Origin of the sequence: Dactylosporangium cerinum, assembly GCF_042653625.1 — a bacterium.
Lineage (GTDB): Bacteria > Actinomycetota > Actinomycetes > Mycobacteriales > Micromonosporaceae > Dactylosporangium > Dactylosporangium cerinum.
The window spans coordinates 762505-818166 of record NZ_JBHSIU010000130.1 but is presented as its reverse complement, the minus strand read 5'-3'; the positions used below and the strand labels follow the sequence as shown (position 1 = coordinate 818166).

The 55662-nt window shown below is 73.8% G+C and carries 54 protein-coding genes, 1 tRNA gene and 1 pseudogene (2 of these 56 cut by a window edge); 32 read left to right on the top strand and 24 right to left on the bottom strand.

The genetic code is table 11. The features are described from left to right. Positions 1–676: the 5' portion of a DMT family transporter gene (locus ACFPIJ_RS61655; RefSeq protein WP_380128860.1), read on the bottom strand. The gene continues 245 nt to the left of window position 1, outside the view; the window shows 676 of its 921 coding nt (coding positions 1–676); it begins with the start codon at positions 674–676; its stop codon lies off the left edge, out of view. Between the two features lie 73 nt (positions 677–749). Here ACFPIJ_RS61655 and ACFPIJ_RS61650 point away from each other — a divergent pair, with 73 nt between their 5' ends. Genes ACFPIJ_RS61650 through ACFPIJ_RS61630 form a run of 5 tightly spaced genes read left to right on the top strand, consistent with a single transcriptional unit; the run spans position 750 to position 3584 of the window. Then, on the top strand, positions 750–1679 hold the full coding sequence (locus tag ACFPIJ_RS61650) for a LysR family transcriptional regulator (RefSeq protein WP_380128859.1): 930 nt from the start codon (positions 750–752) through the stop codon (positions 1677–1679). A 5-nt stretch (positions 1680–1684) separates the two neighbouring features. Continuing rightward, on the top strand, positions 1685–2248 hold the full coding sequence (locus tag ACFPIJ_RS61645; protein ID WP_380128858.1) for an RNA polymerase sigma factor: 564 nt from the start codon (positions 1685–1687) through the stop codon (positions 2246–2248). Next, positions 2245–2976, top strand: a complete 732-nt coding sequence (locus tag ACFPIJ_RS61640) for a hypothetical protein (RefSeq protein ID WP_380128857.1) — start codon at positions 2245–2247, stop codon at positions 2974–2976. The genes ACFPIJ_RS61645 and ACFPIJ_RS61640 overlap by 4 nt, the downstream gene beginning before the upstream one ends. A gap of 21 nt (positions 2977–2997) precedes the next feature. Beyond that, complete coding sequence (locus tag ACFPIJ_RS61635; RefSeq protein WP_380128856.1) at positions 2998–3153, top strand: hypothetical protein; 156 nt, start codon at positions 2998–3000, stop codon at positions 3151–3153. A gap of 23 nt (positions 3154–3176) precedes the next feature. Further along, positions 3177–3584 carry a nuclear transport factor 2 family protein gene (locus ACFPIJ_RS61630; RefSeq protein WP_380128855.1) on the top strand — a complete coding sequence of 136 codons (408 nt, stop codon included), beginning with the start codon at positions 3177–3179 and terminating at the stop codon, positions 3582–3584. Positions 3585–3603: 19 nt separating this feature from the next. Here the strand turns inward: ACFPIJ_RS61630 and ACFPIJ_RS61625 are convergent, their stop codons facing one another. Together ACFPIJ_RS61625 and ACFPIJ_RS61620 are read right to left on the bottom strand one after the other, a co-directional pair. Further along, positions 3604–3786: a hypothetical protein gene (locus tag ACFPIJ_RS61625; RefSeq protein ID WP_380128854.1), complete on the bottom strand. Its 183-nt coding sequence runs from the start codon at positions 3784–3786 to the stop codon at positions 3604–3606. A 107-nt stretch (positions 3787–3893) separates the two neighbouring features. Then, positions 3894–4181, bottom strand: a complete 288-nt coding sequence (locus tag ACFPIJ_RS61620; protein WP_380128853.1) for a hypothetical protein — start codon at positions 4179–4181, stop codon at positions 3894–3896. 6 nt (positions 4182–4187) lie between these two features. Here ACFPIJ_RS61620 and ACFPIJ_RS61615 point away from each other — a divergent pair, with 6 nt between their 5' ends. Then, the gene (locus ACFPIJ_RS61615; RefSeq protein WP_380128852.1) at positions 4188–4568 is read left to right on the top strand and encodes a MarR family winged helix-turn-helix transcriptional regulator; all 381 of its coding nucleotides are present in this window, start codon (positions 4188–4190) and stop codon (positions 4566–4568) included. Here ACFPIJ_RS61615 and ACFPIJ_RS61610 read toward each other — a convergent pair. The 9 genes from ACFPIJ_RS61610 to ACFPIJ_RS61570 form a co-directional block, all read right to left on the bottom strand. Then, positions 4534–5550 (bottom strand): polyprenyl synthetase family protein, encoded by a 1017-nt coding sequence (locus tag ACFPIJ_RS61610; RefSeq protein ID WP_380128851.1) that lies wholly within the window; start codon positions 5548–5550, stop codon positions 4534–4536. The genes ACFPIJ_RS61615 and ACFPIJ_RS61610 overlap by 35 nt on opposite strands. Further along, complete coding sequence (locus ACFPIJ_RS61605; RefSeq protein WP_380128850.1) at positions 5547–6380, bottom strand: UbiA prenyltransferase family protein; 834 nt, start codon at positions 6378–6380, stop codon at positions 5547–5549. The genes ACFPIJ_RS61610 and ACFPIJ_RS61605 overlap by 4 nt, the downstream gene beginning before the upstream one ends. Next, positions 6377–7507: a cytochrome P450 gene (locus ACFPIJ_RS61600; protein ID WP_380128849.1), complete on the bottom strand. Its 1131-nt coding sequence runs from the start codon at positions 7505–7507 to the stop codon at positions 6377–6379. Before ACFPIJ_RS61600 ends, ACFPIJ_RS61605 begins: the two co-directional genes overlap by 4 nt. Further along, entirely contained in the window at positions 7504–10104 is a 2601-nt protein-coding gene (locus tag ACFPIJ_RS61595) for a PEP/pyruvate-binding domain-containing protein (RefSeq protein ID WP_380128847.1), read from the bottom strand. Before ACFPIJ_RS61595 ends, ACFPIJ_RS61600 begins: the two co-directional genes overlap by 4 nt. Continuing rightward, positions 10101–10712 (bottom strand): nitroreductase family protein, encoded by a 612-nt coding sequence (locus ACFPIJ_RS61590; protein ID WP_380128846.1) that lies wholly within the window; start codon positions 10710–10712, stop codon positions 10101–10103. The genes ACFPIJ_RS61595 and ACFPIJ_RS61590 overlap by 4 nt, the downstream gene beginning before the upstream one ends. Further along, positions 10712–11308, bottom strand: coding sequence for a methyltransferase family protein (locus ACFPIJ_RS61585; protein WP_380128845.1), 597 nt, complete (start codon positions 11306–11308; stop codon positions 10712–10714). Before ACFPIJ_RS61585 ends, ACFPIJ_RS61590 begins: the two co-directional genes overlap by 1 nt. Beyond that, positions 11305–12138, bottom strand: a complete 834-nt coding sequence (locus ACFPIJ_RS61580) for an AfsA-related hotdog domain-containing protein (RefSeq protein WP_380128844.1) — start codon at positions 12136–12138, stop codon at positions 11305–11307. The genes ACFPIJ_RS61585 and ACFPIJ_RS61580 overlap by 4 nt, the downstream gene beginning before the upstream one ends. Positions 12139–12467: 329 nt before the next feature. Beyond that, complete coding sequence (locus ACFPIJ_RS61575) at positions 12468–13322, bottom strand: hypothetical protein (RefSeq protein WP_380128843.1); 855 nt, start codon at positions 13320–13322, stop codon at positions 12468–12470. Further along, positions 13319–13882 (bottom strand): RNA polymerase sigma factor, encoded by a 564-nt coding sequence (locus ACFPIJ_RS61570; protein ID WP_380128842.1) that lies wholly within the window; start codon positions 13880–13882, stop codon positions 13319–13321. The genes ACFPIJ_RS61575 and ACFPIJ_RS61570 overlap by 4 nt, the downstream gene beginning before the upstream one ends. Positions 13883–13952: 70 nt before the next feature. Between ACFPIJ_RS61570 and ACFPIJ_RS61565 the strand changes: the two genes are divergently transcribed. The 3 genes from ACFPIJ_RS61565 (at position 13953) to ACFPIJ_RS61555 (ending at position 14981) form a co-directional block, all read left to right on the top strand. Beyond that, positions 13953–14081 carry a hypothetical protein gene (locus tag ACFPIJ_RS61565; RefSeq protein ID WP_380128841.1) on the top strand — a complete coding sequence of 43 codons (129 nt, stop codon included), beginning with the start codon at positions 13953–13955 and terminating at the stop codon, positions 14079–14081. Between the two features lie 154 nt (positions 14082–14235). Beyond that, positions 14236–14634, top strand: a complete 399-nt coding sequence (locus tag ACFPIJ_RS61560) for a hypothetical protein (RefSeq protein WP_380128840.1) — start codon at positions 14236–14238, stop codon at positions 14632–14634. Between the two features lie 143 nt (positions 14635–14777). Beyond that, positions 14778–14981 carry a hypothetical protein gene (locus ACFPIJ_RS61555; protein ID WP_380128839.1) on the top strand — a complete coding sequence of 68 codons (204 nt, stop codon included), beginning with the start codon at positions 14778–14780 and terminating at the stop codon, positions 14979–14981. 125 nt (positions 14982–15106) lie between these two features. On the opposite strand, the pseudogene ACFPIJ_RS61550 reads toward ACFPIJ_RS61555, so the two are convergent. From ACFPIJ_RS61550 to ACFPIJ_RS61525, 6 genes and pseudogenes are all read right to left on the bottom strand, one after another. After that, positions 15107–15289 (bottom strand): annotated as a pseudogene (locus tag ACFPIJ_RS61550) (peptidoglycan-binding domain-containing protein); the annotation flags it as partial. Positions 15290–15510: 221 nt separating this feature from the next. Continuing rightward, positions 15511–15810, bottom strand: a complete 300-nt coding sequence (locus ACFPIJ_RS61545; protein ID WP_380128838.1) for a YciI family protein — start codon at positions 15808–15810, stop codon at positions 15511–15513. 42 nt (positions 15811–15852) lie between these two features. Next, positions 15853–17061, bottom strand: coding sequence for an ABC transporter permease (locus ACFPIJ_RS61540; protein WP_380128837.1), 1209 nt, complete (start codon positions 17059–17061; stop codon positions 15853–15855). Further along, entirely contained in the window at positions 17045–17722 is a 678-nt protein-coding gene (locus ACFPIJ_RS61535; RefSeq protein WP_380128998.1) for an ABC transporter ATP-binding protein, read from the bottom strand. Before ACFPIJ_RS61535 ends, ACFPIJ_RS61540 begins: the two co-directional genes overlap by 17 nt. Positions 17723–17724: 2 nt before the next feature. After that, entirely contained in the window at positions 17725–18792 is a 1068-nt protein-coding gene (locus ACFPIJ_RS61530; protein ID WP_380128835.1) for a peptidoglycan-binding protein, read from the bottom strand. Then, a complete protein-coding gene (locus tag ACFPIJ_RS61525; RefSeq protein WP_380128834.1) occupies positions 18756–19280 on the bottom strand; it encodes a hypothetical protein in 525 nt (174 codons plus the stop codon). The genes ACFPIJ_RS61530 and ACFPIJ_RS61525 overlap by 37 nt, the downstream gene beginning before the upstream one ends. 85 nt (positions 19281–19365) lie before the next feature. Here ACFPIJ_RS61525 and ACFPIJ_RS61520 point away from each other — a divergent pair, with 85 nt between their 5' ends. Further along, the gene (locus ACFPIJ_RS61520; RefSeq protein ID WP_380128833.1) at positions 19366–20499 is read left to right on the top strand and encodes a HAMP domain-containing sensor histidine kinase; all 1134 of its coding nucleotides are present in this window, start codon (positions 19366–19368) and stop codon (positions 20497–20499) included. Positions 20500–20507: 8 nt separating this feature from the next. Then, the gene (locus tag ACFPIJ_RS61515) at positions 20508–21164 is read left to right on the top strand and encodes a response regulator transcription factor (RefSeq protein WP_380128997.1); all 657 of its coding nucleotides are present in this window, start codon (positions 20508–20510) and stop codon (positions 21162–21164) included. A gap of 16 nt (positions 21165–21180) precedes the next feature. Here ACFPIJ_RS61515 and ACFPIJ_RS61510 read toward each other — a convergent pair whose 3' ends face one another. After that, positions 21181–24198, bottom strand: coding sequence for an RICIN domain-containing protein (locus ACFPIJ_RS61510; protein ID WP_380128831.1), 3018 nt, complete (start codon positions 24196–24198; stop codon positions 21181–21183). Between the two features lie 449 nt (positions 24199–24647). Here ACFPIJ_RS61510 and ACFPIJ_RS61505 point away from each other — a divergent pair, with 449 nt between their 5' ends. Genes ACFPIJ_RS61505 through ACFPIJ_RS61495 form a run of 3 tightly spaced genes read left to right on the top strand, consistent with a single transcriptional unit; the run spans position 24648 to position 27806 of the window. Beyond that, positions 24648–25529 carry a polyphosphate polymerase domain-containing protein gene (locus ACFPIJ_RS61505; RefSeq protein WP_380128830.1) on the top strand — a complete coding sequence of 294 codons (882 nt, stop codon included), beginning with the start codon at positions 24648–24650 and terminating at the stop codon, positions 25527–25529. Between the two features lie 4 nt (positions 25530–25533). Continuing rightward, positions 25534–26211, top strand: coding sequence for a DUF4956 domain-containing protein (locus ACFPIJ_RS61500; protein WP_380128829.1), 678 nt, complete (start codon positions 25534–25536; stop codon positions 26209–26211). Next, a complete protein-coding gene (locus ACFPIJ_RS61495) occupies positions 26211–27806 on the top strand; it encodes a CotH kinase family protein (RefSeq protein ID WP_380128828.1) in 1596 nt (531 codons plus the stop codon). The genes ACFPIJ_RS61500 and ACFPIJ_RS61495 overlap by 1 nt, the downstream gene beginning before the upstream one ends. A gap of 66 nt (positions 27807–27872) precedes the next feature. Here ACFPIJ_RS61495 and ACFPIJ_RS61490 read toward each other — a convergent pair whose 3' ends face one another. Continuing rightward, entirely contained in the window at positions 27873–29234 is a 1362-nt protein-coding gene (locus ACFPIJ_RS61490; RefSeq protein WP_380128827.1) for an MFS transporter, read from the bottom strand. Positions 29235–29330: 96 nt separating this feature from the next. Here ACFPIJ_RS61490 and ACFPIJ_RS61485 point away from each other — a divergent pair, with 96 nt between their 5' ends. Both ACFPIJ_RS61485 and ACFPIJ_RS61480 read left to right on the top strand, forming a co-directional pair. After that, on the top strand, positions 29331–30167 hold the full coding sequence (locus ACFPIJ_RS61485) for a helix-turn-helix domain-containing protein (RefSeq protein WP_380128826.1): 837 nt from the start codon (positions 29331–29333) through the stop codon (positions 30165–30167). Positions 30168–30689: 522 nt separating this feature from the next. Continuing rightward, on the top strand, positions 30690–31361 hold the full coding sequence (locus ACFPIJ_RS61480) for a hypothetical protein (protein ID WP_380128825.1): 672 nt from the start codon (positions 30690–30692) through the stop codon (positions 31359–31361). Position 31362: 1 nt separating this feature from the next. Here the strand turns inward: ACFPIJ_RS61480 and ACFPIJ_RS61475 are convergent, their stop codons facing one another. Then, on the bottom strand, positions 31363–32172 hold the full coding sequence (locus ACFPIJ_RS61475) for an SDR family NAD(P)-dependent oxidoreductase (RefSeq protein WP_380128824.1): 810 nt from the start codon (positions 32170–32172) through the stop codon (positions 31363–31365). A 61-nt stretch (positions 32173–32233) separates the two neighbouring features. On the opposite strand from ACFPIJ_RS61475, the gene ACFPIJ_RS61470 reads away from it, so the two are divergent. The 3 genes from ACFPIJ_RS61470 to ACFPIJ_RS61460 all read left to right on the top strand — a co-directional run bounded on the left by ACFPIJ_RS61470 (position 32234) and on the right by ACFPIJ_RS61460 (position 34707). Then, positions 32234–33454 carry a DUF1444 domain-containing protein gene (locus ACFPIJ_RS61470; RefSeq protein WP_380128823.1) on the top strand — a complete coding sequence of 407 codons (1221 nt, stop codon included), beginning with the start codon at positions 32234–32236 and terminating at the stop codon, positions 33452–33454. Between the two features lie 72 nt (positions 33455–33526). Continuing rightward, positions 33527–34342 (top strand): hypothetical protein, encoded by an 816-nt coding sequence (locus tag ACFPIJ_RS61465; RefSeq protein ID WP_380128822.1) that lies wholly within the window; start codon positions 33527–33529, stop codon positions 34340–34342. A 5-nt stretch (positions 34343–34347) separates the two neighbouring features. Continuing rightward, positions 34348–34707, top strand: a complete 360-nt coding sequence (locus ACFPIJ_RS61460) for a GntR family transcriptional regulator (protein ID WP_380128996.1) — start codon at positions 34348–34350, stop codon at positions 34705–34707. Positions 34708–34714: 7 nt separating this feature from the next. Here ACFPIJ_RS61460 and ACFPIJ_RS61455 read toward each other — a convergent pair whose 3' ends face one another. Beyond that, positions 34715–36067, bottom strand: a complete 1353-nt coding sequence (locus tag ACFPIJ_RS61455) for a PLP-dependent cysteine synthase family protein (RefSeq protein WP_380128821.1) — start codon at positions 36065–36067, stop codon at positions 34715–34717. Between the two features lie 145 nt (positions 36068–36212). Between ACFPIJ_RS61455 and ACFPIJ_RS61450 the strand changes: the two genes are divergently transcribed. From ACFPIJ_RS61450 to ACFPIJ_RS61425, 6 genes are read left to right on the top strand one after another with little or no spacing between them, the layout of a single operon-like run. Next, complete coding sequence (locus ACFPIJ_RS61450) at positions 36213–37358, top strand: ABC transporter substrate-binding protein (RefSeq protein ID WP_380128820.1); 1146 nt, start codon at positions 36213–36215, stop codon at positions 37356–37358. Between the two features lie 4 nt (positions 37359–37362). Beyond that, complete coding sequence (locus ACFPIJ_RS61445; protein ID WP_380128818.1) at positions 37363–38436, top strand: ABC transporter permease; 1074 nt, start codon at positions 37363–37365, stop codon at positions 38434–38436. Next, complete coding sequence (locus ACFPIJ_RS61440) at positions 38433–39215, top strand: ABC transporter ATP-binding protein (protein WP_380128817.1); 783 nt, start codon at positions 38433–38435, stop codon at positions 39213–39215. The genes ACFPIJ_RS61445 and ACFPIJ_RS61440 overlap by 4 nt, the downstream gene beginning before the upstream one ends. Beyond that, positions 39215–39880, top strand: a complete 666-nt coding sequence (locus ACFPIJ_RS61435) for a YcnI family protein (RefSeq protein WP_380128816.1) — start codon at positions 39215–39217, stop codon at positions 39878–39880. The genes ACFPIJ_RS61440 and ACFPIJ_RS61435 overlap by 1 nt, the downstream gene beginning before the upstream one ends. Beyond that, positions 39877–41532, top strand: coding sequence for a copper resistance CopC/CopD family protein (locus ACFPIJ_RS61430; protein ID WP_380128815.1), 1656 nt, complete (start codon positions 39877–39879; stop codon positions 41530–41532). Before ACFPIJ_RS61435 ends, ACFPIJ_RS61430 begins: the two co-directional genes overlap by 4 nt. A gap of 24 nt (positions 41533–41556) precedes the next feature. After that, on the top strand, positions 41557–43617 hold the full coding sequence (locus ACFPIJ_RS61425) for a DUF4132 domain-containing protein (protein WP_380128814.1): 2061 nt from the start codon (positions 41557–41559) through the stop codon (positions 43615–43617). Between the two features lie 4 nt (positions 43618–43621). Here the strand turns inward: ACFPIJ_RS61425 and ACFPIJ_RS61420 are convergent, their stop codons facing one another. Next, positions 43622–44518: a hypothetical protein gene (locus tag ACFPIJ_RS61420; protein ID WP_380128813.1), complete on the bottom strand. Its 897-nt coding sequence runs from the start codon at positions 44516–44518 to the stop codon at positions 43622–43624. A gap of 378 nt (positions 44519–44896) precedes the next feature. On the opposite strand from ACFPIJ_RS61420, the gene ACFPIJ_RS61415 reads away from it, so the two are divergent. The 6 genes from ACFPIJ_RS61415 to ACFPIJ_RS61390 all read left to right on the top strand — a co-directional run bounded on the left by ACFPIJ_RS61415 (position 44897) and on the right by ACFPIJ_RS61390 (position 54378). Then, complete coding sequence (locus tag ACFPIJ_RS61415; protein WP_380128812.1) at positions 44897–48670, top strand: nSTAND1 domain-containing NTPase; 3774 nt, start codon at positions 44897–44899, stop codon at positions 48668–48670. Positions 48671–48689: 19 nt separating this feature from the next. Then, positions 48690–48762, top strand: a tRNA-Ala gene (locus tag ACFPIJ_RS61410). 22 nt (positions 48763–48784) lie between these two features. Beyond that, positions 48785–49915 carry a hypothetical protein gene (locus ACFPIJ_RS61405; protein WP_380128811.1) on the top strand — a complete coding sequence of 377 codons (1131 nt, stop codon included), beginning with the start codon at positions 48785–48787 and terminating at the stop codon, positions 49913–49915. A 156-nt stretch (positions 49916–50071) separates the two neighbouring features. After that, on the top strand, positions 50072–52798 hold the full coding sequence (locus ACFPIJ_RS61400) for a cation-translocating P-type ATPase (RefSeq protein WP_380128995.1): 2727 nt from the start codon (positions 50072–50074) through the stop codon (positions 52796–52798). After that, complete coding sequence (locus ACFPIJ_RS61395; protein WP_380128809.1) at positions 52795–53688, top strand: polyphosphate kinase 2 family protein; 894 nt, start codon at positions 52795–52797, stop codon at positions 53686–53688. The genes ACFPIJ_RS61400 and ACFPIJ_RS61395 overlap by 4 nt, the downstream gene beginning before the upstream one ends. Before the next feature lie 183 nt (positions 53689–53871). Beyond that, complete coding sequence (locus ACFPIJ_RS61390; protein ID WP_380128808.1) at positions 53872–54378, top strand: DUF1269 domain-containing protein; 507 nt, start codon at positions 53872–53874, stop codon at positions 54376–54378. A gap of 70 nt (positions 54379–54448) precedes the next feature. On the opposite strand, the gene ACFPIJ_RS61385 is transcribed toward ACFPIJ_RS61390, so the two are convergent. Continuing rightward, the gene (locus ACFPIJ_RS61385) at positions 54449–54934 is read right to left on the bottom strand and encodes a DinB family protein (RefSeq protein ID WP_380128807.1); all 486 of its coding nucleotides are present in this window, start codon (positions 54932–54934) and stop codon (positions 54449–54451) included. 65 nt (positions 54935–54999) lie between these two features. On the opposite strand from ACFPIJ_RS61385, the gene ACFPIJ_RS61380 reads away from it, so the two are divergent. Further along, positions 55000–55662, top strand: partial view of a FadR/GntR family transcriptional regulator gene (locus ACFPIJ_RS61380; RefSeq protein WP_380128806.1) — the 5' portion only. The gene runs 24 nt beyond the window's last position; 663 of the gene's 687 nt are visible here — the first part of the coding sequence; it begins with the start codon at positions 55000–55002; its stop codon lies off the right edge, out of view.

Here is a 55662-nt window from a genome sequence, read left to right as displayed (position 1 = left end):
GCATCGCCGTCACGGTGGACACCACGGCGATGCACGCCAGCCAGAACCAGCCCACCGGGCGGAAGCTCAGGTCGACGCCGCCGGTGACCGCGGCCCGGGCGGCGAGCGTTCCCGCGGCGCCGGTCATCACCAGCGCCGACAGCAGCACGGGCGGCAGCCGGTGCACGACCGTGTCGGCGACCAGGATGTACACCGTGTAGACGACCGCGGAGCCGAAGCCGAGCAGCGCGCCGACCGGGTGGAAGCTGCCGGCGCCGGCCAGAACCAGCAGCGTGCCGGTCGACGCGGTGACCAGGGCGATGCCGCGGCGGGCGGTGAGGCGGTCCCGGCCGAGCAGCACCGCCGCGACGGTGACGAGGACCGGAAACGTGTACAGGATGAGCGACAGCGGCGACGCGTCCATCAGCCGCAGCGCGGCGAAGAACAGGCTCGCCTGCGCCGCGTAGCCGATCGCGCCGAGCCCGACCGCGGTCGCCAGGACCCGGCCACCCGGCGACCGGTCGGTCCAGCGCAGCTCCGGCCGGACCAGCAGCACCACCCAGAGCAGCGCGGCCGCGAGGGTGAAGCGGACCAGCAGCAGCGCCGACGGCGAGACGCCCGCCTCGTAGGCGAACTTGCCGAAGATCGCCAGCGCGCCGAAGCACGCCGCGGAGACGAGACACAGTGCCGGACCCATGCGGTCGAGCATCGGGCACGGCACCGTGCAGGTCCAGCGATGAATTCCGGTGCTGACTCGTTAGGATTTCCGCATGGTCGGGTTGGATCTGCGCCGCCTGCGGTTCCTGCGCGAGTTCGAGGAGCGGGGCACCCTCGCCGCGGTCGCCGCGGCCCTCGGCTACAGCCCGTCCACGGTCTCGCAGCAGCTGGCCCTGCTGGAGAAGGACGCCGGCACGCCGCTGCTGGAGAAGGCCGGCCGGGGCGTGCGCCTCAACGACGCCGGCCGGCTCCTGGCCCAGCACGCGCGCGTGCTGCTGTCGGCGGCCGAGGCGGCGGAGGCCGACCTCGCCGCGCTCGGCGGCGACGTCCGCGGCACCGTGCGCGCCGGCGGCCTGCAGTCCGCGGCCCGCCGCCTGCTCGTGCCCGCCGTGGCCCGCATGCAGGCCGACCGCCCGCGGGTCCGGGTGGAGATCTTCGAACTGGAGCTCGAAGAGGCGCTGCCCGGTCTGCGGCTCGGCACCGTCGACCTGGTCATCGGCGACGAATACGACGGCCATCCCCGCCCGCGCCCGGCCGGGATGCGCTTCTCGGTCCTGCTCGAAGAGCCGATCAAGGTGGTGCTGCCGGCCACGCACCCACTCGCGGCGTCCGGCGCGCCCGTCGCGATCAGCCGGCTGCGATCCGACGTGTGGACCTCGTCCGCCGAGGGCACCGGCCACCACGCCATGGTCGTCGGCACCTGCCGGACGCTCGGCGGCTACGAACCCGACGTCCGGCACCGCTCCAACGACGCCGACGTGCAGCTCGAACTCGTCCGCGCCACCGGCGCCGTCGCGCTCATGCCGCCGCTGGCGCTGCCGGCCGGCGACACCGGGCTGGCCGTGCGCGACCTCGCCGAGGCCACCCTCAGACGCCGCCTCGTCACCGTCACCCGCGACACCCCACCGTCGCCCGCCCTGACCGCGTTCGTGGCGGCGGTATCAGCAGCGGCCGTAACAGCGGCGGCGGTGCCGGACAGGTAAGGGACGTGAGCACACCGCAACCAGATCGGGAGCGGCGCTTCCGGACGCTGTACGACGACACCTACGTCGACGTGCTGCGCTTCGCCCAGCGTCGCGTGCACCCGAGCCACGCCGAGGACGTCGTCGCCGACGCGTTCCTCGTCGCCTGGCGCCGCCTGGACCAGGTCCCCCGCACACCGGACGACGCGCGGGCCTGGCTGTTCGGCATCACCAGGCACTGCCTGCTCAACGCCCAGCGGGGGCTGAAACGCCACGACGCCCTCGCCGTGCGCATCGCGGAGACCGCACCCGCCGTCGCCAGCCCGGCCGAGGACGAGGGTGTCGTCCGGCGGCTGGAACTCGCCGCAGCCTGGCACGCGCTCAGCCCGGCGGAGCAGGAGACGCTCGCCCTGTGCGTCTTCGACGACCTGACCTCCGCGCAGGCGGCCAGGGTCCTCGGCATCACCGCCGCCGCGTTCCGCATCCGCCTGCTGCGGGCCCGCCGCGCCCTGCGCCGGCGGCTCGACCCCGCACCCGCCACCCTGCCGGTCCCCGCACCGGCCCCGACCCGGATGGAGGCCCGATCGTGAACCACCTCGCCGACCTGCGTGCCCTGGACGCTGCCACCCCGCCGACCGCGGACCAGCTCCGCCGCGCCGAAGCCACCCTGGATCGCATTTTGGCGGTGGTACCCCCAGCGAAACGCCGGCGTCGCGCCCTGCTGCTCGTCCCCGCGGCTGCCGCCGCGGCCGCTGTGGTCGCGGCGGCGTTCCTGGTGAGCGCACCGGGACCCGCGTACTCATCGTGGACCGCCGAGCCCGCCCCGCTGACCGCCGGGGAGACCGGCCTGGTGGGACCGGCCTGCCGGGACGCGCTGGACGGCGGGAGCCTCGACCTGCGCCGGGCCCGGCTCGTCCTGGCAGAACGTCGCGGCGACTTCGTCGTCCTGCTGTTGCGCACCGACGACCCGGACATGTCCGGGTCCTGCCTGGCCCACCAGCCACGCGGCACCGACGACGTCGACGACGTCCAGGCGGCCGTCGGCGGCAGCGACGGCCCCGCGATGACCGCGCCCCCACGCGGCTACACCCAGGGCGCCCTCGCCGGCTACCGCCACGCCACGATCACCGACGGCGCGGCCGGCACCGACGTCACCGGCGTCACGATCCGCGCCGGCGACCTGACCGTGCACGCGTCGGTCCACGACGGCCGGTACGTCGCCTGGTGGCCGGCGCAGACGACCGGCGACCTCAGCTACGACCTGACCCTGACCGACGGCACCGTCATCCACGACGCCCGGCCCACCAGACCGAGCTGATCCGCCGCGCGTCAAATCCGGATGCGTCCGTGGACGCCGTGGGACACCTTCGGCGGGACCGAGCCGGACACGCGGGCAGGCGGCATCCCGCACCACATCGCCGAGCACCTCGATCTCGTGGTGTTTCGTGCCGGGCCCGGCACGTTCCCGGGGCCCGGCGCGAACGCGGTCAGGTGACGGTCAGGCGTGATACTTGGCTCGTGGACACTCGCACCGCTGCCGCCGCCTGGGCACACACGTGGGTCTCGGCATGGCGGTCGCACGACGCCGCCGCGGTCGCCGCGCTGTATGCGCCGGACTGCACCCACCGCTCGCTGCCGTTCCGCCCGCCGCTGTCCGGCCGCGCGGCCGTGCTGGAGTACCTGCGCGAGGCGTTCGCGGAGGAGTCCGCGGTGGTCGACGTCTGGTTCGGCGCACCGGTCGTCGACGGCCGTCGCGCCTGGGTGGAGTACTGGGCAACCGTCTTCGACCGCGACGGCGGCGCGCTGACGATCGCCGGCAGCGCGGTCGCCCGGTTCGACGCGGCCGGCCTCATCACCGAAACCCGCGACTACTGGCACGCCACCGCCGGCCACGTGCCGCCACCGGAGGCGTGGCACCTCGCCTGACACCTGAGGCGCGACCCGGTCACACCGGGACGCGCGGCTGGGCGAGGGCCTGGATGAGCTCGCCCAGCACCCGTCCGGCGTCGGCGTTGTCGACCTGGCAGGTGCCGGCCGCGAGGTGGCCCCCGCCGCCGTGGCCGAGCATGATCGAGCCGATGTCCACCGGTGACGTGCGGTCCACAATGGACTTTCCGACCGCGAACACCGTGTTCTGCCGGTCCCGGCCCCACAGCGCGTGGATCGAGACGCGCGCCCCGGGGTGCAGTTCAGCAGCGTCCAGCCGGTCGGGTCGAGGATCTCCTCCACGGTGTACTACGCCGAGTCCGCCTTGTCGACCGCGTCCATGAGGTCCTCGGGGACGTCGGCGAAGAAGTCGGCGCCGCCGAACTCGTTGTAGATGACCCGGGCCGCCGACGGGGCCGACGCGTCGATGATGTGGTTGGGCTGCGGGCCGACGCGCGCCGTCTCGGAGTGGTGGTGGTCGAACACCATGTGCGCCCCCGCGACGTACGGCAGGTTCGTGATGATGTCGTTCTCGGTGATCTCGACCTTGCCGTCCTGCATGTCCTTCGGATGCACGAAGACGATCTCGTCGATCATGTCGAGATGCGGGTGGTCATGGACGCCGCGCTGCAGGCGCGCGGCGTGACGGGGCTGACCCCGGCGCACGCCAACATCATCCCGTTCGTCCCGCCGCAGGGCATCCAGATCGGTGAGCTGGCGCGGCTGGCCAAGGTGCGCAAGCAGTCGATGGCCGCCTCGGTCGAGCTGCTGACCGCCGCCGGATACGTGACCCGGCAGCCCGACCCCGACGACGCGCGGGCCAGCCTGGTGTTCCTCACCGACAAGGGCCGCGCGCTCCGGCCGGCCTCACTGCTCGCCGGCCGGAAGGTCGAGGCGGACTGGGCCGCGGTCGTGGGCCGCGACGACGTCGAGCACCTGCGTCACACGCTCATGCGCCTGCCGGAACCCGGCGCCCACGGCTGAGGCGTGCCGGGGCACCCGGCAGCGGGAACGCCAGCATCGCGTCGTCGACGAGGTCATGCAGGGCCGCGGTGAACGGTTCCGCGCCGCCGAGCGCGTCCAGCGCCCGGTGCACCCCGGCGAGCATCCCGTCGACCCGCTCGTGGTAGCCGCGCAGGTGCTCGGGGGCCGTCAGCCGCGCCTTGAACTCGGCCCTGGCCGCCGCCGAGGTCGCCGCCGACGCGTGCAGGGCCAGCAGCGCGGACCGTTGTGCCGCGGGCGCGCCGTCCAGCAGCAGCATCACCAGGAACGTGGCGGCGCCGTTGCGGAGGTCCTCGTCCCGGCCGGTGACCAGGTCGCGCTGGTCGTTGGTCAGCTGCCGCAGGACCCCGAACCGGCGGCCGACGTCACGCCAGCGCTCGACCCGGCCGGGGTCGGCGCCGGCCAGGCAGGCCGCCATCGCGGTGGCCATGGCGTACGGGGCGCCGGTCTTGCCCGCGTAGCCGGCCAGGACCGAGCCGACCGACGCCTGCGCGGGCCGGACGGTGTAGTCCAGGAGCTGGCCGCTGATGCCGTCAAGCCACCCGCGGGACAGCTCGGCCAGGGCGGCGACCTTCATGGTGTCCGGCACAGCGGCCGCGCCGATGAGCCGGTTCGGCAGGTGGCTGCCGACGCCCAGCGCCGCCAGGATGTCCGCGTTGCACCGCGCCGGGTCGACCGGGCCGCCGTCGGCCAGGTCGTCGAGGTAGCGGGCGGCGGCCCACCAGAGCAGGTGGACGACCGCCGCCGGCCGGCCCCCCGCGGGGTCGCCGGTCTCGGCGGCGTGCACGAGCAGCGGCAGCCGGATCATCACGTCCACCGCGCCGGTCGAGCCGCGCGCGGCCAGGTTGCCCAGGAAGCCGGCGAGGAACCCGGCCATGGCCTCGTCGGCGACGTCGCCGCTGCAGCGGAGCCCCGCCACGAGCGCGGTCAGGTCGTCGTGGACCGGGCCGACGTCGATCGTCATGATGTTCCTCCTGCAGCGGTCAGGGCCCACGTGGCGAACGAGGCCAGCACGAAGAAGAAAGCCAGCCGTGCGTCCCAGCGCTCGGCGCGGCGGAAGCGCCACCACGCCACCGCCGGGAAGGCCAGCGGCAGCAGCGCCGGCGCCGAACCCCAGGGGGCCAGCACCAGGGCCGAACCCGCGGCGCTGAGCAGGGCGACGGCGACCGTGGCGGGCAGGCCGAAGGTGGTGACGTAGGTGCGCTCCCCGGGCCGTGGCACGCGGGTGATCTTCTTCGCCACCTCCAGGTGCAGGGTGGCGAGGCTGACCACGGCGAGCGCGGTCCAGAACGACGGGTCGAAGCCGCCGCCGGTCGTTCGGAGATGGATGGTGTACAGGTACAGGTGCAGCAGCAGTTGCACGGGACTGCTCAGCACCAGTGTCAGCACCAGCCGGCCCGGATCCGGGCCGGGCAGCAGCAACAGCAGCGCATAGGCCAGCTGCACCGCGACGACCAGCGCAGCCCAGCCGTCGAACCCGTTCAGCAGCACCAGCAGCGCGGCGATCCCGGCGTACCAGCGCAGCAACGACGACCTGGTGACGGCACCGGCGGCAAGCGGCCGGTCCGGGTTGTGCACGCGGTCGTAGGGCAGGTCGCGGATGTCGTCGACGATGCGCATGAGCAGCATGTCGAGGGCGATCGTGAGCGCCGCGACCGCGGTCCACGGGCCGGGCCGCCACGGGCCGGCGGGCGGGCCGGTGAGGGCGAAGAGCCCGGTGACGCCGTAGGCCCAGCAGACCGCGAACAGCACCGACGGCACCAGCGGGTAGCTGCCGCGGATGAACGCCCTCATCGCAGGTGCACCGGCAGCCGCCACAGGCCGCGCAGGAACATCCTGTCCCGCCACGCGGCGGGGCCCGACGCGGCGCGCAGGTCCGGGAAGCGGCGCAGCAGCGCGCCGATCGCGGTGCGCAGCTCGACCCTGGCGTGCGGGGCGCCGACGCACATGTGCCGGCCATGACCGAACCCCAGGTGCGGGTTGGCGGGCCGGTCGAGGCGGAACCCGGCCGGGTCCGCGAAGACCGCCGGGTCGCGGTTGGCCGCGTCGGTGAGCGGGATGACGACCTGCCCCGCGGGGAGCGGCACGCCGGCCAGCTCCGCGTCGGCGAGCAGGACGTGCGGCTGCCCGCCCGTGCCGGCGAACCACACCCAGCGCAGCAGCTCCTCGACCGCGGCGGGGATCAGGTCGGGTCGCGCGATCAGGGTGCGGCGCAGCTCGTCGTCGTGCAGCAGGTGGTGCACGCAGCTGCTCAGATGGCTCGCGGTGGCGTCGCCGCCGGCCATGACCAGCCCGGCGGCCATGACGACGGTCTCCTGCTCGCTGAGCGTCGCGGCGAGGGTCGCCAGGAACCCGGTGCCCAGCCGGTCGCGGAAGTAGCCGTGCATGGCGGCCGTGGCCGCGGTGACCTCGTCCGGCTCGCAGCGACCCGCGGACATCATCACGTCGGTCCACGCGGCGAGCTGGTCGACGTCGCCGTCCGGGGTGCCCAGGATGCGGCCGACGACGAGGTACGGCAACGGCCGCAGGTACGTCGCGACCAGGTCGACCGGTCCGGGCTTCGCGGCGACGGCGTCCAGCAGGTCCTCGGCGATCCGCTCGATCCACTGCCGGTCGGCCTCGGCGGCCCGGTGGGTGAACGCCGCCTGCACGGCCCGGCGGCGGCGGGTGTGCAGCGGCGCGTCGGTGGTGGCCAGGGCAAGGGTGTCGGGGCTGCGGGCGAACATGGTGCCGCCGTGCCACTGCTGCCGGCTGAACCGCGGGTCGGACAGCACGGTGCGGACGTCGGCGTGGCCGGTGACGAGCAGCGCCGGGTGGTTGCCGCGGATGTGGACCGGGACGAGGGCCGAGCGCCGGAACAGTGCCGCCTGCTCGGGGTCGAGGGCGACGCCGGGGCGGCTCTCGAACGGGAACGCCGTCATGAGGCATCCGTCGGCGCGAGGATGCGCACGGTCCCGGCGGTGCCGTCGAGCTCGATCAGGGCGCCCTCCGGGATGCGGCTGGTGGCGCCCGGCACGGCGACGACCGTCGGCACGCCGAGCAGCCGGCCGGTGATCGCGGTGTGGGACAGCAGGGTGCCGCGCTCCACGACGAGTCCTTTCGCCGCCATCATCAGGAACAGCCAGCCGGGGTCGGTCTCGCGGGCGACGAGGATCGCGTCCCGGCACGTCTCCGGCGCCACGGCCGGGTCGAGGACCAGGCGGGCCGGGGCCCGCACGACGCCGGGCGCGGAGCCGAGCCCGGTCAGCACCCCTGCGGCATCCGACGCCGTCTCCGCAGTCACCTCGTGAGCGCCGGGCAGCACGTCGCGCAGGGGTCCGGTGGCCGGGGTGCGCAGCAGGCCGGGCCGGCTCGGGCGGGTCTCGGCGAGGAGCCGTTCGCGGCGCCGGGCGGCGGCGAGGTCGCGCAGCGCGGCGCACGGCAGCGTGCCGTCGTAGGCGCCGAGGACCTCGGCGACGGTGAGGTCGCGGATGTCGAGCGGGTCGTCCAGGTGCCCGGTGGCGTGCAGGTCGGCGCCGAGCCGCCAGAGGATGTCGCGGGAGAGCCCGTACAGCTGCGTGCGGCAGAACCGGGTGTCCTCGCGGACCCGGGCGATGAACCGCACGTATCGCGACAGGGTGCGCAGGGCGGTGCGGCGCAGCCGGCCGGGGCAGCGGGCGGCGAGTTCCTCGCCGGTCTGGCGCATCGCTGCCCGTTCGGCTTCGAGCAGGGCCTCGACCGTGCGGCCCTGGGTGACGTACGGGCGCAGCACCTCCAGCAGGAGCCACGGCTGCTGCCGCGGGGTCGGCTGTTCGAGCTTGAGGTCGTGCAGGGCGCGGTCGCCGTAGCGGCGCAGGTACCCGGCCGCCGCCTCGGCGAGGGGCTTGCCGTGCCGGCCGGTGCTGATGTCGTGCCACACCTCGCGGGGGCGTTCACCGGACTCGACGGCCGCGCGCAGCCGCGGGTCGGCGGCGACGAGCTCCGCGAGGGCGACGGCAGCGCGGACCGACTCGAGGGACCGGTTGGCCGGACCGCCGGTCAGCAGGCCGGTGAACAGTCCTTTGCCGCCCGCCCACCGGTCGAGCAGGCGCATCAGGACCTTGACCGCCAGGAGCCCGTAGATGGAGTTGGTGAGGGTGACGCCCCAGCGGACGCTCACCGCGGCCCACAGCTCCCGGTATGCGGTGACGAGCTGGTGCGGGGTGCGGCCGGACAGGTCGCCCGCGTCCGCCATGACACCGTCCCACCAGCGCAGGAACTCCCTGGCGCGGCGGGGGTGGCGGGTGGCCCGCAGGAGCGTGCCGGGCAGCGCGAGCCAGGCCCGCCGGCGGGGCCGGGTGACGGGCGGGCGGGCCTCGCCGGTGACGCCCATGCCGTCCTGCCACACGTCGCGCACCAGGTCGAACACCGGCAGCTGGCCGTGCAGGGCGTGCCAGGCGCCGAGGCGGTAGTAGACCCGGCCGTCGAGGTGCGCGACGAGTTGCTCCAGGTGGTGCCGGTTGGCGTCGACGGTGCGGGCCGGCACGCCCATGCGGTGGTACAGGTCGCCGAACGCGCGCCGGTAGAACTCCTGCGCCTGGGAGAACGTGAGCGCGCCGGAGATCCCCGGGTAGCTCTCGGTGATGTTGTGGTTGGCCCAGTACACCGGCGGACCGGCGGGCAGCACCATCGGCCGGGCCTGGACCAGGTGCAGGACGCCGTCGGCGGTGATGGTGCCCTCGACGTCCTGCGGGCCGCCGAAGAACGCCTCGGCCCTGGCGGCGAGGGCGGCGACGGCGCGGGCGGTGCGGTCGTCGAGCACCGGCGCGGCGGCGAGGGCGGCCGGCACGGGGAGCAGCGCGAGCTCGCCGCTGCCGTCCGGCGGGCCGACCATGCGTTCCTTGCGGACCAGGTCGGCGGTCACGGTCGTGCCGGTGACGTGGAAGTGGTCGACGTCGGCCTTCTCCTGCACGACGCCCTCGCCGATGCCGTGCGCGGCGGCGATGACGGTGCGGCGGGCGCCGTCGCGGGGGTCGCGGGTGAACGCCACGAACGAGCGGGTGCCGGGCACCATCAGCTGCACGCCGACCGCGATCCGGGTCCGGGCCGGGTCGAGGCCGCGCAGCTGCCGGTAGGCCACCGCCCTGGCCGTGAACGCCGACGCCCAGCAGGCCGCGATCCGCTCCGCCACCCGGTCGGCGGGCACGTAGAGGAAGCTGTCGCTCATCCCGGCGAACGGGTCGGCCCCGTCCTCGCCGTCCGAACCGTCCATTGTGGAGGCCACGGCGCAGGCACGGACGGCGAACACCGCGCCGGGGCCGAACCTGGCGCGCACCTCGTCGAGGATTCCGTCCGGCACGGGTGCGGCGCGCAGCGCGGCCCGCGCCCTGGCCCACCGGTCCGGGCCGTCGCCCGGGTCGACGTCCTGCCACGCCGCGTCGAACGCGGTCGCCGGGACGGTGATCAGGTCCGGCACCGGGAAGCCGGCGGCCCGCATCCGGTGCAGCCGGGCGAACTTGTGCCCCACCAGCGCCGGGTCGGTGACGGTCGGGATCGTCATGTCTCGTTCCAGCCGTCGATGTGGATGACGTCGTCGAGGGGGGCGCGGCGCGCGGGGCGGAAGCCGCCGCCGATGGGGTGCGCGGTCGGGATCAGGGCGCCCTGCCGGACGCGGCCGGGCAGCCGGAGCAGCTCGGCGACCTCGGCCTCCCGGTCCAGGTGCACGGTGGTCCACGCGGTGGCGAGGCCGCGGGCGCGGGCGGCGAGCATGTAGCTCCACGCGGCCGGCAGCAGCGATCCCCAGGTGCCGGCCTGGTTGCCGGTGCCGAGACCGCGTGACAGCTCCAGGCACGGCACGACCAGGACGGGCACCTGCCCGAGGTGCTCGGCGAGGTGCCGGGCGCTGGCCAGGTCCCGCGGCGGGACGCCCGCGTCGGTGACGTCCGGTGGATACCGCTGTTCGAAGGCTTGCCGGTACACCCGCCCGATCGCCGAACGCAGCGCCGGATCGGTGACGACCAGCCACCGCCAGTGCTGGCGACCCCCGCCGGTCGGCGCCTGCACGGCCAGCTCCAGGCAGGCGCGGACGTCGGCGAGGTCGACGGGGCGGGTCAGGTCGAGCCTCCGGCGCACCGACCGCGTGGTGGCGAGCACCTCGGCGGCATCCATCACCACACGCCCGGCACCAGGCGCTTGCGGCCCACGGCGTAGTCACGGTATCCGGGCATGTCCCACAGCACCTGCTCCTCCACCCGCAGCCGCCACACGATCGACGCGACCAGGGCGCACAGCGCGAGGGCTCCCGCGGGCCCGGGAAAGCAGCCGACGAGCCCCAGGTGGGCCAGGATCATGCCGGCGTAGGCGGGGTGCCGGATCATGCGGTACGGCCCGTGCGTGACCGCGACCTGGTCGCTGCGGCGCACCACGTGGTGGGAGTAGAACCGGCCCAGGGTCCGGATCGCGATCTCCCGCAGGCCGACGCCGCCGGCGAACACCGCCGCCGACGCCCAGAACCAGGCCGGGCGCTCCCCCGGCACCAGCAGGCAGCAGGCGAGGGTGGCGAGCCGGGCCGCGCCGTAGGGCACGATCGTCCACGCGTCCTGCGGCGCGTTGGTGGCCCGCAGGGCGACCGGGGCCTCGACGAGCAGCCACAGCGCGTAGAGGCCGATGACGACGAGGGCGGCCGGGTCGGCGCGGTGGACGGCGGCACCGCCGGCGAGGAGCCCGACCGCGGTGCCGAAGATGATCCAGGGTGCGGCTCTCACGCGGACCGCACCTTCCGATAGGCGACCGGCGACATCGTGTGGGTGACGAGCCGGACGGTGCCGAGGTCGGCCGCCCCGGCGTGCAGGCCCATGTCGAACGCGGTCCGCGCCCGGGGCCGGCCCTCCGGCCGCCGCCAGCTCACCCGCAGCGGCAGGTCGGCGGGCGGAGCGGCCGGGATGTCGGCGGTCAGCTCGATCCACACCACGTGGACGTCGAGCGGGTGACCGTTGGCGATGTGCCCGAGCATGAGCACCAGCTGCCGGGCCGCCTCGATCACCTCGATCGGGTCCCGCAGGTCAGCGGGCGCGGCGAGGGCCGGGCAGCGCAGCACGGGGCAGGTGAACTCGCCGGCCGGCGTCCTGGTGGGCGCGCCCAGCATGACGGTGCTCAGATCGGCGCGGTGCACGAGCTTCGGCTCGGCGTGACCGGCGGGCGTCGCGGTCCCGCCGCTGCCGGTCCCGCCGCTGCCGGTCCCGCCGCTGCCGGGCCCGGCGGGCGCCGCGACCGTGGGCCGGGTCGCGCCGGGGAGCACGGTGACGGTGCCGCGGCAGATGTCCCGGACGGTGTCGCCGACGGACTGGGTGGCGGTGAGGCCGAGGGTGTCACCGGCCTGGTCGCAGCGCAGCTCGACGGGCCCGTCGAGCTCGCCGAACGCGGGGAACGCGAAGGCGAGGCGCAGCCGCCGGTCCGCCCGCCGCAGCGCGCCGCCGGTGACGTCGTCGGCGAGCCCGAGCAGACCCGCGACCAACAGATTGCCGGGTAGGTGGTCGACCGGGTGGTCGAAGAAGAACGGGTGGTGCCGGTCCACACGCAACGGAACCGTCCGCATCAATTCCTCCATTCACCTTCCGGGCGCAGCATGAAGCATCGAATTATTGTTTCGAAACTCGCAGGCGTCAATTCGAGAGAGGAATAATCGCTGGAATTCACCGGCCGGACCCGGTTTCGGGCGATTGGCGCTCAACATGGCGGTGTTCGCCGATAACCACGCATCAGTTGCCACGAATACGAAACATTGCGGTAACCGGCGGCCGTGGCGTCTGACATTCGGCACCAAACAAGGGGAACTGGCAGTGCACATTATTCGCGATGCGGTTGCGGCGAAAAAGGACCGGCCCCCGCGCCGTCTGGCGAGGGGGCCGGCTCGGCGGTGGCCGGTCAGGCGACCAGCGTGGTGGTCCAGAGGGAGTAGTTGCTGCCGGCCACGGTGACCGCGCCGACGATCCGGGCGTGTTCGTCGAGGACCAGCTGGTGTTCGGCGCCGCCCTTGACGGTGATGCCGAGGACGGCGTGCGCGGCGCCGTCGACGGTGGTCTCGCCGAGGGTGACGCCGGGCAGACCGGTGAGAATGCGTAGCAGGGTGGCGCGCAGCGCGGGCGGGACGATGACGTCGGCGGAGCGGGCAAGGTCGCTCACCAGGTTCCAGGCGAACCAGGCCCGCACCTCGTCGGTGCAGCCGCTGGGCGGGCAGGGCGCGTCGAGCACCATCGTGCGCAGCCGGTCGGGGTCGGCGGCGAGGCCGGCCAGGTACTGCGGCGTCGGCTGCCGCAACGACGGCCCGGTCGCCGCGAACGTGGTCCGCTGCTCCTGGACGTACTGCGGGTCGGTGGTGGTCAGGATGAGTCCCTCGGGCTCGTACAGCGACGTCTCGGTCCGGCGGTTCCCCTCGTCGACGAGGCGCACCTCCGACCTGATGTGCTGGCCCGGGCGGACCTCGGCCGCCGCCGGGCCGTTCTCCGCCAACCCGATCAGGGCGTCGACCGGGCGTGTCCCTGTCGCCGCCGGGGCGCCCGGTTCGAGGGGTGGCGTGTCGGCGGTGCGGCCGGCGAGGGTCACGGCGGCAACGACGCCCAGGACGACCAGGCCGGCGAGGGCGGGCGCCCACAACCGCGGCGCCGCGCGTCGCGGCGGGCGTTCGGTGGTGCCGGCCAGAACCCGGGACCGGGCCCGGGCGAGGTCGGCCGGCCGGTCGAACCTGGATCGAAGGGCGCGGATCTCGTCGAGGTCGTTCACGGTGTACTCCAGGAGTCAGGATCGGACGGCAGGTCGATCGCGGCGCGGACGCTCGCCCGGGCCCGGCTCAGCGCGGAGCGCACCGAACCGATCGGGATGCCGAGCGCCGCGGCGATCTCGGCGTAGGACAGTTCGGCGATCGCGTAGAGCAGCAGGACGTCGCGTTGCCGTCGGGGCAGCGCGGCGAGGGCACCGGCGAGCCGGCGGCCGGTCCTGGTCGCGTCGACCCGTTCGGCGCTGCGGGTGTCGTGCGCGTCGACCACCCCCGTCGCGCCGCCGAGCGGGTCGACGCCGACCTTGGCGAGCGCGCGGTACGCCCGCACCTCGTCCCGGCGGTGCCGGCGCAGCAGGTTCGTCGCGATGCCGTACAGCCAGGCCAAGGGCTCCCCCGGCCCGGCGATGCGGTCCCGGTGCCGGTGCGCGACCAGGAACACCTCGGCGACGACGTCCTCGGCGACGACCGGCCCGACGCGGTGGGCGCAGTACCGGTAGACCCGCTCGCTGTACGCGTCGAACAGCGCCGCCACGTCCGGTGGCGAGACGGTCCTCAGTGCGTTCATGTCCAGCTTCTGCCCGCAGCTCCCCGATCGGTTCCGCTCAGCGGTCGCGGGCGCCGCCTATCATCGTGACGTGTTTGGATGGATGCGCCGGAAGCCGCCCCCGAGCCGCTACGACCTCCGCGCGTTCCACCGGGGCCTGGGCCTGCCCGAGCCGCTGATCGACGACGAGTCGGTGGCGCGGCCGGTCATGGCAGCCTAGACGGCCGTCTTCACCGACAACGAGATGCTGTTCGATCGCGAGCCTCGGCGGCGTCGACACCCTGCTGGAGAGCCTGGACAAGGGCCACGCCCGGCGGAAGTTCAGCTACTGGGTCGTCAGCCGGCACTCGTTCGTCCTGCAGCTGGCCTGGACCATGTTCGGCCGGCGGCTGGTCAAGCGGACCTACGAGGAGAAGGGCCTGCTGCTGGCCGAGCTGGCCCGGCAGAACAAGCAGTATCAGAGCCTGCACGGCAACCCGGTGGAGGTGCTCGAAACGCTGCGCTCCCCGGAACCGCCGGCGGACCTCATCATCTGGAGCGGCCCGACCCTGCTCACCGCGACCGAGGACGAGCGCCTGGACATCCTCGACCTGTGCCGCGACCTCCTGCGCCCCGGCGGCGCCCTGCTGATCGGCGTGCCCGCGACCGGCCCGGCCGCCCTGGACCGGCTGGAGTGGATCCGCCGCGCGGCCGTCGAGGTGCTGCGCGAGGAGGAGCTCGCGGCCGACCAGGACGGGGCGCCCTACCGGTACCTGTGGCTGGTGCGCGACTGAGGCTGCCCACGGGCAGCGGGCCGCCACCACCCGTATACGTGTCGACCTCGACCGGCACCCGCGTTCGCCGGCACGTCGGTGAAGTGGAACGACTTCTTCGGCCTCACCGGCGAGACCCCGCTCTGAGCCAGTAGGTTGGTCCGGTGACCGACGCGGAGCTCATCGCCATCGCGCTGGCGGTCGGGTCCGAGCGCGGCCGTCCGTCCACACAGGACGCCAAGGTGCTCACTCGCGGGCCGGTGGCGGAGGTCCTGCTGAGCGACCCGCGGTATGCCCGCGGCGGCGGCCTCCTGGTGGTCATCGACACCGCGACCGGCACCGTCCTGCGGGTGGTGCCACAACTGTGAACCGGCGGCGCCCGGCTCCGGCCGGGTGCCGCCGACCCACGGTCTACACGCCCGGGCCGCCGGGGCCGTCGACGTACCGGCAGTAGGCGCTCGGGCCGCCGTAGCCGGTGTGCGATGGCGTCACGGGTCCGGGGACCGTACCGGCCGTCGCGGTCGGCGGTGGACGTGCCCTCCTTGGTCTGCGCCCGCTTCAGCGCCGCCTTGGTGAGCGTGCCGAACGTGCCGTCGGTGTCGAGCTTCTCCTTGTAGCAGGTGTTCAGCGACAGCTGCAGCTGCTTGACGGCCGCCCCCTGCGCGCCGGTGTCCAGCTCGCACTGCGCGTGCGGCCAGTCCTGCCCGGTGGACGGGGATGCGCACCTTGTCGACCGTCGGGTCGAGCGGCCAGTACACCTCGTCCACCCACACGGTCTGGTTGCACCAGCCGGCCGCCGCGGCCGGCCCCGACGTCAGCCCGACCACCGCGGCACTCATCGCGAGCGACGCGGCGACCAGGGCGGCCGCGCGCTCACGGCCGGCCGGCCGCGCGTGCTCACGGCCGGCCGCGCAGGAGCGAGACGCGGAACTCGCGCAGCTCGCCCTCGGCGAACCCGCCCGCGATCGCCGGGTCCTCCGCCATGATCCGCCGCGCCGCCGCCTCGTCCGGGGCCTCGAAGATCGCGACGCCGGTGTTGACCTGGCCGAGCGTCGGGCCGGCCAGGACGAGGACGCCGTCGGCGAGGAGCTGCTGCAGGCGCTCGAAGTGCCGCCCCCACGCCGCCTGCTCCTCGTCGGTCATGCTCGCCGCGAAGTTCGGGCGCGGCGGGTGAATGAAGTAGATCCATTCCGACATCGTCCGATGGTCCCACAGCGCCCGTCACCAGCGCCGCTACGGTCACGGCAGGGCGAGCGCCTCGGTCGGGGCCAGGCGGGCGGCCCGGATCGCCGGATAGAGGCCGGCGACCCCACCGATGGCGAGCGTGGCGCCGACGGCAACGCCCTGGGCCCAGCCCGGGACGGTGACCGGCCAGCCCTGGGTCAGGGCGTAGCCGGTGGTGATCGCGACGCCGAGCAGGACCCCGCCGGCACCGCCGAGGGCGGACAGCAGGACCGCCTCGGTGAGGAACTGGATGCGGATCTGGCCCTTGGTGGCGCCGAGCGCGCGCCGCCAGCCGATTTCGCCGCGGCGTTCGAGCACCGAGATGATCATCGTGTTGGCGACGCCGACGCCGCCGACGAGCAACGCGACCGCGCCGAGGCCGAGCAGGAGCGCGGTGAAGGTCCGGTCGGTGGCCGCCTTGACCCGCAGGGCGTCGGACGGCCGCTCGACCCGGACCTCGTTCGGATGCGCAGGGTTCACCGTGCGGCCCAGCTTCGCGCGGACCTCGTCGATCGAGGCGGGGGCGATGCGGGTGTACACGGTGGTCATGTGCCCGTCGAACCCGAGCTGGTCCTGGGCTGCGGGCGCACCGACGAACACGGCGCTGTCGAGCTCGGCGGCCAGCGGCACGGGGGCCAGGACGCCGATCACGGTGAACCACTGACCGCCGAGCCAGACGCGCGTGTCGGGGCCGGGGGCGCGGATGCCGAGGTACCGGGCGGCGGTGGCGCCGAGGACGACGGCGGTGGTGTGTTCGGTCGCGGGGTTGAGCCAGGCGCCGTCGGCGAGGGTCGCGCCGACGGCGGCCCGCAGGTCGGTGCGGGCGGCGAGGACGGCGATGCCGTTGGTGTTGCCCGCCGGGACCCGGTCGGTCCGGTAGACGGCGGCCTTGACCTGGCCGGTGGCGGAGACGTGCTCGACGCCGGCGATGCGGGCGACCATGTCGACCGCCTCCGCGGGCAGCTGCGCCTGGTCCCCTTTCAGGTCGACGCCGGCGGTGACGGTCAGCAGGTTCGTGCCGTAGCGCTCGAGGCGCTGCGCCAGGTCGAGCCGGCTGGAGGCGGTGATCCCGACGACCGCCACCATCGCCGCGATGCCGATGGCGATGCCGAGGGCGGAGAGCACCGCACGGGCCGGGCGGGTGCGCAGCCCGATCGCGCCGACCCGGGCGACGTCCAGCGGGCGGAGGCGGGCCGGCCGCAGGTCGTCATCCATCGTGGCCATCGCTCTGCCCGTCGACGATCCGCCCGTCGCGCATGACGACCTGCCGGGGCAGGCCGGCGGCCAGGTCGCGGTCGTGGGTGATGACCAGGACGGTGGTGCCGGCCAGGTGCAGGTCCCGCAGCAGGTGCAGGACGCCCGCGCCGGCGGCGGTGTCGAGGTTGCCGGTCGGCTCGTCGGCCAGCAGCAGCGGCGGCGCGCCGACGACCGCGCGGGCGATCGCGACCCGCTGCCGTTCCCCGCCGGACAGTTCGTGGGGCCGGTGCGTCAGGCGGTGCCCGAGCCCGACGCGTTCGAGCGCGGCCTGGGCCCGCTCCCGGCGCTGCCGCAGCGGGATGCCGAGGTACAGCAGCCCGTCGGCGACGTTGTCCAGTGCCGCGACGCCGGTGGCGAGGTGGAACTGCTGGAAGACGAACCCGATGGTGCGGGCCCGCAGGCCGGCGAGCCGGCGGTCCGGGAGGCCGGCGACGTCGTGCCCGGCCACCCGGACCCGGCCGCTGGTCGGCCGGTCGAGCGTGCCGGCGAGGTGCAGCATGGTCGACTTGCCGGAGCCGGACGGGCCGACGATCGCGACCAGTTCGCCGGGGCTGACGTCCAGGGAGACGCCGTCGAGGGCCACGACGCCGCCCGGGTACTCCTTGCGGACGTCGACGAGGGACAGGATGCTCATTGTCCGGCCACCCCCACCTGGGTGCCCTCGGCGAGACCGGCGGCGCCGATCTCGACCCGGCCCTGCGCGAACATGCCGACGGTGACCGGCACGATCCGGCGCCCGCCGCCGCTGAACACCTCCACGCCGTAGCCGTCGCCGACGGCCAGCAGCGCCACGATCGGCACGGTCAGGACGTCCTTCTTCTCGGCCCGCACGACGGTGACGTCGACGGCGTCGCCGTCGTCGCCGGTGAGCGCGGACTGGTCCGCCACGCTCACGGTGACGACGGTCTTGCGCTGGCCGTCGTCCTGCGCCGCGTTCACCGCGGTCATGCTGCCCTCGACGGGCTTGCCGGTGGCGGAGCGCACCTGCACCGTGGTGCCGACCTTGGCCACGGCGGCCTGCCGGGTCTCCAGTTCGACGGAGACCGTCCGGGTGGTTCCGGTCACCGTCAGCACCGGCGTGCCGGCGGCGGCCGGCTCACCGACGCGTTGTTTCTGTTCGGCCACCCGGACCGGCGCGGCGACGTAGGTGACCCGGCCGAGTTCGACGGCGCCGGTCTCGGCCAGGCCGAGCTTCTTCTGCCACCGTTGCACGGCCACCGCTGTCGCGCCGTCGAAGACGGTGTCGACGGTGAAGCCCCGGTAGCCCAGGGCCCGCAGGTTCTCCTCGAACTGTTTGACGTCGGGGCCTTTCACGTTCACGGCGAGGTCCCGGTAGGCGGGGATGTCGCCGAGCAGCACCAGGACCGGCTGGTCGTCGACCCGGTAGGCGGCGTCGCCCCGCCGCAGGACGGTGCCCGGCGCGGGGACCTTCGTCAGGGTGCCGGTGAGCCGCCCGGCGAACGGTTCGGCGGTGCCGTAGCCGATCCGGCCGGTGAGGTGGACGGCGTCGACGAGGGTGGTGCGCGTGACCGGCGCGGTCTTCGGCGGCGGTGCGGCCGGGGCGGTGTCACCATGGCCGCGCCCGCCGTAGCCGAGGGTGGCCAGGACGGCGACCGCGACGGTGGCGGTCCCGCCGACGACGCCGGTGACGATGCGCCGGCTCATCGCTTCGGCGCCGGGCTGCTGGCGGCGTCGCACGCGCGGGCGGCCTCTTCGAAACGCTGCATCGCCGCGGTGTCGTCCATCGGGATGCCGGGCAGCTGCTGCATGCCGTCGGCGGACGGGTCCGGATAGTCGATGCCGTGGGCCCGCATGCACTGGGCGTAGCGCACCTGCTGCTCCAGCTCCGCGGCGGTCGGTTTGCGCGCCTCCCCTCCGTTGGGCAGGAACCTGCGGCACGCCTCGAACGCCGCCCCGTCGGCGCCCAGGTCCAGCACCTCGGCGGCCCCGGCCGGACCCTGGCTGTCCCCACCGCCGCCACCTGTCACGATGCCCCCGGCACCGGGGTCGGGCATGTCGACGCCGTTGTCACGCATGCACTGCGCAAACTTCAACGCCTGCTCCTGATCGCTGCCGGCCGAGGCCGGCGCGCCGCCGGGCCGGGCGGCCACGAACCACACCCCCGCACCGGTCAGCAGCACCGCGGCCAGCGCCAGCACCGGCACGAGGACCTTCAACTTCGTCATGCCGCCATCGTCGGGACCCGGCGGTGGCAGCACCGTGTCGTCCGACCACACACGGATGCCACCTGGCCACGGCCACAATGAGGGGATGACCAGGCTCACCATCCGCGGGCGACTCACGCTGTGGTACGCGGCCGTCTTCGCCGGCACGGGCGCCTCCGTGCTCGGGCTGATGTATCTGCTCGTGCGGCGCGAGTTCTTCACCGCCAGCGAAGCCCTGGTCGCCGACCTCACCGAGGCCGACAGCACCACCCTCGTGCCCACCGGCACCGTCATCGGGGCCCAGCCGCTCGCCGCGGTCGAGATGGCCACCACCACGGCCCGCACCGACGCGCTGCGCACGATCGTGCTCGAGACCGGCGGCGTCTTCGTCGCGCTGGCCGTCGTCTCGCTGGTGTTGTGCTGGCTGGTCGCCGGCCGGGCGCTGGGCCCGCTGCGGCAGATCACCAGCACCGCCGCCGCGCTGTCGCACGACACGATGGACGCCCGGATCGGGCTGCACGGACCGCCCGACGAGCTGCGCACCCTGGCCGTCGCGTTCGACGCGATGCTCGACCGGCTCGCCCACGCGTTCCAGGGCCAGCGGCTGTTCGTCGCCAACGCGTCACACGAGCTGCGCACGCCCCTGACCATCATCCGCACCGCCGCGGAGATGGCCCTGTCCCGCCCGGTCCGCACCGAGGAGCAGTACCGGCAGGCGCTGCAGACGGTCGTCACGGCCGCGGCCCGCAGCGACGCGATGCTCACCAGCCTGCTGCAGCTGGCGCAGACGCAGCGGGGCGCCTTCCAGCCGGTCGACCTGGCCACCGCGGCCACCGGCGCGGTCGCCACCTGGCCACCGGACGGCCCGCTGCTGCACCACCGTCTCGCGCCGGCGCGCTGCACCGGCGACCCGGTCCAGCTGGAGCTGGTGCTGCGCAACCTCCTGGAGAACGCCGCGCGGTACAACATCGCCGGCGGCGAGGTGTGGCTGACCACCGGCACGGACACCGGCACCGCCTGGCTGCGCGTCGACAACACCGGCCCGGTCGTGGCGCCGGCCGAGCTGCCCGCGCTGCGTCAGGCGTTCCAGCGGGGCGAGGGGCGCCGGACCGGCGCGTCGGGCGCCGGGCTGGGGCTGGCGATCGTGGAGGCCGTCGCCGCCGCGCACGACGCCACCCTGACCGTCGTCCCGCGCGACGGCGGCGGCCTGTCCGTGACCGTCGCCGTGCCGGCCGGATGAGCGCCGTCCTGCGGGTCCTGGTGGTCGAGGACGACCCCGTCCTCGCCCAGCTGATCGCCGATGGCCTGCGCGAGCACGACATGACCGTCGACGTCGTGCACGACGGCGCCGCCGCCGTCAGCCGGGCCACCGACGTCGCCGCGGACGTCGTCGTCCTCGACCGCGACCTGCCCGTCCTGCACGGCGACGACGTGACCCGGGCGCTCATCCGGCTCGGCTCGCCGGCGCGCGTCCTCATGCTGACCGCCGCCGCGTCCCTGGACAGCCGCGTCGAGGGCCTGAACCTCGGCGCCGACGACTACCTCGCCAAACCGTTCGCGTTCGCCGAGCTGATCGCGCGGGTGACCGCGCTGGGCCGCCGGGCGCCGAACCGGATCCCGACCGTCCTGCACCGCGGCGACCTCACCGTCGACGTCGGGCGGCACGAGGTCCGCCGCGGCGGCCGGCCGGTCACCCTGACCCGCAAGGAGTTCGGCGTCCTCACCGAGCTGCTCCGCGCCGACGGCGAGATCGTCAGCGCGGAGCACCTCCTCAACCGGGTCTGGGACGAACACGCCGACCCGTTCACCACCGCCGTGCGCACCACGGTCAAGACGCTGCGCCAGAAGCTCGGCGACCCCGACCCGATCGCCACGGTCGTCGGCCGCGGCTACCGCCTGGCGTGACGTCCGCGGCGGCCGGTCACGCCGGCGCCAGCTGCCACTGCTGGTTCGTGCCGTTGTTGGCGCCCCACTGCACGACCTGGGCGCCGTCGTTGCCGGACTGGCCGTAGACGTCGGCGAGCAGGCCGCTGGCGACGTTGACGATCGTGTAGTAGCCGTCCGCGGCCGGCCGGAGATACCACTGCTGGTTCGCCCCGCCGTTGGCGGACCACTGCTGCAGTGGCAGCCCCTCGGTGGTGCTGCCGCCGTTGACGTCGAGGACCTTCCCGGTCGGGACATACCGCAGGGTGTACGCACCGCCGGTGGCCGTGGCGAGCGTCCACGCGCCGGCGCCGCTCTGCTGCACGACCCCGGCGCCGTCCGCGGTGGAGTTGCCGGCCACGGCGAGGGGCTTGCCGCTGTTGCGGTTGACGATGCGGTAGTTCGACCCGGCCACCACACCGGTGCTGATCTCGAACCGGTCGACGGTGGCCCAATTGTGGCTCGCCCCGGGCCGCTGGTTGCCCGTCACCCGGACCCGGACCGTGTGGGTGCCGGACGCCAGCCGCGGACTGGTCCACACCGTGACGTCGCCCTGGCGGGTCGCGGAGTACTCGTCGACGAGGGTCTCCGCGCCGCCGTCGACCGACACGGCGACGATGCCGTGGCTCGCGTCGGTGACCGCACGCAACGCGACGCCGGTGCCGGTGAACGACAGGGTCGCGGTGCCGCCGGCCACGTCGGAGTAGGTGTTGGTGCCGGCGTACGGGCCGGACTCGCCGCTCGCCCGCGACCAGGTGCCGCCGTAGACGATCCGCGGGTCGGCGTCGTCCACGGTGGAGGAGTTCGCGCCGAGCGTGAAGTACTCCACCGCGTCGGTGAACACGGTGGCGCCGTTCTTGGTGGTGGACAGGGTCAGGTACACGCGGCTACCGGAGGCCGGCGTGGTGAACGAAACCGGCTGGGTGACCCGGGACCCGAGCGGCACATTGAGCGCCGTGTTCCCCGACGCGATCACCGTGCCGTCGGGCTGGTTCAGCCGCGCGGTCCACACCAGGCCGACCGACGTGGTGCTGAAGTCGTCGTTGAACACGGTGATGTTCCGCGTCACCGGCGCGTCGTAGCCGTAGTTGTCCACCGCCTGCGGCAGCGGGAACGTGCCGTTGGCGTCGGAGATCCCGGAGGCCGACCAGTAGGGCAGGTCGATCGCGGCGATCGGGTGGAAGCCGGCCTGGATGCGCTGGATCTGCGGGTTGCTCCACGGATCGGTGAGGTTGTCCGCGCCGTAGACCGGCCGGCCGCCCTCCTCGGGGACGAAGTCGGTGGTCCGCACGCCCGGCACGAACCCCGCCCAGCCCGACAGCAGCGTGTACGGCCGCAGGTCGCTGGCGTCCTTGCCCCGCTTGGCCGCGGTGAGCGTGGCGAACCACTCGAAGCCCTGCTTCGTGTTGCACTTCGGCCAGATGAACTCGGTCTCGCCGTCCGGGCGGCCGGGCGTGGACACGACCCGTTCGGTGTAGGCCCCGAGCCCGTCGAGGTAGTGCGGGAACGAGGCGAAGTTGGCGTACCGCATGTTCGGGTACCTGTTCGGGTCCTCACCGTCGACGATGACCGGCCGGGTGCCGTCGTTGCCGTTCATGGCGGCGTACAGGTCCTGCTGGAACTGTTCGGTGTCGCCGCTGAGGCCGGGCTCGTTGCTCTGGCTCCAGCGCAGCACGGCCGGGTGGTTGCGGTCGCGCAGCGTCAGCGCCCGGGCGTGGTTCACCATGTTGTCGTGGCCGGCCTGGAAGTCCTCGCGGCCGTTGGATCCGCGGATCGCGGTCTCGTCCACGAGCATCAGCCCCATCTCGTCGGCGACGTCCAGCATGTACGGGCTGGCCGGCTCCTGGTGGATGCGCACCACGTTGAAGTTGAGCCGCTGGTAGTTGTCCACCGCCTGCGGCCAGCCGCCGTTGCCCGCCGACGGTGGCAGGAACCCCGGCAACGTGTCGAACGCGTCGCCGACACCACCGTTGTTGATCCGGTCGTAGTCCGCGCCCTGCAGGTTGTCGCCGCGGTAGTTCACCCGCACGCCGTTGAGGGAGTAGTACTCCCCGTTCTGCGTGCTCTCCCGGAACCCGAACCGGAACAGCGCGTCGCTGGTCCGCCCGTCGTCGGTCGTGGCGTGCACGGCCAGGCGGTGCAACTGGGCCCGGTACCCCGAGCGGTACGGCACGTTCGGCCACCAGTAGGAGCCCGTGCCGAGGTTCCAGGTGACCGGGCCGACCGTCACCTTGACCGTCGAGTGCGCCGGCACGGACACGGTCCGGCCGGGCAGGCCCGGGTAGGCGAACGACCCGCCGCCGTCGGAGGACAGCGTGCCGGTCAGCGTGACCGTGCGGGCGCCGGCCGACGTGTTGGTCACCGACACGTCATAGGTGAGGCTCTGATTCGCCACCGAGGTGCGCACGAACGCGTCGCTGACGTACACCGCCGGGTAGACGCGCAGGAACGCGGAGCGGAAGATGCCCTGCGGGACCGCCTCCGACCACTCCGCCGCGGTCGGCACCAGGTACTTGCCGTTGGCCGGGTTCTTCAGCGCGTCACGGCCCTTCACGTCCACCGTGATCGTGTGTGTCGTGCCGGGCGCCGCGAACGCGGTGATGTCGAACCTCGACGGGGTGAACGCGGTCGTCTGCGTGGCCACCACCCGCCCGTCGACCGACAGCGTCGCCTGATGGTTCACCGCGCCGAACTCGATCCAGGTCGACTGCGGCTGCCCCGCGTTCGGCACGGTGATCGTCCGGGAGTACACCGCGTGCGCGACGTCGGTGAACCCCTGCTTGTACCAGCCACCGCCCGGCACGGTGATCGACGTCGTCGCCCGCCCCTCGGGGGTGAACGACCACTGACCGGCCAGGTCCACCGACGCCACCGCCGCGTTGCCGGCCGTGAACCCGTCGACGGCGGGCACCGCCGCCAACGCGTCGCGTTGCACTCCGAGAATCACGGTGGCGGCTCCGGCGACAAGCGCGGCGGCAACGACGGAACGGCTCGCCTTGGGACTGTGTCGATGCATGGGGATCCTTTCGGCCGGCGCCGGTGACGGGTGGTTGCGCACCGTGCGGCGGCGCCGGGAGACGGCGGGCGCATCCTTGACGGAGGAGCGCAGTGAGGTGCTGCCGCGCGATCGATGAGGGTGTTCGGATCGCCCGGTCAGCCGGTGCGCGCACGGCCGCCGTGCCGTGTCTCTCGCCCTCTCAGCGTTAACGCTCACATGACGGGTGTCAAGCGAAACCCGCCGATGCGTGCAAGGTGCCGGCCATGAGGACGAACAATTGCTCAACCATGCGAAAGTGTGGCTGGAGGACGCCGCCTGTGAGCGGTCCCGTATCGTTGATCACCGTCGGTGCCGCTCGGCGTCCACCTCGCGTTCATGTGCAGTTTCGATGGTGTTCAAAGGCTGCTCTGAGGTTCGGCTGCTTGTGTCCTGCTTTGTCAGCTGCCGTACTCAGATTGGCGACCACCATGCGATGGCCGTTCCGACGACGTGCCGTGCCGCCGGACCCCTCCCCGGCCGACGCACCGGAAGCACCCGCCCTGCCGGCCGAAGCGGGCAACGACGACCACGTCGGTCACGCGCTGCGGGCGCCGAGCCGGCTGCACGCGTTCAACCGCTACGAGATCAAGTACCTGATGCCCGGCACCGCCCTGCCGGCGCTGCGCGCGGAGCTGGACCGCCGCCTCGACCGGGACAGCCACGGCACCGCCGGCGGCTACGGGGTGTGGAGCACCTACTACGACACCCGGGACCTGCGGTTCTACTGGGAGAAGATCGAGGGGCTGAAGTTCCGGCGCAAGCTGCGTATCCGCCACTACGGTGACCGGTTCGGCGTCGACGACGACACCGACGTGTTCGTCGAGATCAAGCAGCGGGTCAACCGGGTCACGCAGAAGCGGCGGGTCGCGCTGCCCTACCGGCTGGCGTTGCAGCTGTGCGACGGCCGCGAGATGGTCGAGCACGAGCCGGGCCAGCGGGCCTTCCTCGAGGAGGTGCTGGGGCTGGTCGGCCGCCTCGACCTGCAGCCGGTGGCCATGACGGGATACCAGCGGGAGGCGTTCGTCGGCCGCGGCGCCGAGGCGGGCCTGCGGGTCACCGTCGATCAGCGGCTGCGCGGCCGGGACCGGGACTTCCACCTGGGCGCCGACGCCGAGAACCGGCTCATCGTCCCGGCCCGGCTCGCCGTCGTGGAGTTCAAGGCCAACGAGCGCGTGCCCTACTGGCTCACCGACCTCGCCGCCGAGCTCAACCTGTCCGTCGCGCGGATCTCCAAGTACTGCCAGAGCGTCGAGGCGTTCGGCAGGGCGCCCCGCTCGATCTTCCACGTTCCCACCCGAAGTGAGGCCTGACCCCATGCCGTTCGACGTCCAGGACCTGTCCGGCACGTTCAGCGTCGGCGACATCGCCATCGCGCTGTCGCTGTCATTCGTGCTCAGCGCCATGATCGGCTGGGTGTACCGGTTCACCCACCGCAACGTGTCCTACAGCCAGTCCTACGTGCAGACCCTCGTCATCCTCGGCATGCTCATCGCCCTGATCATGCTGGTGGTCGGCTCGAACATCGCCCGCGCGTTCGCGCTCGTCGGCGCGCTGTCCGTGGTCCGGTTCCGCAACGCGATCAAGGAGACCCGCGACGTCGGGTTCATCTTCCTGGTCATGGGCGTCGGCATGGCCGCCGGCACCCGCTTCTACACCCTGGCCATCGTCGCGGCGGTCGCGATCAGCCTCATCATCGTGGTGATGTACCGGTTCAACTGGTTCGCCGCCAGCGTCCAGCGGCAGGTCGTCAAGGTCCAGGTCCCGCCGGACGGCGGCCACACCGAGGGCATCCAGGACGTGCTCATCGCCCACACCAGCGAGTTCGAGCTGGTCAGCATGGAGTCGATCCGCGGCGGCGCCCTCACCGAGCTGATGTACACCGTCCGGCTCAAGAAGGGCCACGAGCCCGGCCAGCTCATCACCGCACTCGGCGAGCGCACCAGCGGGCAGCGGGTGACCGTCCTGACCGGCTACGACCAGACGGACCTGTGATGCACCCCCGGCTGCCACAGCGGCTGCTGCACCGGATCCCGGTCCGGATACGGCACTACTGGAAGCTGCTCGCGGTCTGCGCCGCGTTCCTGGTCGCGTGCGCGGTGGTGTTCAGCACCGTGCGGGTCGCGCCACTGGTCACCAGCGCCAGCGACAACAACGGCGACCAGGTCACGCAGGACGTGGCCGGCAGCACCGACCTGTTCGACGCGACCCGGGCCCACAAGGTCACACTGACCTTCAAGGACGCCGACTACCAGCGGCTGCTCGACGAGTTCTGGGACGAGGGCGAGAAGGAGTTCCTCGAGGCCGACATCACCATCGACGGCACCCGCCTGGACAGTGTCGGCATCCGGCTCAAGGGCAACTCCACCCTCTCCGGGCTGACCCGCAACGGCCAGTCCCGCCCGGGCGGGTTCGGCGGCGGGCGGGGCGGGCAGCTGCCGCAGCGCAACGGCAACGGCGGCTTCCCGGGCGGCGGTCAGGGCGCCCTGCCGGGCGGCGACCAGCAGGGCGGATTCAGGCCGGGCGGCGGGTTCGGCATGTCGTCGCTCAAGGCCGAGGAGCCGGAGACCCTGCCGTGGCTGATCCGCTTCGACGAGTTCGCCGACGGCCGCCGCTACCAGGGCCACCGCGAGATCGCCGTGCGCGTCGCCGGCATGGGCGGCGGCTCCACGGTGCTCAACGAGGCCGTCTCCCTCAACGTCCTCGCCGCCGCCGATCAGACGGCGCAGCGCTACGCGTACACCAGCTTCACCGTCAACGACCGGCCGACGACGGCCCGCCTCATCGTCGAACACCCCGACGAGGACTTCGCCGACACCCTCGGCGGCTCCGGCGTGCTCTACAAGAGCCTCGCCACGGGATCGTTCACCGACCAGGGCGACGACCCGACCGACTACGCCGACGACTTCAAGCAGATCACCAAGAAGGGCAGCCAGGACCTCCAACCGGTCATCGACCTGATCCAGTGGGTGAACGGCGCCGGCGACGCCGACTTCGACAAGCACCTCGCCGAGCACGTCGACGTGCCGTCGTTCGCCAACTACGTCGCCGTGCAGAACCTGCTGCTCAACTCCGACGACATGGCCGGCCCCGGCCGCAACTACTACCTCTGGTACAACCTGAAGACCAAACGGTTCTCCGTCGTCGGCTGGGACTACAACCTGTCCTTCTCCGGCAGCGCCACCACCGGCCCGCACGACACCACCTCGATGGGCGGCGGCCGCTTCCCGGGCGGCGGCAACGCCGGGGCCAATGGTGGCGCGCTGCCGCAGGACTTCCAGCCGCCGGCCGGCATGCAGCTGCCCGGCGGCGGGCGTGGCTTCGGCGGGATGGGCGGCAACAAGCTCAAGGAACGCTTCCTGGCCAGCACCGCGTTCAAGGCGACCTACGACGACGCCTACCGCAAGCTGTACAAGAAGATCTACGCCGGCGCGGACGCCCTGAACATCCTCGACGGCATCACCAAGGTCCTCGGCACCGTCGAGGGCAACAACGCCGACAAGACCAGGTCCGACGCCGACCAGCTGCGCAACCTCATCGTGCAACGCACCGAACACCTCGCCGGCGACGCCGTCATCACCGACGGGTGACCAAGGACCCCGAGGACACCGCGGCCGTCGATGTGCGGTGCACGCACACCGGCGGCCGCGGCGGCCTCACGCCCGCCGGTTCACGGTCGCCGCGCCGGCCGGAGCGATCGGGGGTAGCGCGACGAACGTCGCGACGGTGGTGGCACCCAGCGCGACCGCGGCCACGGCGAGGCTGATCCGCAGGCCGGCCCCGAAGCCGGCGCCCGACGCCACGATCGCCCCGAAGACGGCGACGGCGACCGCACCGCCGGTCTGCCGGACGGTGTTGAGCACGCCGGCCGCGGTGCCGGCCCGCTCCGCCTCGACGCTGCCCAGCAGCAGCCCGGTGAGCGCGGGCACGGCCAGGGCCCCGGCCAGGCCGACCGGCACGGTCGCCAGCGCCACCAGGGCCAGCGGGGTGTCCGCGTCGACGAACAGCAGCAGCGTCAACCCCACCACGGTGCCCGCCTGCCCGAGCACCATCGGCACCCGCGGCCCGTATCGCTGGATCATCCGCGCCGCGACGAGCAGGTTGGACAGTGCCACCACCGCCGTCGCCGGGACGAACATCAGCCCGGCGACGAACGCGGTCCGGTGCAGTTCCCGCTGGAAGAACAGACTCAGCAGGAAGATCGTGCCGTACCAGGCCACGTTGACGGCGAACCCGGCGGCGATCGACACCGACACCGGGCGCCGCCGGAACAGCCCGAGCGGCATCGTCGGATGCTCGTGGCGGGCCTCGACGACGAGGAACGCGATCACCGCGACCGCGGCGAGCCCGAACGCGCCGATCACCTCGGGCGCGCGGTAGCCACGGTCGCCGCCCTCGATCACGCCGACGGTCAGCCCGGCCAGGCCGAGGACCGCCAGGACCTGCCCGAGGAGGTCCAGCGGCGCGGCCCGGCGCGGCGACCGCGGCGCGCGGCGCAGCAGGAGGAGGCCGGCGATGCCGACGGGCAGGTTGATGAAGAAGATCGCGCGCCAGTTCCAGGCGCTGGTGAGCAGGCCACCGAGGGCCGGGCCGACGGTCGTGGCGATGGCGCCGGCCGCGGTCCAGGTGGCGATGGCCCGGGTGCGCCGGTGCGGGTCCGGGTACGCCTGGCGGACCAGGGCGAGCGAGGCCGGCATGGTCAGCGCCGCGGCCAGGCCCTGCACGAGCCGGGCCGCGACCAGCATCCACAGCTCGGTGGCCAGCCCGCAGGCGACCGAGGCCGCGGTGAACAGCACCAGGCCGCCGGCGAACGCGCGGCTCGCGCCGATCCGGTCGGCGAACGCGCCCGCCGAGAGCATGAACGCCGCGAACGTCAGCGTGTAGCCGTCGACGACCCACTGCAGCCCGGCGATGCCGCCGTGCAGGTCGGTGCCGATGTCCGGCAGGGCCACGGTGACGACCAGCGCGTCGAGGGAGATGACCACGAACCCCAGGGCCGCGGCGAGAAGAGGTGCCATGTCCGTCGACCGTAGGCTTTTTCCGGTGGCGCACCTGGGTGCGCTACACCCCCTCTGCGCACTTGCGGCGCGGCCCGGCGCGGGCAGACTGGAAGCGTGACGGACCGGGGGAATGAGCTGGGCACATTCCTGCGCGCGCACCGCGCGGCGCTGCGCCCCGACGACGTGGACCTGCCCGGGGGCACCGGCATGCGGCGGACCCCGGGGCTGCGCCGCGAGGAGGTCGCCACCCTCGCCGGGGTGAGCGTGGACTACTACACCCGCCTCGAGCGCGGCAGGGAGCGGCAGCCCAGCCCGTCGGTCGTCGACGCCCTCGCCGGCGCGCTGCGGCTGCGCCGCGACGAGCACCGGCACCTGCGCGACCTGGTGAGCCGCCGCCCGGCACCGGCCGAGCTGTCCCACCGGGTGCGGCCCGGCGTGCACCGCCTGCTGGAGGCGCTGCGCCCCAACCCCGCCTACGTGGTCGGCCCGACCAACGACCTGCTCGCGGCCAACCCGTCGGGCCTGCACCTGCTGGCCGGCATCGAGGCGTGGCCGGTCCAGCGGCGCAACATCGTCCGCTACGTCTTCCTGCACCCGGCCGCGCGCCGCCTCTACGTGGACTGGGACCAGCTGGCCCCGGGCGTGGTCGCCCACCTGCGCGCGGTCGCGGGCGAGTTCGCGCACACGCCCGAGTTCGTCCACCTCGTCGGCGAACTGACGCTCAACAGCGCCGAGTTCGCCGGCCTGTGGCAGCGGTACGAGGTCGACGCGCACACCAACGGCGACAAGCGCTTCCACCATCCCACGGTCGGCCGGCTCACCCTCGGCTACGAGGCGATGCGTCTCGACGGCACCGACGGGCAGCGCCTGATCGCCTACCACGCCGCGCCGGGCACCCCGGACCACGCCGCCGCCGAACTGCTCGACGCCGACGTCACCCGCGCCGCCTGAGGGTCGCTGAAGATGAACCCGTCACTGGCGATGTTGCGGAACATGAGGGCATACATCAGTGGCACGAGGGATGGCAGGTCGACGGTCCCGGGCGCCAGTGAGTTCTGGACCAGGGCCCGCGGATGCGACGTGGCGTCCGATCGGTTGGTCCGGGCGGGTGCGTGGATCGTGGAGGTGGACATTCGAGGTACGCCTTTCGTGGTTCGAGCACGCTCCCGCGACGCCGGCACCGGCTGAGGCGCCGTCGGGCGTTGGGTGTGTGCTCTAGGGCGGTTGGCTGCGCGGTGCGGTCCAGTGACAACCGTCGACTCATGCGACGCCGCTCAGGGGCATCGGTCAGGCCCCGCCGGGACCCGTCACGATCGGGCCCGACAACCCAATTCTCCCAGGTCAGAGGCCGGTTATCTGACGTTTGATCACATCGCGACCGGGCAACGCTCCTCGCCCGCTTCGTCCCTCGCCCGGGTTGGCTACAGTCCTCGATCGACGACGTATCCATCGATATGCACGCAGCGGGGGATCATGGCACCGAACCAGTGGGGCCCACCGCCCCAGAACACCGTGCGGCCGCAACGCGACCACACCAAGCTCAGCATCTGGCTGGCCTTCGCCGGCACCATCATCACCGCCATCATCGGCGGCATCTTCGCCGTCGTCGCGGCCCGCCGGGGCGACAGCCCGGCACCGGCGCCGACCGGCGCCGCGCAACCGGCCCCCCAGCGGACGACCGCGGCGGGTCAGCCGCCGGCCACGGGCAACACCACCGGCGCCGGACCCGGCGGCGCCGCCGGGGCGGTCCGGTGGTCCGGGCAGCTCGTCGCGTCGAGCACCATGGGCAGCGGCCTGGGCGACGCCGTCGAGCTCGACACGAAGCCGCCGCATTCCATCGACGACGCCGACTGGCACGGTGACCTGAGCGTCGACCAGATCAGCGACGGCCGGTTCGAGCTGCACAAACCGCCCTTCAGCCCGTCGACGTCGTTCATGGTCTGGGACGGCGGCGGCACACCGGAGCTCGCGCAGTGCCAGGAGGCCGCGGCGGCCCGCGGCGCGACCCAGGTGCCCACGGTCGAGACCGGCGCGGTGCTCTGCGTGCGCACCACCGAGGGCCGCGCCGCCAGACTCACCGTGCAGAAGGTCGACGCCAAGGCCGCATCGGTCACCTTCAACGCCGTCGTGTGGGAGTCGGCCTGACCTAGACGCCGACGGCCGCGGCGCTCGCCTCCCAGAGAGCGGCGGCCGCCTCCCGGTCGCCGGCGTGCGCGGCCGGCCGGGTGAGCTTGTGCCCGACGTAGTAGCCGCCGTCGGTCAGCTCGGCGGCCGGGGTGGTGGCCAGCCAGACCAGCAGCGCACCGGCCTTCTGCGGGGTGGTCAGGAACGGCGCGAACCGGTAGACGAGCCGGACCGCGCCCTCGCCGAAGTTGGTGCGCACGACCCCGGGGTGAAACGAGACGCTGGTGATGTCCGGCCAGCGGCGCGCGGCCTCCGCGGCGAACAGGATGTTCGCGGACTTCGCCGCCCCGTAGGCCCGGGCCCAGCGGAACTTCGCCGGGTCGCCGGTGAAGTCGCCGGGGTCCGGGCGGCCCTGCGTGTGCACGCGCGACGCGGTGTTCACCACCCGGCCGCCGGTGAGCCGCTCCCGCAGCAGGCTCGTCAGCAGGAACGGGGCCAGGTGGTTGCCCTGGATCGTCGCCTCGTAGCCGTCGACTGTGCGCCGGTGGCCGCCGACCATGCCGCCGGCGTTGTTGGCGAGGACGTCGATCGCCGGATACGTGTCGAGGAGGTGCGCGGCGAGGTCACGCACCTGCGCGAGCCGCTCGAAGTCGGCCTGGAACCGGCCCGGTTCGCGGCCGCCGCCCGCGGCCCGCACCTGCGCGACCGCCGCGTCCAGTCGCTCCGGGGTGCGCCCGACGACCACCACCTGATCGCCCTGGGCGGCGAACTGCACCGCCGCCGCCAGCCCCACCCCGGAACTCGCCCCGGTGATCACCACAGTTCGATCCATCGATGCAGTATCCCTCAGCGCGGTCCCGCGCGACGCGCGACGAACCGGTACCGTGCCGGAGATGTCTTCCAAAAAGGACTTCGCCGGCATCGTGCTCGCCGCGATCCGTGCGGCGGGGGTGGCCGACGCGCAGTACCAACCGGACCAGTTCACGATCGCCGTCCGGCGCGACTCCCCCGACGAGTCGCCGACCCACATCTACCTCGGCAACCTCTACAGCGAGTGCGATGGCGTCGAACCCGACGAGCGCGACGAGCGCGTCGCCGCCTTCGTGGCCGCCGTCCTCGACGTCTCCGAAACCCCCGACACGTGGGACGAGGCCTGGCCACTGCTGCGCCCCCTGATGCGGCCCACCACCCACCACCTCGCCGTCGCCGACACGATCGAACATGTGCGCCGGCCGGCGTGGCCGTTCGTGTCCGAGTACATCGTGGTCGACCTGCCCACGAAGATGGCGTTCGTCACCACCAAGGACCTCGATCAGTGGGGCGTCCCCGAGGCCTTGGTCTTCGACCAGGCCCACCACAACATGTCCGGCTCGGCCCAGGCCACCGCGGCCGACCTCACCGCCGAGTCGAAGCAGCTGATCCGGCTGGTCGACGACGGCAATGCGTACTGGGCGTCGCACCTCTTCGTCGACGGCTGGCTGGCCGCCGTCGCCCCGGAGGACGGCGGCCGTCCCCTGTTCTTCGTCCCCGACACCACCGGCGCGCTCCTCGTCGGCACCTCCCCCGATGACGGGCCCGACGACCTGGCCCCGGTCTTCGAGCTCATCGAGTCCCAGTACCGCGAGGCCGCGCGCCCGATCTCGCCGGTTGCCTACACCGTCGACGACACCGGCGCGGTGGTGCCGTTCACCGTCCCGGCCGGGCACCCGCTGCACGCGATCACGCACCGGTCGGAGGTGCTGCTGGCCGCGCAGGAGTACGCCGCGCAGGCCGAGCACCTGGAGCAGTTCGAATTCGACGACCCGTTCTGGGGCGACGATCTGATGATGCCGTTCGTGGCGCAGTACGGCGTCGGGGAGCAGCCGGACGGGTCCGTGTTCTCGGCCGTGAGCTGGGCGGACCGGGTCGACACGCTGCTGCCGCGGGCCGACATCGTGGCGTTCGGCTCCGACGGGCCCGACGGGCCCGAGGTGTTCTTCGTCGCCTGGGACGACGTGGTGCGGGAGGTGGGCCTGGTGCCGGATCCGGCGTTCCTGCCGGAGCGGTTCCGGCTGCGGACCTGGCCGCCGCCCGAGGTCGTGGAGCGGCTGCGGAGGGTCGCCGTCGAGCTCTGAGCCCATCCGGATTGACTTGTCTCAAGTCTTGTCGCACGATGTTGAGACAAGACTTGAGACATCGGAGGGGTTATGCCGAAGGAACTGCCGGCGGGGACCGGCCCGCCGGACCTTGAGCCGGCCCGCGCGTGGCTGGCCGGGCACGACCTGGCCGGCGTCGCGCCGACCCCGGCGCTGGCGGCGCGGCTGGCGGTCCGGCGCCGCGCGCGGCTGGCCGGCGCCGTCCTGCTGGCCGTGTTCATCTGCGCGGTCGCCCTCGTCTACGTCAGCGACCTGCCCGCCGCCGGCGGGTTGCCGTCGTCGTTGGGGCGGGGGTCGCTGCTGGCGCTGACGGCGCTGGTGATCGGGCTGGTCCTGACCCAGGCACTGCTGGACCGGTGGGTGCGGCGGGTCGACCGGCGGGTCGCCGCGACGCTGCCGCGGCGGGCGGCCCACTCGGTCCGGCCCGGCTGGCGCACCGTGCTCGGCCGACCGCGGGCCGCGGTCGCGGTGGCCACCTTCGCCGGCGCGACGGCGCTCGCGGTCGGCGAACTGACCATGCGGGACGCCGCCGCGAGGTACGCGGCGATCGTGCTGCTCATCGGGCTGGGCGGGGTCGGCGTCGGCATTCTCGTGCAACTGCGGCACGTGCTGACGCATCCGGCGGTGGCGGACGACGAGGCCTCACTGACCGCCGACCTGGCCATGCGGGTCGAAGACGCCCGCGAGATCGCCACGCCGACCGCGGTGTGGTCACTGCCGGTCGCGTCGGTGTTCGCCACCGCGTTCGGCTGGTGGCTGGTCGCCTGGATGGCCTTCATCGTCCTGAGCACCGCCGCGCTCGTCCTGGTCAACGCGCGGACCGCGCGCAGCGGCGTGGTGGCGCGGCAGGCCACGAGCGCCCGGTGAGCCGGATGCTCGTCATCGACCCGGCCTCGCCCGTCCCGCCGTTCGAGCAGCTCCGGGCCCAGCTCGCCGGGCAGATCCAGGACCGCACCCTCGCCGTCGGCACCCGGTTGCCGACCATCCGCCGCCTGGCCGCGGACCTCGGCCTGGCCATCAACACGGTCGGCCGGGCCTACCGGGAGCTGGAGGAGGCGGGGCTGATCGAGACCCGCGGCGCGGCCGGGTCGTTCGTGTCCGCGGCCGGCGAGCAGGGTCGCGAACGGGCCGGCCGGGCCGCCGCCGAGTACGCCGCCGTCATCGCCAGCATCGGCCTCGACACCGACGAGGCCATCCGCATCGTCCGGGCGGCGCTGACCAAGGGCGCATGACCGGGCGTTACGGCGACGCGACGAGCGGCCGGGGCACGACGGCGCGGACCCGCCCGTCGTGCAGGACCGCGAGCCAGTCGCCGCCGGCCCGGGCGAAGGCCTCGTCGACCGGTTCACCTGCACCGCCGGCCGGCAGCACGGCGGCGACGGGCAGCCGCTCCGGGTCCTCCTTCAGGTCGTCGCGGAACAGTGCCCCGATGACGTCGCCGGCGGACCGGGACGGTGCCGTCGAGGCGCGGTCGAGCACGACGATCGCCACCTCCGCGCCGGTGCGGTCGAACACCTCCCGGGCCTGCGCCACGCTCGCCGTGGCCGGCACGACGGCCGGTGCCGGCGCGCCGGCCACGAGGTCACCGAGCACCGGCCGGGTCCCGGTGCCGTCGAGGAACCCGTTGCGCAGCAGCCATCCGTCGTCGAAGTACTTGGAGAGGTAGTTGCGGCCGGAGTCGGGGGCGACCACCACGACGAGATCGCCGGGGCCGAGACCGCGGGCGACCCGCAGCGCGGCGGCCACGGCCGCACCGCCCGACGCGCCGACCAGCAGCCCTTCCTGCCGGGCGAGGGCCCGGGTCGTCTCGATGGCGTCCCGGTCACCGACGCGTTCGACGGCGTCGAGCACGTCGGTGTGGAACGACTGCGGCCACAGGTCCTCGACCGTGCCCGGATGCAGGTAGTGGCCGATGCTCTCGACGTAGTACGGGCTTCCGTCGCCCCCGCCGTAGGTCGAGCTCTCGGGGTCGACGCCGATCACCCGGACCCGGCCGTCGCTGACGCGTTTGAGATATGCGCCCGTGCCGGAGACGGTGCCGCCGGTGCCGATGCCCGCCACGTAGTGCGTGACCCGGCCGGCGGTCTGCTCCCAGAGCTCCGGACCCGTGGTGTCGACGTGCGCCTGCGGGTTGGCCGGGTTGTCGTACTGGTTGGCGAACCACGCCCCCGGCGTCTCGTCGGCGATACGCCGGGCGAGCTGGCTGACGTGGCCGGGATCCTCCCGGGGCAGGCCGCCCGGGGTGACGATCACCTCGGCGCCGTAGGCGCGCAGCACGGCGAGCTTGTCGGCGCTGGTCTTGTCGGGCACCACGACGATCGTCCGGTAGCCGCGCTGCGCGGCGACGATCGCGAGCCCGATGCCGGTGTTGCCCGACGTGCCCTCCACGACGACGCCGCCCGGCCGGAGCGTGCCGTCGCGTTCGGCGGCGAGGACCATGTGCCGCGCCGCACGGTCCTTGACGCTGCCACCGGGGTTGAGGAACTCCGCCTTCAGGTACACCGGCGCACCGATGCCCTCGCCGATCCGGTTGAGCCGGATCAGGGGCGTGTGCCCGACCGCGTCGAGCACCGACTCGTAGACGTGTGTCATCGCGACGCCGACCTCCTCATCACATCGCTTCAATACAGACTGCACTCCATGCTTAAATATATCTACCCGGTAGGAATAGTTGTCTTCTTCTGTACGGTGCGATACGGTCCGATGAGCCTTACGGATGCATAGAAGGTGATCGAAGATGACGGACCATCCGCACGACGAAACCACAGTGCCTGAACCGGAAACCCCGGCGCTCGTCGACGCCAACGTGGACCTCGACGCGCCCCGGAGCATCTCCCGCCGCCGCCTGCTCACCGCGGCCGGTGTCGGCGCCGGTGTCCTCGCCGCCGGCGGCGTCGCCAGCTGGGCGTTCCTGCGCGGCCGGGACAAGGAGACCACCCCCGCCGGCGGGCTCACCGTGACGAAGTCATGGGCCGGCAAGGAGCTCACGCTCACCACGCCCAGCGGCGTCTGCGACGCACCACTGGTCATCGCCTACGAGAAGGGCTTCTTCCAGAAGGCGGGGCTCAACGTCGTGCTGAAGAAGTCCGGCACCGACGAGGACGTCACCGCGGCCGTCGGCTCCGGCAAGTACGTCGCGTCCAACGGCATCTTCTTCAACTACCTGGGACCGATCTACAACGGCACCCCGGTCAAGCTCAGCGGCGGCCTGCACCACGGCTGCCTGGACCTCTACGTGCGCAGCGACGGCTCGGTGCCGACGGTCGCCTCCCTCAAGGGCAAGCGGATCGGCGTCAGCAACCTGCAGGGCTCGGCGACCAACTTCTTCTCCCTCGATCTGCTCGACGCCGGCATCAACTCCAGCCCGGCCGCGAAACAGGTCGAGTGGGTGGTCATCGAGCAGGCCCTGCTGCCGCAGGCGCTCAAGGACAAGAAGGTCGACGCCATCGCGACCGCCGGCGGCTACCTGCCGATCATCCGGGGGGTCGAGGAGGGCTGGGCCAAGGAGATCTCCAACAACCGCGACCTGAGCGCCAACGCCAATCAGCCGTGCTGCGCGGTCGTGCTCAACAGCGAGTTCGCGAGCCAGGACCCGGTGACCGCCGGCAAGCTCGTGACCGCCTGGACGGAAGGCGCCCGGTGGGCCGGCGCCAACCTGGAGGAGACCGCGCAGATCGAGTCGAGCAAGAGCTACGTCGCGGGCAAGCCCGACGAGATCCTGCAGGTGCTCAAGACGCTCACGTTCGACCCGTCGCCGAAGGGCCTGCGCGAGTCACTGCTGCCCGGCATCGAGAAGTACGTGAAGACCGGCTTCCTGCCGGCCGGCGTGGACGTCCCGGCCCTCGCCGACAAGGTCTTCGTCGACCTCGGCCTCAACTTCTAACACCATGGCCACCGACGTCGCCGTCCCCGCCGGCAGCACGCTCCAGGGCGCCGCGCGCATCCACGCCGCCCTGGAGAAGGTCGCCAACCCGGCGCGGGTCAACCCGATCCTGATCGGCGCGGGCATCCTCAGCTGGATCGCCTTCGCCGTGGTCGCCACGGCGGTGCCGGACAGCGACCAGCTGTCGCTGCGCGACCTGCAGTCGGTCCGGGCGACCACGACCTTCACCGTCGTCGCCGGGCTCGCCGTGGCCGCCGTGGCGGCGGTGATCTGGGCGCTGACCCTCGCCCGCGGACGAGCGGGCGCCTGGGCGGTGGACCGGGCGTCCAACGGCGCGGCCTGGCTCTTCGGCGCGGGGCTGTGGCTGCTCTTCTGGGAGATCTCGACGGCCAAGACGGTCCTGCTGGCACCGCCGTACTTCGCCGCGCCCCAGCAGATCCTCGACCGGCTGTGGACCGACCGCGGCATCCTCTCCGAGAGCCTCGGCAACTCGCTGCTGCTGCTCGCGGCCGGCTTCGCCGCCGGGCTCGCCGCGGGCCTGGTCACCGGCGTGGTGATCGGCTGGTACCAGACGGCCAACTACTGGGTGCACCCGATCCTCATGTTCCTCGGGCCGGTCCCCTCGCTCGCCTGGGTGCCGATCATCTTCGTGCTGTTCCCGACGTCGTACTCCGGCGCGGTGTTCCTGATCGCGCTCAGCGTGTGGTTCCCGATCACCGTGCTGACCCGCGCCGGCATCCTCAGCGTCCCGCGCTCCTACTTCGACGTCGCGCAGACCCTCGGGGCGCGCGGCTGGTTCCTGGTGCTGCGGATCAGCCTCCCGGCGGCGCTGCCGAGCATCTTCACCGGGGCGTTCATGGCGCTCGGCGTGTCGTTCGTGACCCTGACCGTCGCGGAGAACTTCGGCGTCAACTCCGGCCTCGGCTGGTATCTCAACTGGAAGAAGGGCTGGGGTGACTTCCCCGCTGTGTACGCCGGCATCGTCGTGCTCGTCGTCGTCTGCGGCTTCCTGCTCATCCTGCTGTTCCGGACCCGGAACTGGGTCCTGCGCTGGGAGAAGGAGCTGACCCGGTGGTGAGCGCGATCGACATCAACCACGTGACCCAGGCCTTCCGTAGCGGCGGCCGGGACCTGCCGGTCCTCGACGACGTCTCCCTGCAGGTCCGGCCGGGCGAGTTCATCGCCCTGATCGGGCCGAGCGGCAGCGGCAAGTCGACGCTCATCCGGCTGCTGGCCGGCCTCGACCGGCCCCTGTTCGGCACCATCACCGTCGGCGGTCACCGCGTCAGCGGGCCCGACCCGAGCCGGGCACTGGTCTTCCAGGACCCGACCCTGCTGCCGTGGCGCACCGTGCGTGGCAACGTGTCGATCGGCCCACAGGCCCGCCGCCTCGCCGCCGATGAGTCGCGGCGGCGCGTCGAGGAGTCACTCGAGCTCGTCGGTCTCACCGACTTCGCCGACGCCTGGCCGGCGCAGCTGTCCGGCGGCATGGCCCAGCGCGCCTCCCTCGCCCGGGCGCTCGTCAACGACCCGTCGGTGCTGCTGCTCGACGAGCCGCTCGGCAAGCTCGACGCGCTCACCCGCCGCGCCCTGCAGCACGAACTGCAGCGGCTGTGGCAGCGGCGCGGATTCACCGCCGTGCTGATCACGCACGACGTGAGCGAGGCGCTGTTCCTCGCCGACCGGGTCGTCGTCTTCTCACCGCGCCCCGCCCGGATCCGGGAGGTGATCGAGGTCGGCCTCGACCGCCCGCGTGACCAGTCCGCGGCCGCGTTCGTCGCGCTCCGCGAACGGATCCTCGGCCTGCTCGACGAAGAGGCGACGACGCCACCCGACGAGCTCGAACCGGCCCGCTGATGTCCAGGCTCGCCGTCGTCGTGACCGTCGTGCTCCTGCTCACGTTCGGATCCGCCGCCCCGGCCGGCGCCCACGTCACGGTGTCCTCGTCGTCGACGCGGCCCGGCGCGTGGGTCACGCTGACGTTCCAGGTGCCGACCGAGTCCGCCACCGCCGCGACCACCGGCCTCACCGTGCACCTGCCGGCGGACACGCCGTTCGTGTCGGTGCTGACCGGGGTCGTCGCCGGGTGGACCGTCAAGACCGTCGAGGCGCCGCTGCCGAAGCCGGTCCAGGACGAAGCCGGCAACACCATCACCACCGCGGTCACCACCGTGGAGTGGACCGCCACCGCGGGCGGCATCGGCCCCGGGCAGTTCGGCACGTTCGCGCTCGCCGTCGGTCCGCTGCCGGACAGCGGCACCGTGTACCTGCCGGCGATCCAGCACTACTCCGACGGCACCGACGTCGACTGGGTGCAGCAGGCGCAGGGAGGCGCGGAGCCGGAGCACCCGGCGCCGAGCATCGTCGTCGCGGCGCCGTCGCAGGCCGCCGTCGCCCGGCCCGCCACGGGACCGGACGGCTGGGGTGCCGGCTGGGGCATCGGCCTGGGCGTCACCGCGACCGTCCTCGCCCTGCTCGCCGGGGCCGCGGCCGGCGCCGCCCTGGTCCGCGCGCGCCGGTGACCCGGGCCACGGCGGCGCTCGCCGCGCTGGTGACGCCGCTGCTCGCGGTCCTGCTGTGGGCCTCCCCCGCACAGGCCCACGCCACCGTGGTGTCCACTGCCCCCGCCAACGGATCGCAGCTGGACGCCGCACCGTCCGCCGTGCGGGTCACGTTCGACGAGCCGGTCACGCTGCCGTCGGCGGCCGACGCGGCGAGCATCATCGACGGCGACGGGCGGCGGGCCGACACCGGTCCCGCCCGGCTGGAGCCCGGCCGCCGCACCCTCGTCATCGCGGTCCGCGCCAGGCTGCCGCGCGGCGTGTACATCGCCAGCTGGTCCGTCGTCTCCCCGGACTCCCACCCGATCGGCGGGTCCATCCAGTTCGGCTACGGCGTGCCCGCGTCCACTCTCACCGCCCCCACGGCCGGCGGCGCGCCGGGCACCGGATGGGAGCTCGGCGCCGCGGTCGCCAAGGCCTTCGTGTACCTCGGCCTGGTCGCCGCCCTCGGGCTCGTCCCCGCGGCCCTCGTCCTGGGCGCCGACGGTCCCGAACGGCGCCTCCTGTGGCGGGCCGCCCGGATCGGCGTGGCCGGCGTCGCGGCCGGGTCCGTGGCGCAGGTCGCCGTGCAGTACCTGTGGGAGTCCTCCCGCGGCGGTGCCGGCTGGGCGGGCCTGGCCGGCTTCGCCGGGTCGTCCTACGCCGCCGCCGTCTGGGTGCGGCTCGCGCTGCTCGTCGCCCTGCTCGTGGTGCTGCCCTGGAGCAGGCGGTTCCGCTGGCCGGCCGCCGGGGTGCTCGCGCTCGCCGTCCTCGGCACCGTGGTGCGCAACGGTCACGGCGGCGGCGGGGCGTGGTGGCAGTACACCTCGACGCTGCTGCACGTCACCGCCATGACCGCCTGGCTCGGCGGGCTCGCCGCCCTCGGCTGGCTCCTGCTGCGCCGGCGAATCACGGGCGAACGGCTCCGCCGGTTGCCGCTGTGGTCGTGGTACGCCGCCGCCGCGGTCACCACCCTGCTGGTCTCGGGGCTCGTGCAGTCGATCGCCGGGGTCCGCTACCCCGGCGCACTCACCACCACCACGTACGGGGTCACGCTCATCGTGAAGGTGCTCCTCGTCGGCGTGGCGGTGGCGCTCGGGTACACCGGCAACCGCTGGATCCGCCGGCAGCTCGCCGTGGACGCGGGCGCCGGCGCACCACCCGCCCCGGGGCAGACCGCCCGGCTGCGCGGCCGGGTCCGCCTGGAGGCCGCGGTCGGCGCCGTGGTCGTCGTCGTGTCCGGCGTCCTGTCCGCGACCACGCCCGCCGAGGCAGCCTATGCCCCGCAGCGGCACGTCCGGACCACGGCCGGCCCGTACGACGTCAGCATCGCGGCCGGGCCGCTGCGCCGCGGTCCGGAGACGTTCCGGATCACCGTCGTCGGGCGCACCGACGCCACGCCGCTGCCGCAGTCGCTGCACCTGTCGCTGCGCACCCCCGGCGGGCCGCAGGCGCTCGACGTCCGCTTCCCGTTCCGCATCCCCGGCGCGATCAGGCCCGGCACGGCCACTCCGGTCACGTTCTCCGGCGCCTCCGTCACCGTGCCGACCACCGGCACCTGGACCGGCACGCTCACCGTCGTGGCCGGACGGACCCAGCAGTACACCACCGTCTTCGACGTCACCGTGCGCTGACCCGCGACGGCTACCCTCCTCAAGATGACGGCGGGCATGGCGTGGGAGGACGGGGAGCGGGAGCGGTGGTGGTCGCGGGCCGCGGCGCTCGAGCACGGCCTGGAGCGGCCCGACTGGGACGCGGTGGTGGCCCGTGCGGAGCGGGTCGCCGACCTGAGTCCGCCGCAGCTGTCGTGGCTGATCGCGAAGGGCCCCGAGACGCCGGCGAGGGCGGTGCTCGGATGGCCGCTGCAGCTGATGTGGCGCCGGCAACGCGCCGACCTGGGCCGGGTCGCGGTCGCGCGGTTCGAGCTGGACGCGCTGGGGTTCGCGCTCCGGGAGGCGGCGGAGCAGCCGGATCTGCTGGGCTCGGTCGTGCTGCCGTTCCGGGCGCCGGAGGTGGCCGCGCTCGTCGCGGGATGGCTCGGGCACCTCGGGTCCGCGCGGCTGTGGGCACGGCTGTGGTTGCGGCGGCACGCCGAGTTCGCGGCGCAGGCCCTCGCGCCGGTCGCGGGCGGGCGCCCATGCAAGGCCCGGCGGCAGGCCGAGGCGGCGCTGCGGCACCTGGCCGGGGAGCCGGCGCCGGCCCCGGCGCGCACGGCGGTCCCGGTGGCCTGGACGCTGCCGCGGATCCGGCTCGCCGGCGGTGGGACGATGCCCCGGCGCGACGTCGCGCGGCTGGTCGAGGCGCTGACGCGGGCGCGGCTGGCGGACCCGCCGGAGCCGCCGCCCGGCGATCCGGCCCCGGAACCCGGCGGGCCGCCGCTGGCAGTGGCGTCGGCGGCGGCCGTGCAGCCACTCGTGCACCCGCCGGATCCGGACACCGAGAAGCTCATCGCGGACTGCGAGCCGGCGAGCCTGGCCGGGTTCGGGCGGTGGCTGCTGAGCCAGTGGCTGGCGGACGGGATGCCGCCGGCGCAGGCGTGGGTGGTGCCGGCGCAGGCGCACGTCGGCGACGACGCCACCATGGACGTCCTGGCGCCGCTGGTGCGGACCTGGCCCGGCGGCGGCCGGTGGGAGCGGTCGCGGCAGGGGGTCGCGGTGCTGGCCACGGTCGGCACCGACGTCGCACTGCGGCATGTGCTGGCGATGGACGAGCGCATCTCGGGCGGGCCGACGAAGGACCGGGTCGGCGACTACCTCGCGCAGGCCGCCGCGCGGCGCGGGCTGTCGGTGCCGCAGCTGGCGGACCGGCTCGCGGACACGCACAGACTCGACACCGGCGTGACCCTCCACTATGGACCACGGGCGTTCCGGGTCGCCGTGGACGAGCACGTCACGCCGTTCGCCGTCGACGCCGGCGGGCGCCGGCTGGCGAGGCCGCCCCGGCCGGGCGTCAGGGACACCGAGCCCGGGGCGCACCACCAGTTCCTGCGCCTGAAACGGCAACTGCGGGCGACCGCGGCGGCGCACACCGCGCGGCTGGAGCGGGACATGTTCGCGCACCGGCTCCGGCCGGCCCGGCACGTCACGGCGGTCCTGCTGCCGCACCCGGTGCTGGGCCCGATCGCCCGGCGGCTGCTGTGGGCGCAGTACGGCCCGGGGCACCGGCTGATCCGGGCGCTGCGGATCGCGGAGGACGGCAGCTTCGCCGACCTCCACGACGCCACCGCGACCGTCGACGGCGACGCGCACCTGGGCCTCCCGCACCCGGCGGAGCTGCGCGGGGACCGGGCGGCGTGGGCGCGGATCTTCACCGACTACGAGATCCTGCAACCGTTTCCGCAGGTGCACCGCCCGGCGGTGGCGCTCACCGAGGCGCAGCAGGCGGCGACGGGCCTGGCCGGGTTCGGGCCGGTGCCGACGGACGCGGTGCTGAGCCTGATGCACCGGGGCGGCTGGCACGGCAACGCCTTCGACCTGGAGCAGGACACCAACACCCAGCTGTCCCGCGACCTGCCCGGCGGGCTGACGCTGCTGGTCGAGCTGGACCCGGGGGTGGCCCGCTCGGCCCGCACCGTCTCCCGCGAGCAGCGCATCACCGAGCTGTGGGCCGACGAGTCGTGGTCCGAGCACTGGCAGGTCACCCGGCGGATCCCGATGGGACGGTGCGACCCGGCCGCGCTGTCCGAGGCACTGGTCGAGGTGTACGCCCTGCGCGGCTGAGCCGTCAGTCCCCCGGCGGCGGTTCCGCAGTCTCGGCGGGGATCTGCTCGATCGTCTGCACCGTCCAGAACACGGCGAACAGGCCGGCCACGATGATCTCCAGCCAGAAGAGGGTGAGGACGCCGGTCAGCCACAGCACGAGCAGCAGGCCGGTGGCGCCGATCAGCACCAGCGCGATGACGCTGTACCGGTTCCTCGGCAGTTGCGCCGGCGGCGCGTCGGGGCTGCGTTCCTGCTGGTGCCGGCGGGCGTTGATGACCACCACGGCCAGGATGCAGGCGAACAGTCCGAGCGCGGCGACGTAGTGCGCGGTATCGATGAACCGGTCCTCGGCCGCGACGAAGGAGCCCAGCGCCGACGCGTACACCAGGACCGCCACCGCGATGCCGATCCAGGTCGACCGGCCGTGCCGCCCCGGGCGGCGCTCCCGGGCCACGATCACGACGGTGGCGAGGATGCCCAGGCCGCCCAGCACCAGCAGGGCGAACATGTTGTTCTCCACGTTGGCCCGGGCGGCGGCCTCCAGCGCGCGGACCGACAGGCAGTCCACGCCGTCGGGCAGCTTGTCGGTGGCGACGCCGCACAGCCGCACCGCGGTGCGGAAGTCGTTGTCCCGGCCGGTGGGGACGATCGCGACCACGGCCGCGAACATGCCGCCGATGTTGAGCAGCACGTCCTCCGGGTCCGTCGTCCCGCGCAGCGCGATCATGCACGCGCCGAGGCCGATCAGCGAGCCGACGAAGATGCTCTGCGCCGGCGTGTAGTAGTACGCGCTCACCGACGACAGCAGGTGCCAGCCCTGCTGCGCGGTCTGGTAGATCACCGATACGCCCAGGCCGACCAGGAGCGCGACCATGGCGATCCGTACGTAGCGGTACGACCTTGCCCATGTCTCATGCACCGGAACCCCCCAGTCGCTGGTCACCGTACGGACACGTTCCGTACAACCAGCAAAGTGCTCCGCACCGGGGGCGGCGTCCAGCGTCAAGTCGGCAAGCTGACGGTCGATGCCGCCGCCACCGGTTGGCCGCAGCCGCCGACGGTTCGCACACCGCCGGCGGCTCCCCCGATCCTGCGGGGTGGTCCGGTGTGGGACCGGGTGCCGGCACCGCGAATGCCGCCACCACATGACCGGACCACCATGGGTCCTCCTTCCTCCGGTACGCGGGACTCGTGCCAAGGTCGTTCGGAAACAACATTGGGCGGCGCGCGGCTTGACCGGTAGGTTGTGCGGCGCCGGACAAACAACGCCGGACAACCCAGCAGCAGCGAGGTGACCGTGGGCCGGCCGGAGAAACCCGTCGATCCGCAGGCGGGCCCCGTGCAGCGGCTCGCCTGGCAGCTCCGGCAGCTGCGGGAGCAGGCCGGCGCCCCCGGCTACCGGCTGCTCGCCCGGCGGGCGCACTTCTCCGCGAGCACCCTCGCCGAGGCCGCGAAGGGCGACCGGCTGCCGTCGCTGGAAGTGACGCTCGCCTACGCGGTGGCGTGCGGCGGCGACGCCGACGAGTGGCTGGCCCGCTGGTCCGCCGCCGAGGAGGCGCTCACCCGGCTGGCCGGACCGCCGGTCGAGCCGTTGGAGCCGGTGCCCTACCTCGGGCTCACCGCATTCCGGGCCGAGGACGCCGGCTGGTTCTTCGGCCGGGCCGCGCTCGTCGACCGGCTGCTGGCCAGGGTGCGGCGTGCGCCGCTGGTCGCCGTCCTCGGCGCCTCCGGCAGCGGCAAGTCGTCCCTGCTCGGGGCCGGGCTGTTCGGCGCCCTGGCGGACGACCCGCAGTGGCGCACGATGCTGCTCACGCCGACCGAGCAGCCCCTGGAGGCGTTGTCCGCCGAGGTTGCGAAGTTGTCCGGCACCGACCGGGACCGGCTGCGCGACGATATCGAGCGGGACCCGGCCGCGGCCGACGTCGCGATCCGCGGTGCCCTCGCCGACGGCCCGCCCGGCGCCCGCGCGCTGCTCGTCGTCGACCAGTTCGAGGAGCTCTACACCAGCTGCACCGACCGGGACGCCCGGCGCCGGTTCGTCGACGCGCTGCTGGACGTGAGCCAGGGCCCGGACCGGCGCACCACGGTCGTGCTCGGGGTGCGGGCCGACTTCCTCGGCCACCTGGCCCAGCACGCCGACCTGCTGGCCGCGCTGGGCGACGACGCCACCGTGCTGGTCGGCCCGGTCGGCGGCCCGGAGCTGCGCGAGATCGTGACCCGGCCGGCCGCGCGGGCCGGCCTGAGCGTCGACCCGGACCTGCTCGCGACGCTGCTCGCCGACGTCGGGGACGAGCCGGGCACGCTGCCGCTGGTGTCGCACGCGCTGCTGGCCACCTGGCAGCGGCGCACCGGGCCGGCGTTGACCCTGCGGGAATACCAGGCCAGCGGCGGGGTCCGCGGCGCGATCGCGCAGAGCGCCGAACGGGTCCACGCGAGCCTCGACGAGACGGAGCGGCAGGCCGCCCGGCGGATCTTCGTGCGGCTGGCGGCGCTCGGCGACGGCACCGAGGACACCCGGCGGCGCATCGCCCGGACCGAGCTGGACGGCATCGCCGACGAGGCGGTCACCGAGCGGGTCCTCGCCGAGCTGGCCGAGGCCCGGCTCGTCGTGCTCGGCGACGGCACCGTCGAGGTCGCCCACGAGGCGCTCATCCGGGCCTGGCCGCGGCTGCACCGGTGGCTCACCGACGACCGCGCCGACCTGGCCGTGCACCGGCGGCTGACCGGGGCGGCGCAGACCTGGGCAGCGCTGTCCAACGACGCCGGCGCGCTGTACCGCGGCGCGCAGCTGGTCGCCGCCCGCGGCCTCGCCGAGGAGCGGCCCGGCGAGCTGAACCGCCTGGAGCAGGCGTTCCTGCGCGCCAGCAACGTCTGGGCGGAGGCCGAGCAGCGCACCGCCCGGCGCCGCGCCCGGCTGCTGCGGCGGCTCGTCGCCGGGGTGGCCGCGCTGCTGGTGCTGGCGCTGCTCGGCGGCGGCATCGCGGTGCGGCAGCGGCAGGACGCCCGCCGGCAGGAGCTGGCCGCGCTGTCCGGCGAGCTGTCGCTGCGGGCCCGGTCGCTGCTGGACACCGACCCGGAGCTGGCCGGGCTGCTCGCCGTCGAGGCCGCGGGGCTGCACCCGGACGTGGAGAGCCGCGGCAGCGTGCTGAGCGCCGCCGCCGCACCGCGCCGGACCGAGCTCAACGCCGGTGGCCCGTCCATCGCCGCGGTCGCGTTCGCACCCGGCCGGCCGCTGCTCGCCGCGTCCGCCAACGACGGCACGATCGGGCTCTGGGATCCGGTGCGCGGTGCCCGCCTCGGCACGCTGTCCGGGCATTTCGGGCGCGCCGCCGGGCTCGCCTTCAACGCCGACGGGTCCAGGCTGGCGACGGCGGGCTTCGACGGCACCGCCGGATCCGTCGCGATCTGGGACACCGCGACGCTGCGGGAGGTGGCCCGGTTCGCCGAGGAGGGCATGACCTCGGCGCTCGCGTTCAGCCCGGACGGCAGCCGGGTGGCGGTCGGTGCACCGGGCGGGATCGCGGTGCACGACCTGCGCACGGGGCTACGCACCGTCCTCGGTGGACACACCGCGCCGGTCGCGTCGCTGAGCTTCAGCGCCGACGGGCGCTGGCTCGCGGCGACCGACGGCACCGGGTGGCTCTGGGATCTCGATGCCGCGCCGGTGCGGGTGGCGCTGCCGGGTGGGCCCGTCGCCGTGCTCGCCTTCGCCACCACCGGCACCGTCCTCGCCGGCTCCGCCGAGACCGACGGCGTGAAGCTCTGGGACGTCGGCGACGGGACGCCGCGGCCGCTGCCACCGCTGCCGGTCGACGGCCGCACCGCGTGGACGATCTCCGCCCCGTCCGCCGCGCGGCTCGCCGTCGCCGACGAGAACGGCGCGGTCACCGTCTGGGACCTCGGCACCCGCCTGCCGATGCGCACATTCCAGGACCGGGGCCGCTCCGAGACGGTCTCGGTCGCGCTCAGCGCCGACGGCACCGGGCTCGCCTCGGCCGGGTTCAACGGCACCATCGTGGTCCGGGACCTGACCTCCGCCGCGTTCGGCGGCGCCACGGCCCCGGTCCGCGACCTCGCCGTCAGCCCGGACGGCCGCACGGTCGCGGCGGCCGGCAGCGACGGCGCGGTGCGGCTCTGGCAGGCCGACGGCCGGCCGCTCGGCACGCTCACCGGGCACCCCGACGAGGTGGCCGCGGTCGCGTTCGACCCCACGGGCCGGCGGCTGGCTGCGGCGACCCGGACCGGGGTCGTCACCGTCTGGGACGTCACGGCGCTCGGTGATGCGGTGCCCGCCACCGCGACGCCCGGAAACGCGATGCCCGGGGGCGCGGTGTTCGGGCACGCGGCGCCGCCGTTCGCCGCCCGGCCGTCGGGCCCGACCACCGACGTGGCGTTCGCCCCGGACGGCGGGCTGCTCGCCACCGCCACGTTCGCCCCGGTCGTCTGGGACGTGCGGACCCTGGACCGGCCGGCGGACGTGACGGCCCGGTTCCCGAGCCGCATCGTCACGTCCCTCGCCTTCACCCCGGACGGGCGGCGGCTGCTCGGCGCCAGCGTCGGCGGCTACGTCAACACCTGGGACGTCACCACCGGGCAGCAGCTCGGCCGGGTCAACACCGGCCAGCGGGCGGTCCAGTCCATCGCGGTGTCCGACGACGGCAGCCGGTACGCCACCGCCGGCGACAGCCGGACCATCAAACTGTGGGACACCGCGAGCGGACAGCAGCTCGCCGAGTTGTCCGGACACACCGCGGCGGTGCAGGTGGTCGCGTTCAGCCGGGACGGGCGGCTGCTCGCCTCGGCCGGCGACGACCGGACCGTCATCGTCTGGGACGTCGCCACCCACCGGCCGGTGGCCCGGTTGAGCGGGCACGCCGCCCGGGTCCGCGGCCTGGTGTTCACCACGGACGGCCTCGTCTCGGCCGGCGACGACGGCCGGCTGATCGGCTGGACGCTCGACGCGCGGGCGGCGCAGCAGCGGATCTGCGCGGCGGGCCGGGTGCTGACCCGGGCCGAGTGGGCCGCGCACCTCGGCAGCCGGCCGTACCGCCCCGCCTGCACCGGCCGCTGAACCTATACTCGACCCGGGCGGAGCCGTAGCGCAGAAGTCGACGCGTCCATTTCGCAAGTGGGAGGACATCGGTGCGAATCCGATCGGCTCCGCTCCCGGCCCCTGAGGAGCCGCATGTCGCGCCCGCGCCGTGACCTCGCCGCCGAGCACCGGCTGCGGCGGACCCCCACCGACGTGATCCTGGCGGCGCAGCGGGCCCGGCTCGCCGGTGACTGGCGGGCCGCCTGTGCCGCCGCCGGGATCGCCGTCACCGCCGGGGTGGCGGCGGCCGCGTTCGTCCCGGACCTGGCACTGCAGTTCCTCGCCGGACGGGGCCGCTACGCGCTCGCCGGGTCCGCCGGACCGCTGGTCCTCACCGTCGGCGCGGGGATGTCCCGGCTCGACGCGCGGCCGGTCGGTGCCGACGTCACGTGGCTGCCCGAGTGGTGCTGGTCCGCGGACGCCGGCGAGGCGCGGGCCCGCGAGTACGCCGCGCCGACCTCCCCCGTCGTGGCCGACGAGGTCGCCGCGCTCGCGGCCGGACTGATCCAGCCGGACGAGCTGCATCCGCTGGTCCGGGCGGCGCTGTTCCCCGGGCTGTTCCCGGACGACCCGCCGGACCGGCCCACGGTCACCACCCGCTGGGACTGGCCGGTCGTGCCGGTGCGCTGCGTCGGGGTGTGGCACGGGGTGCGGCTGGGCGGCGGGACGCTGAGCGCCGTGGTCCACCCGGAGACGATCGAGGCCGAGCTCGCGGCGCCGGACGGCGGGCGCAGCGCCTGCGCCGAGGTGATCCGCGCGTGGCGGTGCGGGCACGGCTGGCTCCCCCGGCGGCTGCGGGACCAGCGCGACGAGTTCTTCGCCACCGTCGGCGCCGGGCGCTCGGGACAGGCGATCGCGATGCTGGACGCCGGCTTCGACCCGGGCGCGTTCGACGGGGAGGGGCGCAGGGCCGTCCACCTGCTGCGGCCGCCCACGATGGGCGCCCTGCTGCCGCGGCTGCCCGCCGTCGACGCACCGGACCGGGACGGGCGCACCGCGCTGCATCACGCCCGGATGCGGCGGGACGACGAGACGGCGGCCCTGCTGCTGGCCGCCGGTGCGGACCCGGGCCGGCGCGACGTCCACGGCCGCACCCCGGACGAGGCGCTCCGGCACCGGCAGGGCCGCGCGGTCCGCCGCCGGGCCTGGCTCGCCACCATCAGCGGACCGCCTGCCGCCCCACCGCGGCGCGGGCTGCTGCGCCGGCTGTTCGGCCGCGGCTGACAGCACGCCCGGTCGTGGCCGGCCCCCGCCTCCCCCGGCGCGGGTGATCGACAAGGTTCGCCCGTCGACGGGTCAACGGCCGGCGAATGGGTATTGCCGTCCGACGCTGTCAGATTCGTGCGTCGGACTGCAGGAGGCGACAGGCTCATGGTCACGATGCCGGCCGTGGAGGCGGAGGCCCCGCCCTTCCACGCGCTGTCGGTCAAGGACGCGCTCGCCGTCGAACACGTCGAGCCGCGGGCCGGTCTGCCGGCCGAGGAGGTCTCGGCGCGGCGCGCCGTGTACGGCCCGAACCGGATGGTCGAGTCCCGGCGGGAACCGTGGTGGCGGGCGTTCGCCCGGCAGTACGCCGATCCGATGCAGATCGTCCTGCTGTGCGCCGGAATCGGCTGCCTGTACCCGCTCAAGCAGGTCGGCACGGGCCTCCTTCTGCTGCTGCTGACCCTGCTCAACGCGGTGCTGGGGCTGCGCCAGGAGGGCAAGGCCGCGGCCGCCGTCAGCGCGCTGCAGCAGATGATGATCGTCAAGGCGCGGGTACGGCGGGACGGGCAGCTGGCCGAGCTCGCGGCCGAGGAACTCGTCCCGGGTGACGTCGTGCTGATCGAGGCCGGCGACCTGGTGCCGGCCGACGGGCGGCTGGTCAGGTCCGCCGGGCTCGAGGTCGACGAGTCCGCGCTGACCGGTGAGAGCCTCCCGGTCGCCAAGGACGCGGAGACCGTCGCCGTCGCCGATGCGGCGCTGGGCGACCGGGTCGACATGGTGTACATGAACACCAACGTCACCCGCGGCACCGGTGAGTTCGTGGTCACCGCCACCGGGATGGCGACCGAGGTGGGCCACATCTCCGGGATGCTGCAGGCCGAGCGGGACACCGAGACCCCGCTGACCCGGCAGCTGGCGCGGCTGACCAACCAGATCCTCATCGTCGCCGGCGTCGCCCTCGCGCTGTCGATCGCGCTGAACCTGTCCCGGGGCAACTCCTTCAACGCGGTGTTCCTGGCCGCCGTCGCCTTCGCCGTCTCGGCCATCCCGACCGGCCTGCCCGCGGTCGTGACGACGATCCTGTCGATGGGCACCCAGCTGCTCGCCCGGTCCAACGCCATCGTCAAGCGGCTGCGCTCGACCGAGACGCTCGGCTCCACCTCCGCCGTCAACTCGGACAAGACCGGGACGTTGACGCTGAACCAGATGACCGCCGTCGAGCTGACCATCCCCGGCCGGCGGTACGTGGTGACCGGCAGCGGCTACCGCACCGACGGCGACATCCGGCACGCGGCCGGCCAGCCCGACATCCCCCTCGAACCGTTCCTGCTGCCGCTCGCGCTCGCGGGTGACGCGGTCGTCCGCGACGGCGAGCTGATCGGCGACCCCACCGAGGGCGCGCTGGTCGTCCTCGCCGAGAAGGGTCACCTCGACGTCGTCTCGACCCGGCAGCGGTACCCCCGCCTGGCCGAGGTGCCGTTCGACGCCGCGTACAAACTCATGGCGACGTTCCACCGCATGACCGACGACGCCGGCAACGACGTCGTGCGCGCCTATGTCAAGGGCGCCCCGGACCAGCTGCTGGCCCGCGCGGCGGCGGTGGTCTCCCCCGGCGTGGCCACCACCCTGCTCAACGACGAACTGCGCGAGCGGTACCTCGCCGAGAACGAGCGGCTCGCCGCGCAGGGGCTGCGGGTCATGGCCACGGCCCGCAAGGACTTCGCGCCGACCACGTTCGACCCGCAGGCCGCGCTCCTCGACGCGCTCGACGAGCTGACCCTGCTCGCCCTGGTCGGCATCGTCGACCCGCCACGGCCGCAGGCGAAGGCCGCGATCGCCACGGCGCAGGCCGCCGGCCTGCGCGTCCGCATGATCACCGGGGATCACGCCGGCACCGCCTCGGCCATCGCGTCGCAACTCGGCATCGACGGCCGGGTCATCACCGGCGCCGAGTTCGCAGCGATGAGCGACGAGCAACTGATCCGCGACGTCGGCGACATCGGGGTGATCGCCCGGGTGACCCCCGAGCACAAGGTCCGCCTCGTGGACATCCTGCAGCGCCAGGGCCAGATCGTCGCGATGACCGGCGACGGCGTCAACGACGCGCCCGCCCTGAAACGCGCCGACATCGGCATCGCGATGGGCATCACCGGCACGGAGGTCTCGAAGGAGGCCGCCGCGATGATCCTCACCGACGACGACTTCGCCACCATCGTCAAGGCGGTGGAGATCGGCCGGGCGCTGTACGACAACCTGAAGCGCTACGTCTTCTTCCAGATGGGCGCGCTCGTCGGGTTCATCGCCACGTTCCTCGGCGCCAGTATCTTCAACATCGCCACCGGCGTGCCGTTCCTGCCGCTGCAGACGCTCTGGGTCAACTTCACCACCCAGGTGTTCCAGGCCATCGGCCTCGGGTCCGGCAAGCAGGACGCCGACATCATGCGGCGGCCGCCGCGCCGCGCCGACGAGCCGCTGCTGCCCACCCGCACCCTGCTCTGGCTCGCCTTCCTCGGCCTGGTCATGGGGGCGGCCACCCTGGCTGTCATCGCCTGGGCCGGCGACGTGCACGGGATGGACGTGGCCCGCACCATGGGCCTGGCGACCTTCTCGATCCTCAACCTGTTCCTGTCGTTCACCGTCCGCAGCGACGTGCGTTCCGTCTTCACCCTCGAGACCTTCGACGACCACCGGTTCCTCGTCGCCAGCGGCATGTCGGTGATCGCGATCGTCGTCGCGACCGAACTCGGCCTGCTGCAGCGCCTGCTCAACACCGTCAGCCTCGACCTCACCCAGTGGATCGTGTGCGTCGCCGCCAGCCTGTCGATCATCGTGGTCACCGAGCTGCGCAAACTGGTGCTGCGCCACCGCAGCGCCGCCGCCGGGCAGGAGGAGCGTCCATGACCGACCGGGTTGCCAAGCGCATCGCCGAGCTGATCGCACCGTTGCGGGTCGAGCCGGGCACCAGGGTCCGGCTGCCCCGGCACCACGATCCCGCGTACACCGGACCCCTGGCGAGCAAGCAGGACGGTGCCGAACTGCTCCAGCGCGGGGTCACCCTGCTGACCGACTACCAGGCGCGGCTCGCCGCGGAGAAGCGGCGCGGCCTGCTCGTCGTGCTGCAGGGGCCCGACGCCGCCGGCAAGGACGGCACGATCCGGCACGTGATGAGCGGCGTCAACCCGCAGGGCGTGCACGTGCACAGCTTCAAGGTCCCGTCGGCGGAGGAACTCGACCACGACTACCTGTGGCGCTTCGCGCAACGACTGCCCGGCCGCGGCGAGATCGCCATCTTCAACCGGTCGCACTACGAGGACGTGCTCGTCGTCCGGGTCCACCCCGAGCTCCTGGACCCGCAGAAACTGCCCTCGACCTCATCCGGCATCTGGAAGCAGCGGTTCCGGGCCATCAACGACTGGGAGCGGCACCTGACCGACAACGGCTTCCGGGTGGTGAAGCTGTTCCTCAACCTGTCCCGCGACGAGCAGCGGGACCGGCTGCTGGACCGGATCGACCGGCCCGAGAAGAACTGGAAGTTCTCCGCCGCCGACCTGCGCGAGCGGCAGAGCTGGGACGCCTACCAGTCGGCGTACTCCGACATGCTGTCGCACACGAGCACGGCCTGGGCGCCCTGGTATGTCATCCCCGCCGACCACAAGTGGTTCGCCCGGATCGCCGCGGCGGCCGTGATCGCCGACGCGCTCATCACGCTCGACCCGCACTACCCCACGGTCGACCCGTCGGCCCGCCGCGAGCTGCTCTGCGCGAGGACGGCACTGCGCGCGGAAGGCTGATCCCGGTGTGTCCGGCCCTGCGTGCCGGCGCCGCACCAGGCCCGGCCGGCGCCGTCATCCCGCGTGGGCGAGGTGGTTCCACGGCCGGGTAGCCAGCGTTGCAGGTGGCTGGGATGCCCGCCGGGTCAGGAGCTCAGCCGTTCGACCAGCTCAGCCGTTCGACACCACAGGAGAGGAACGACCATGAGCGAAATGATCGCGATCGAGTACGACGACGTCGCCACGGCGAGGACCGCCCGGGAGAAGGTCATCGACCTGCAGCGGCAGGGGCTCATCAGCCTGCGCGACGCCGCCGTCGTGGAGGTCAACGCCGGCGGCAAGGTCAAGGTGCACCAGGCGGCATCCGCGACCGGCGCCGGCGCGGCCAGCGGCGCCATGTGGGGCGGTCTCATCGGACTGCTGTTCCTCGCCCCGTTCATCGGCATGGCGGTGGGTGCCGGGGCCGGTGCGCTGGCCGGGAAGAGCGTCGACGTCGGCGTCGACGACAAGTTCATGAAGGAGCTCGCCGCGACACTGCAGCCCGGCACGGCGGCGCTCTTCCTCCTCGTCGACCAGATCACCGTCGACAAGGTCGTGGCCGAGATGGCATCGCTGCACCTCGGCGGCCGGCTGCTGCGCAGTTCCCTGAGCCACGACGCGGAGCAGCAACTGAACGAGGCCGTCGAGGCCGCCCGCCTGGCCCACGTCTGACGCCGGCTGAAACGACCCGGGATCGCGGCCACATCGCCGCGGTCCCGGGTCGCCGCATGTCGGGGACCGCTCAGCGCGTCAGGTCCATCAGGTGGTGCTCGACCTCGTGGACGGTGTGCCGGCCGAGCCACAGCATCGTGCGTGACTCGACGACCGGCCAGTTGTAGATCCCGGTGCGGTCCCACTGCGCCGGGCGCAGCGCGGTGAAGGCCCGCGCCAGGTCGTCCGCGGCCGCCGCCAGCTCCGCCACCACGACCCGCGGGTCCTGCGCGTTGTACGCGTCGGAGACGACCAGCTCCTCCCGGCCCATCGCGGCGAACTCCGGGTCGTCGGTGCGCAACGCCAGGTCCAGCCGGTGACCCTGCACCCGCAGGACGTCACGGACATGGCAGGTGTACTCCAGCGGCGACCACACCTCGGGCGAGGGCCGCCGCCGGGGGTCGGGGATCCCGGCGAGCGCGGCGCCGAAGCGCGGCCCCGCCGCCGCCAGCCGGCCCGGCAGGTCCCGCGCCGTGACGCTGTCGTAGGCGAACCCGCACTCACCGCAGTGATCCACGCCGCCCACGATATCTTGCTGCAAATGTCCTACAATCCAGCTGTCCTACATTTGGAGGTCACTGGATGCTGTCGAGTCCCCGGCGGGGCGTGCCGCTCGCCACGCAGGTCGCCACGCAGTTCAGGGCGCTGATCGAGGCAGGCGACTGGCCGGTCGGCGGCCGGATCCCGCCCGAGCACCGGCTCACCGAGGAGCTCGGGGTCAGCCGCAACACCGTGCGGGAGGCGTTGAGCGCGCTCGTGCACCTCGGGCTGCTGGAAGCCCGGCCGGGTGACGGGACCTACGTGCGGGCCGACAGCGAGCTGCAGGTCTCGCTCGGCCGCCGGGTCGCCGCCGCCGACCCGGACGACGCGTTCGAGGTCCGGGCCCTGCTCGAGCACCGCGGCGCCCGCCGGGCCGCCATGCACGCCACCGCCGAGGACGTGGCCCGGCTCCGGGAGCTCCTCGAACACCGCGACGCCGCCCGGGCCGCCGGCGACCTGCCCGGCTTCGTCGAGGCCGACTTCGCGTTCCACCGCGCGGTCGTCATCGCCGGCGGCAATCCGCTGCTCGCGGAGCTGTACCAACACCTCAGCCCGGTCATCACCCAGACCATCAACGACACCGCCGCACTGGACGAGGACCGGGCCGTGCACGAGCTGCACCACCGCCTCGTCGACGCGATCGCCGCCGGCGACCCCACCGTGGCCGAGGCGTGCAGCGTCGCGCTCGTCGACGAGGGTCGCGAC

Coding starts and splice junctions, on each gene's coding strand:
- ACFPIJ_RS61605 (WP_380128850.1), bottom strand. CDS start 6,380: ATGAGGGCGTTCATCCGCGGCAGCTACCCGCTGGTGCCGTCGGTGCTG.
- ACFPIJ_RS61405 (WP_380128811.1), top strand. CDS start 48,785: ATGTCGCGCCCGCGCCGTGACCTCGCCGCCGAGCACCGGCTGCGGCGG.
- ACFPIJ_RS61610 (WP_380128851.1), bottom strand. CDS start 5,550: ATGACGATCGACGTCGGCCCGGTCCACGACGACCTGACCGCGCTCGTG.
- ACFPIJ_RS61595 (WP_380128847.1), bottom strand. CDS start 10,104: ATGACGATCCCGACCGTCACCGACCCGGCGCTGGTGGGGCACAAGTTC.
- ACFPIJ_RS61615 (WP_380128852.1), top strand. CDS start 4,188: ATGCGGGTGGTCATGGACGCCGCGCTGCAGGCGCGCGGCGTGACGGGG.
- ACFPIJ_RS61475 (WP_380128824.1), bottom strand. CDS start 32,172: ATGGATCGAACTGTGGTGATCACCGGGGCGAGTTCCGGGGTGGGGCTG.
- ACFPIJ_RS61500 (WP_380128829.1), top strand. CDS start 25,534: ATGCCGTTCGACGTCCAGGACCTGTCCGGCACGTTCAGCGTCGGCGAC.
- ACFPIJ_RS61540 (WP_380128837.1), bottom strand. CDS start 17,061: ATGGCCACGATGGATGACGACCTGCGGCCGGCCCGCCTCCGCCCGCTG.
- ACFPIJ_RS61465 (WP_380128822.1), top strand. CDS start 33,527: ATGCCGAAGGAACTGCCGGCGGGGACCGGCCCGCCGGACCTTGAGCCG.
- ACFPIJ_RS61580 (WP_380128844.1), bottom strand. CDS start 12,138: ATGCGGACGGTTCCGTTGCGTGTGGACCGGCACCACCCGTTCTTCTTC.
- ACFPIJ_RS61495 (WP_380128828.1), top strand. CDS start 26,211: ATGCACCCCCGGCTGCCACAGCGGCTGCTGCACCGGATCCCGGTCCGG.
- ACFPIJ_RS61635 (WP_380128856.1), top strand. CDS start 2,998: ATGCGTCCGTGGACGCCGTGGGACACCTTCGGCGGGACCGAGCCGGAC.
- ACFPIJ_RS61620 (WP_380128853.1), bottom strand. CDS start 4,181: ATGATCGACGAGATCGTCTTCGTGCATCCGAAGGACATGCAGGACGGC.
- ACFPIJ_RS61435 (WP_380128816.1), top strand. CDS start 39,215: ATGTCCAGGCTCGCCGTCGTCGTGACCGTCGTGCTCCTGCTCACGTTC.
- ACFPIJ_RS61545 (WP_380128838.1), bottom strand. CDS start 15,810: ATGTCGGAATGGATCTACTTCATTCACCCGCCGCGCCCGAACTTCGCG.
- ACFPIJ_RS61425 (WP_380128814.1), top strand. CDS start 41,557: ATGACGGCGGGCATGGCGTGGGAGGACGGGGAGCGGGAGCGGTGGTGG.
- ACFPIJ_RS61600 (WP_380128849.1), bottom strand. CDS start 7,507: ATGACGGCGTTCCCGTTCGAGAGCCGCCCCGGCGTCGCCCTCGACCCC.
- ACFPIJ_RS61395 (WP_380128809.1), top strand. CDS start 52,795: ATGACCGACCGGGTTGCCAAGCGCATCGCCGAGCTGATCGCACCGTTG.
- ACFPIJ_RS61455 (WP_380128821.1), bottom strand. CDS start 36,067: ATGACACACGTCTACGAGTCGGTGCTCGACGCGGTCGGGCACACGCCC.
- ACFPIJ_RS61445 (WP_380128818.1), top strand. CDS start 37,363: ATGGCCACCGACGTCGCCGTCCCCGCCGGCAGCACGCTCCAGGGCGCC.
- ACFPIJ_RS61510 (WP_380128831.1), bottom strand. CDS start 24,198: ATGCATCGACACAGTCCCAAGGCGAGCCGTTCCGTCGTTGCCGCCGCG.
- ACFPIJ_RS61650 (WP_380128859.1), top strand. CDS start 750: ATGGTCGGGTTGGATCTGCGCCGCCTGCGGTTCCTGCGCGAGTTCGAG.
- ACFPIJ_RS61450 (WP_380128820.1), top strand. CDS start 36,213: ATGACGGACCATCCGCACGACGAAACCACAGTGCCTGAACCGGAAACC.
- ACFPIJ_RS61400 (WP_380128995.1), top strand. CDS start 50,072: ATGCCGGCCGTGGAGGCGGAGGCCCCGCCCTTCCACGCGCTGTCGGTC.
- ACFPIJ_RS61525 (WP_380128834.1), bottom strand. CDS start 19,280: ATGACGAAGTTGAAGGTCCTCGTGCCGGTGCTGGCGCTGGCCGCGGTG.
- ACFPIJ_RS61505 (WP_380128830.1), top strand. CDS start 24,648: ATGCGATGGCCGTTCCGACGACGTGCCGTGCCGCCGGACCCCTCCCCG.
- ACFPIJ_RS61570 (WP_380128842.1), bottom strand. CDS start 13,882: ATGAACGCACTGAGGACCGTCTCGCCACCGGACGTGGCGGCGCTGTTC.
- ACFPIJ_RS61520 (WP_380128833.1), top strand. CDS start 19,366: ATGACCAGGCTCACCATCCGCGGGCGACTCACGCTGTGGTACGCGGCC.
- ACFPIJ_RS61390 (WP_380128808.1), top strand. CDS start 53,872: ATGAGCGAAATGATCGCGATCGAGTACGACGACGTCGCCACGGCGAGG.
- ACFPIJ_RS61470 (WP_380128823.1), top strand. CDS start 32,234: ATGTCTTCCAAAAAGGACTTCGCCGGCATCGTGCTCGCCGCGATCCGT.
- ACFPIJ_RS61560 (WP_380128840.1), top strand. CDS start 14,236: ATGTTCGGCCGGCGGCTGGTCAAGCGGACCTACGAGGAGAAGGGCCTG.
- ACFPIJ_RS61460 (WP_380128996.1), top strand. CDS start 34,348: ATGCTCGTCATCGACCCGGCCTCGCCCGTCCCGCCGTTCGAGCAGCTC.
- ACFPIJ_RS61480 (WP_380128825.1), top strand. CDS start 30,690: ATGGCACCGAACCAGTGGGGCCCACCGCCCCAGAACACCGTGCGGCCG.
- ACFPIJ_RS61490 (WP_380128827.1), bottom strand. CDS start 29,234: ATGGCACCTCTTCTCGCCGCGGCCCTGGGGTTCGTGGTCATCTCCCTC.
- ACFPIJ_RS61590 (WP_380128846.1), bottom strand. CDS start 10,712: ATGGATGCCGCCGAGGTGCTCGCCACCACGCGGTCGGTGCGCCGGAGG.